Here is a 54,811-nt window from a genome sequence, read left to right as displayed (position 1 = left end):
AGGGGCAGATCTTCGTCAAGGGCGAGATCATCAAGACGGTTCCCGAGTCGAAGATCGTCGAGACGCTCATCGAGGAAGCCCTGAAGATCGCCGAGGGCATGGAAGACGCGGGGACACCATCGGGGGTCCCCGCCGTCACCGTGAGCTGAAACAGGACCGGAGAGGGGGCCCGAGCGTGACCATTCTGGAGACCATCCGGGGGCCGCACGACCTGAAGGCACTGAGCGGACCGGAACTCGGCGAACTCGCCGAGGACATCAGGAAGTTCCTGGTCGAGGCGGTGGCCAGGACCGGCGGCCATCTGGGGCCCAACCTGGGGGTGGTGGAGCTGTCCATCGCCCTGCACCGGGCCTTCGACTCACCCGTGGACCGCATCCTGTGGGACACCGGGCACCAGAGCTACGTACACAAACTGCTCACCGGGCGGCAGGACTTCTCCAAGCTGCGGGGGAAGGGCGGCCTCTCCGGCTACCCGTCGCGCGAGGAGTCCCCGCACGACGTCATCGAGAACTCGCACGCCTCGACCGTGCTCGGCTGGGCGGACGGTCTGGCCAAGGCGAACGAGGTGTTCGGCCGCCCCGACCATGTCGTCGCCGTCATCGGGGACGGGGCGCTCACCGGAGGCATGGCGTGGGAGGCGCTCAACAACATCGCGGCCGCCAGGGACCGGCCGCTGATCATCGTGGTGAACGACAACGAGCGCTCGTACGGCCCGACCATAGGCGGCCTCGCCAACCACCTCGCCACCCTCCGTACCACCGACGGGTACGAACGCTTCCTGTCATGGGGCAAGGAGGTCCTCCAGCGCACCCCCGTCGTCGGACAGCCGCTGTACGAGTCGCTGCACGGCGCGAAGAAGGGGTTCAAGGACGCCTTCGCCCCGCAGGGCATGTTCGAGGACCTGGGGCTCAAGTACGTCGGGCCGATCGACGGACACGACATCGCGGCCGTCGAGTCGGCGCTCAGCCGGGCGAAACGCTTCCACGGCCCGGTACTGGTGCACTGCCTCACCGAGAAGGGCCGCGGGTACGCGCCCGCACTCGAGGACGAGGCCGACCGGTTCCACACCGTCGGTGCGATGGACCCGCTGACCTGTGCCCCGCTCGCCCCGCTCGGCAGCCCGTCGTGGACCTCGGTGTTCGGGGACGAGATCGCCGCGATCGGTGCGGAGCGACCGGACGTCGTCGCGATCACAGCGGCGATGCTGCACCCGGTCGGGCTGACGAAGTTCGCCGAGGCGTTCCCCGACCGGGTCTGGGACGTCGGGATCGCCGAGCAGCATGCGGCGGTCTCCGCTGCGGGGCTCGCCACCGGCGGCCTGCATCCGGTCGTCGCCGTCTACGCCACGTTTCTCAACCGCGCCTTCGACCAGCTCTTGATGGACGTCGCGCTGCACCGCTGCGGGGTGACATTCGTCCTCGACCGGGCGGGCGTCACCGGCCCCGACGGTCCTTCGCACCATGGCATGTGGGACCTGTCCGTGCTCCAGGTCGTGCCCGGGCTGCGGATCGCCGCCCCGCGCGATGCCGACCGGCTGCGGGAGGAGCTGCGTGAAGCCGTCACCGTCGACGACGCGCCGACCGTGCTGCGCTTCCCCAAGGAGTCGGTGGGGGAGCCCGTCCCGGCGATCGGCCGGGTCGGTGCCATGGACGTGCTGCACCGCGCCGACCATCCCGAGGTGCTCATCGTGGCGGTGGGCGTGCTCGCCTCCGTCTGCCTGCAGGCCGCCGACCTCCTTACGGGTGGCGGGATCCGCTGCACAGTCGTCGACCCCCGCTGGGTCAAACCGGTCGACGAACAGCTCGCCCCGCTCGCCGAACGGCACCGGCTGGTCGTCGTCGTCGAGGACAACAGCCGGGCGGGAGGCGTGGGTTCGGCGGTCGGACAGGCATTGCGTGATGCCGGTGTCGACGTACCGCTGCGCACGTTCGGCATCCCCGAGCAGTTCCTGGCGCACGGCAAGCGCGCCGAGGTGCTGGCCGACATCGGGCTCACACCGGTCGAGATCGCCGGCCGGATCAGTGCCGCGCTGGCCGCCAAGGACGCGGTCGAGGGGATTGAGGAGAGCGGGGAATGAAGGACGGCGGGCCCAAGGGCTTCGATCTGGCGCAACTCCTCGCGGAACGCGGCGCCGAACGCTACGAGCTGCACACGGAATACCTCAACCACCAGCTGCCGCGGATGCTGCACACCATCGGCTTCGACAGGTTCTACGAGCGGGCCGAGGGCGCGTACTTCTGGGACGCGGACGGCAACGACTACCTCGACATGCTCGCCGGCTTCGGCGTGATGGGTCTGGGCCGCCACCACCCCGTCGTCCGCAAAGCACTGCACGACGTCCTGGACGCCTCGCTCGCCGACCTCACCCGCTTCGACTGCCAGCCGCTGCCCGGACTGCTGGCCGAGAAGCTGCTCTCGCACAGCCCGCACCTGGACCGGGTCTTCTTCGGCAACAGCGGTACCGAAGCCGTCGAGACCGCGTTGAAGTTCGCCCGGTACGCCACCGGGAAGCCGCGCGTGCTCTACTGCACCCACGCCTTCCACGGCCTGACGACCGGCTCGCTCTCGGTCAACGGCGAGTCCGGCTTCCGGGACGGCTTCGCACCGCTGCTGCCCGACACCGCCATCGGGCTCGGCGACCTCGACGCACTGCGCCGCGAACTGAAACGCGGCGATGTGGCGGCGCTCGTCGTCGAGCCCATCCAGGGCAAGGGTGTCCACGAGGCGCCGCCGGGTTTCCTGCGTGCCGCGCAGGCGCTGCTGCACCGGCACAAGGCGCTGCTCATCGCCGACGAGGTGCAGACCGGCCTCGGCAGGACCGGTGACTTCTACGCGTACCAGCACGAGGAAGGGGTCGAACCCGATCTGGTCTGTGTCGCCAAGGCGCTCTCCGGCGGCTATGTGCCGGTCGGGGCGACCCTCGGGAAGGACTGGATCTTCAGACGCGTCTATTCGTCGATGGACCGGGTCCTGGTCCACTCGGCGAGCTTCGGCTCCAATGCTCAGGCGATGGCGGCGGGGCTCGCGGTCCTCGCGGTGATGGAGGACGAGGAGACCGTCGCGACCGCCCGCCGCACCGGCGATCTGCTGCGCGAGCGGCTCGCCGCGCTCATAGGGCGGTACGAGCTGCTGCACGATGTCCGCGGCCGCGGGCTGATGATCGGCATCGAGTTCGGCCGGCCGTCCTCGCTGAAACTGCGCAGCCGCTGGACCATGCTCCAGGCAGCCCGCAAGGGTCTCTTCGCGCAGATGGTGGTCGTACCGCTGCTGCAGAAGCACCGGATCCTCACCCAGGTCTCCGGCGACCATCTGGAAGTGATCAAGCTGATTCCGCCGCTGGTCATCGGCGAGCCGGAGGTGGACCGGTTCGTGACCGCGTTCACGGCGGTGATGGACGACGCGCACAGCGGCGGTGGACTGATGTGGGACTTCGGCAGGACACTGGTCAAGCAGGCGGTCGCCCACCGCTGAGCCCACAGGGTTTGCCTCGGAGGCAAAGAAATTGCCTCTGAGGCAGGATCCTGGCCCAATGGACTTATGAATCCTCCCGATGGAGGGGTGGCCGACGAGCTGCCCGGGGTCGCGCCACGTCTGCGCGATCTTCGCCGCCGCCGTGGTCTCACCCTAGAGAGCGTCGCGCAGCGCGCGGGGCTTTCCCCCGCCCATCTCTCCCGGCTCGAAACGGGCCGGCGTCAGCCCTCGCTGCCGATGCTCCTCGGACTTGCCAGGATCTACGGTACGACGGTCTCCGAGCTGCTCGGCGAGACACCGCCGGAACGTGACGCGATCGTCCGCGCCGGCAGGTTCGAGGGCGCCGAGGCCGACGGCTGGATGTATCAGCAGGCCGGTGGTTCCGGCCGGGCGATGCAGGCGCTGCGCGTCCGCGTGCCGTACGGCGCGCAGGGCGATCTCGTGCGCGTCCATCCGGGCGAGGAGTGGCTGTACGTCCTGGCCGGGCGGCTACGGGTGAGCCTCGGCGACACCGTGCACGATCTCGACCCCGGGGACAGCGCCCACTTCGACTCGCTCATCCCGCACCGGATCGCCGCCGTCGACCGCGACGGATCCGAGCTCCTCTTCGTCCACACCCTGCTCCAGAGCCCTGCCGCCGAGCTGTGCCTCGGCAGTGGCATCCACCGTCGCTGAGACCGGTCCGTCCGGTCGCCAGAGAGGACTGTCATGTCCGATTCAGAGAACTTCGATCCGCTCACCCCGGCCAGGTCCAAGAATGACGGACCGCAGGAGGGGAAGTTTCCGCGCGGCGTGGTGATCCGGCTGGTCGCCTATCTCGTCGCCGGACACGTCTTCGCGGCGTTCCTCTACTTGCTCTTCGCGGTGGCAGGCAAGGGCTGACCGCCGGCCACCACCGCCGGGCGGTCCGGCTACGCCTCGTCGAGCAGCCGTCCGCGCAGCCGCTCCAGCGTCTGCGGAGTGAGCTCCAGCCCCTCGGCGAGATAGCGGTCGGTGCTGCCCCAGGTCTCCTCGATCGTGGTGAAGGCCTGCGCCAGATATGCGGCGCGGGCGTCGAAGAGCGGGCTGAGCAGTTCCATCACCTCGGGCGACATCCCGGTCGCCGAGGTGTCGCTGCGGCGCACCTTGTACCGGCGGTGCGGGGCGTTGGACTTGAGGTAGTCGGCCTCGATGGCGTCGCGCTCGACCCCGACGGCGAGCAGCGACACCGCGATCGAGATCCCGGCTCGGTCCTTACCCGCCGCGCAGTGCATCAGCGCGGGGACGCTGTCCTCGGCCAGGGCGTGCAGCACCCGGCTGTGCTCGGCGGTGCGGTCCTTGACGATCGACCGGTACGAGGCGGTCATCCGGGCCGCTCCCTTGCCGTCGGCGAGGATGTTGTGCAGCTGCTCGATGTTGCCGTCGCGCACCATGCGCCAGAACTCGGCGCCGTCGGCCGGGTCGGAGAGCGGGATGCTCACGTTCCGTACGCCCGGCAGCTCCACGTCCAGACCGTCGAGCTTGTGGTCGGCCGCGTTGCGGAAGTCGAAGATCGTGTGCAGCCCGAGGTCGCCGAGGAACGCCGCGTCCTCGGATGTGGCGTGCGCGAGGTGACCGCTGCGGAAGAGCCGTCCGTACCGCACCCGGCGCCCGTCGACGGTGGGCAGCCCGCCCACGTCGCGGAAGTTGCGCACACCTGACAGCTCGGGTTCCGTCGACGGGATCTGCGGCACCTGCTGCGTCACGGTGTCTCCTGGAGTGTCTGGCGTCGGCGCGGCTCGCCGACGAGGTCACTCCCGTGACGATACGACATCGGTTCCTCAGGCAATCATCTCGGCCGTTCTTGCCTCGCCCGCCGGTGAATTGCCCCTGCGCGGGCGTTGCCCGGCCACCCGGCGACGCTCGATGATGTGCGGAACTGTGTGAATGTGGGGATGAGATGATCGAGACTGGTGACAAGGGTCGGACCTGGCTGCTGACCGGGGCGACCGGCAGCTATGCGCTGCATCTCACCGACCGGGACGAACTGCTCCATCTGCACTGGGGGCCACGCATCTCCCTCGCGGCCGCCGAGGCCCTCGCCGCCGCACCGGAGCCGCCGTCGCGGGGCTTCGAGTCGCGGCTGGACGGCCGCGAGGAGTACCCGGTGGAGGGCGGGCCCCGGTTCGTCCGGCCCGCTCTCTCCGTACGCACCCTCGAGGTCCGTGGCACCGAATGGGAACACACGGGGGCCGCGGTGGACGGCGACGAACTCCGTATCGCGTTCTCCGACTCCGTACAGCGGCTCGCGCTCACGCTGCACTACCGGATGCGGGACGACTCCGATGTGATCGAGCGCTGGGCCACTGTCAGCCACGCCGGTCCGGACGGTCCGCCGCTGGAGCTGTTGCGCGCCGACGCGGCCGCCTGGGCGCTGCCGGCCCGTGACGCCTGGCGCCTCAGCCAGCTGCACGGGCGGGGGCGGCGGAGACGCAGCTCGTGCGGTCGGAACTGACATACGGCGAGAAGGTCCTCTCCAGCAGGCGAGGTCACACCGGGCACCAGTCTCTGCCCTGGGTCGCGCTCGACGCGGACGGAGCGGCCACAGAGGAGGACGGCGAGGTGTACGGCTGCGCGCTCGCCTGGTCCGACTCGTGGCGGATCGCCGTGCAGCAGCTCCCCGACGGGCTCGTACAGATCACCGGCGGGGCCGGCTACGACGACTCCGGGCTGCTGCGGCTCGCGCCGGGAGAGACGTACACCACACCGGTGTTCGCCGGACTGTGGAGTGCCCAAGGGTTCGGCGGGGCGAGCCGTGCCTGGCACGCCTGGCAGCTGGCCCACGTCATTCCGGACGCCGAAGGCCTCCGGCCGGTGCTCTACAACTCCTGGGAGGCGACCGGTTTCGACATCGTGGAGGACCAGCAGCGCGCCCTGGCCGTGCGCGCCGCGGCGATGGGTGTCGAACTGTTCGTGGTGGACGACGCGTGGTTCGGGCAGCGCACCACTGACCGGGCGGGACTCGGCGACTGGACCCCGAATCCCGAGCGCTTCCCCGGCGGGCTGAAGCCGCTCGCCGATGAAGTGCACGCACTCGGCATGCAGTTCGGCATCTGGGTCGAGCCGGAGATGGTGAATGCCGACAGCGACCTGTACCGCGCGCACCCGGACTGGGTATAGCACTTTCCCGGGCGGATCCGCACGGAGTTCCGTAATCAGCTGGTGCTCAATCTGGCCCGGACCGATGTGCAGAACTATCTGTGGGAACAGCTCGACACACTGCTGTCCAGTGCCCCGATCGACTATGTGAAATGGGACTTCAACCGCTGCTTCACCGATGCGGGCTGGCCGGGCGAGGATTATCCGCAGAAGCTCTGGATCGAGCATGTGGACGCGCTCTACGCGCTGATCGACCGGCTGCGGGCGGCTCACCCCGGTGTCGCCTTCGAGTCCTGCTCGGGCGGCGGCGGCCGGATCGATCTGGGCATCCTCGCCCGTACCGACCAGGTGTGGACCTCCGACAACACCGACCCGCTGGACCGGCTCGCCATCCAGGAGGGTTTCGGGCAGGTCCATCCGGCCCGCGTGATGGCCGCCTGGGTCACCGACAGCCCGAATGTCCAGCTCAACAGCAGGGTCAGCTCGCTCCGTTTCCGCTTCGTGAGTGCGATGGCCGGGGTGCTCGGGGTCGGCGGAGACCTCACCGAGTGGAGCGACGAGGAGCTGGCCGAGGCCCGGAGCTGGGTGGACCTGTACAAGGAGATCCGCCCGGTGGTGCAGCACGGGGCGCTGTACCGGCTGCGAGCGCCGCGCGGTGGGCTCAGCGCTATGCAGTACACGCTCGGTGACGAGACCGTGGTGCTCATGTGGCTGGAGGCACAGAGGTACGGGGAGCTGCCGCCGGCCCTGCGGCTGCGCGGGCTCGACCCCGCGGCGACCTATACCTGTCTGGACACCGGCGCCGTCCACCACGGTTCCGTGCTGCTGCATCAGGGGTTGCACACGGGTCTACGGGGGGACCTGGACGCGAAGGTGCTGAGGCTCCGCCGCGGATGATGTTCATGACATGTCCGTATTAGGGCATTTAGTCGAACATGCCCTACTTATACGGGAGATGAGGGGTCTCTCGTGAGCGGGATCATATCCGTGACGGTGTGTGGTGGCGCGGCGGCCGGGTAATCCGTACACCGCGCGGAAAGCCAAGATCCTTAATCCACGGAGGGTGACCGGAATTCCGCGCCGATTTCCCGGCGCGGATTCCGGCACGCAACCGAAGGCTTGTTCTGCCCGTCCTCACTCGTTTACGGTCACCGTCAATCCGGACGGACCGCCTAATCCTGCCGCCGACCGGAATTCGCACCCACTCATCGTGTGGCAGGAGCGGGGGAACCAGGTAAGCCGCCGACCGGAGAAATCCGGCGGCTCGGGGTGAAGTCGCACTTCGTGCGACCGGGCACCTCCAGCCCGAACCCGACAGCTCACCTCGTAGGCGCCGGAGAGGAAAATCTTCATGTCCATATCGGGTAAGCACCGTCGCCAGAAGTCCAGCACCCTCGCTCGTGGCGTCGCCGCCGCCGGCGCCGGCGGGGCCGTCATCGCCCTTCCGCTGCTCGGTGCCACCGGTGCCCACGCCGCGGAACAGGCCGCTCCCGCCGCGCACTCGGCCGCCGCCGCGCACGTCGCCTCGGCCGCCCCGGTCGCGAAGAAGCAGGCCGAGACCCGGACGTACTCCGTCGTCGCCGGCGACTACCTGTCGAAGATCGCTGCCGAGAACAAGGTCGCAGGCGGCTGGGAGAAGCTGTACCAGGACAACCGTGAGGTCGTCGGCAGCGACCCGAGCCTGATCTTCCCGGGCATGAAGCTGACCCTCGGCGGCTCCGCCGCGGCCACCGGCACCACGCAGCCCGCCGCGGCCCCGTCGGAGGCTCCGGTGGTCACCAAGCCCGCGGCCGCCCCTTCGGCCGCCCAGAGCAGCAGCTCCGGCTACGTCTCCCCGGTCCCGGGCAAGCACACCACCAACTACCGTGCCTCCGGTGCCAACTGGTCCAGCGGCAGCCACACCGGCATCGACTTCCCGGTCGCCACCGGCACCAGCGTGAAGGCGATCACCTCCGGCACCGTCGTCACCGCCGGCTGGGGTGGCGCGTACGGCAACGAGGTCGTCATCAAGCACGCCGACGGTCGCTACTCGCAGTACGGCCACCTGTCCGCGCTCTCCGTCTCGGCGGGCCAGACCGTCTCCGCCGGCCAGCAGATCGGCCTCTCCGGTGCCACCGGAAACGTCACCGGCCCGCACCTCCACTTCGAGGTCCGCACCGGCCCCGCGTACGGCTCGGACATCGACCCGGTCGCCTACCTGGCTTCGCACGGAATCTCCGTCTGATCGGATTCGATCAGGGCTGATCCGAACGGCTTGGTGAAGGGGCGGTGCGCGGCGGCGCACCGCCCCTTCACTTATTCCCTCTTTACTAAAACCTGACCGGGTGGTCTATCTCACCCTCCGTCAACCCCTTATTACGGTCGCGTAGGTCACATTCGGCGGTGCAGGATGTGCCCTTGTGGCAGACGATTCGAGAAACTTTCAACGTGGCGTCAACAACCGGCATGGTGCCATCGGGTCGTACGCAGCGATTGGCGACAGCTTCACCGAGGGAGTCGGTGACCCCGGCCCGGACGGAACCTTCGTCGGCTGGGCGGACCGTTTCGCGGTCCTCCTCGCGGACCAGCTGCCCGACCCCGATGCAGCGACGAACACCGATGGTTCCGCCGGTTCCGCAGGTGCCGCTCACGGGAACTTCCGGTACGCCAATCTCGCCGTACGCGGACGCCTCCTCGACCAGATCGTCGAGGAGCAGGTGCCGCGCGCCAAGGAACTCGCCCCCGATCTGGTGAGCTTCTGCGCGGGCGGCAATGACATCATCCGGCCCGGCACCGACCCCGACGACGTGGCCGAGCGATTCGAGCGCGCGGTCGCCGACCTGACCCGGTCGGTCGGCACCGTCATGGTCACCACCGGCTTCGACACCCGGGGCGTTCCCGTGCTGCGCCATCTGCGCGGCAAGATCGCCACCTACACCGCCCATGTGCGGTCGATCGCCGACCGCTACGACTGCCCGGTCCTCGACCTGTGGTCGCTGCGGTCCGTGCAGGACAGGCGTGCCTGGGACGACGACCGGCTCCATCTGTCGCCCGAGGGACACACCCGGGTCGCGCTGCGCGCCGCCCAGGTACTCGGCCTCGGCGTGCCGGCCGACCCCGACCAGGAGTGGCCGCCTCAGGCGCAGCGCGGCACGCTCGAGGTACGGCGCGACGACATCCAGTGGGCACGCGAATATCTGGTGCCGTGGATCGGACGGCGGCTGCGCGGCGAGTCCTCCGGCGACCACGTCGAGGCGAAGCGGCCCGACCTGCTGCCGCTGTAGTCGACGCGGTGTCCTCTTCCGCCGGACGGGCTTGTTCGCCGAGGCCCGTCCGGTTCGTTCAGGCCCGTCCGGCGACCGGGAGCAACGGCAGCAACGCTTGATCCCGGTGCGCCGGTACGTGCGCCGGCCCGGCCGGTACGCGTTCCAGTACGCCGCCCGCGAAGACGTCGTACAGCGGCAGCGTCTCCAGATGCACATACCCGATGTGGCAGTCGCACACGGCGAGCGGACAGGCCTGTGGGCCAACGCCTGCCGGCAGCTGCCGTCGTAGAGATTGCCGAGCTCGGCCGGGACGAAGTGACAGCGGCGCACCGTGCCGTCCCCGTCCACCGAGATGACCGACTCGCCCGTCCGGCAGGGCATCCCGGCCGAGCGATGCGGATCCCGGCTGTACGGGAAAAGGGGGTCGAGGGCCGTCCAGCGGTCCGCCTCCTCATCTGTGTAGCTGTGCCCCTCGGCCGCGTTGACCCAGAGATAGACCTCCTCGGGCAGGTCGGCGCGGAGCCGCCGCGCCTCGTCGAGATACTCGTCGAGACCGACGACACCGACGCTGTACCGGACACCGAGGCCGGTCAGCTCCCGGCACTTGGCGAGGAAGCGGTCGTACGGCGTCTGCCCCGGGTGGTACGTGCACCACAGCGCGATCTTGTCGCGGCCCCACCCGCCTCGGCCAGCCACCGCGTACGGCCGCTGAGATTGGTCTCGATCGCGACCCGGCCGATGTGCGGCAGCTGCGCCAGCTCGACCAGCGCCCGGCGGTACCAGGAGCGGACCAGCCCCTCGTCCCATGGCGTGAACAGCACCGAGATCCGGTCGCCGGTCTGCGCCACCGCCCACGCGGTGAACCGCTCCAGCGCGAACTCGCTGATCCGGTACGTCCTCGGCCGGGACTGGCAGGCCGCAGCGGACGGGATCCGTGCAGCCCTGCCAGACCTTGGGGCGTACCCGCGGGACCGGGCCTACTACCAGGCCCGGATGGAGGACGCTGCCCGGCGGGTCTGCTGGCCCCCCGGCTGTTCTCGCACGCGCAGGATCGCCGCCCGCGCCCCCGGCGGCAGCGGTGCCTCCACGGTCGACTTCAGCAGCCCCACCCAGGGAGTGGAGTCTGGGAACGCGAAGAGTTCCACGCGCGCCTCCAGGTCGGCCGGCTCGTAGTCATCCGGGCCCACCCCGGGCGGAATGACTCTGTACCTGATCATCATCTGGGTCGCCTGTCCGATCGTAGAGGCGGCCGCAGACATGGGAAGGCCCCCGGGGAGACGGGGAGACGGGGAGAAGAGCGGGAGAATACGCGAGACGTCAGGGGCTGACGGAAGCGGAGCGACTGCCGGTCAGGCCGTCAGTGCCGCCTGGTCGATGCCCAGTTCGCGGGCGAGTGCCTCGTCCGTCCACGCCAGCATCGTGTCCCGGGAGAGCGGACCGGCGTACGATGTCATCTGGACGGCCAGACCGTCCAGCAGGGCGGTCAGCCGCCAGGCCACGGACATCGGATCGTCGCAGTGGAACTCCCCTGCGGCGGCGCCCTCTTCAAGCACCTCGGCCAGCTCGGCCTTCCACTGCTGGTCGAGATCGCCGGCCACATTGCGCAGCGCCGGATCACGCAACGAGGCCGCCCAGCCCTCGATCCACAGCCGCCACCCCTTGGCCTGCCCGGTCGGCGCGTACCAGCGAACGGCGGCGCGCAGCCTCCGTACCGCACTGGTGCGGCGGCCGAGCAGCTTGCGCAGATGGGCCAGATCGGCCTCGGCGGCGTGCGCGAAGGCGGCCGCGACCAGCTTCTCCTTTGTCGAGAAGTGGTAGAGCACGAGTGCGTTGCTCACACCGAGGACGGACGCCACATCAGCGATCCGTACCGCGGCGACGCCCCGCACCTCGATCTGCTCGATGGCAGCGCGCAGCAGCTCCTCGCGTCGTTCCGGCACGCTCAACCGCACTCTCGCCACGGCGTCACCCTAACCAATACGGCGGTCCTGAGCAGTTCGGGGGCGGGGCCGCATGCGGCCCCGCCCCCTCGTCACTCGCTGCTCACCGCCGGCTCGTCCACGGACCGAAGCCCGGGCTCCGGCGCGCAGGTCAGCACCAGATGTCGGCGCAGCCCGAGTTGTACGCGTCGATCAGGGTCTCGGTCAGTGACGCACCGGTGGTGTCCGTGACGGTTGTCCGCAGGTCGACCTTGGCGGTGCCCACGGCAGGCACCGTGACCTTCCACTTGCCGTCGGCCCCGCGCGCCGCCGTGGCCTGCTTCCAGTCGGTGCCGTCCGTCGCGTACCAGACCTTCAACGAGGCGAGGGGAAGCGCCCGCCGGCTGTCCTGTGCGGTCAGGCCGGCGGTGTAGTCGAGCGGCTTGCCCGCGTCCGCCGCGTTCTCGCCGGTCAGCGGCAGTCGGTAGTCGAGGTCCAGCAGCCGGGCCGCGGCCGTGGACTTCTCGCGGCCGGAGCGGAACCGCCACTCGCTGGTGTCCCGCGACCCGAGCATCCATGTCACCGGATCCGGTGACGTGCGGGTGGCGTCAACGGTCAGCCGGTACCAGCTGTCCTTGCGCGGCAGATCGAACGTGTCAGGGCCGTGGTCCCGGTGGTCCGGAAGGCCGCGGCGACGCGCGCGCCCTTCGGTGCGTCGGGGCTCCCGGCGGACGGCGTGGCGCCGTCGACCAGGACGCGTAGCGTGTCGGTGCTGCTGTCCGAGTACCCCGAGGCGACCAGCTCGGTCACGTCGAAGAGGCGCCGGTCCACCCGGCCCTGCGCGATCTGCCCGACGGCGTCGATCGGCACCGCGTACTCGTGGCCGTCCGCCCGGAACCGGGTGAAGCCCATGCCCTCGCGGCCGGATCCCGGCACGATCGAGCTGATCTGTACGGCGTTCCCGCTGCCGGAGTACGTCACCACGTCGCCGGTCAGCAGGGTGACGGTGCGGGATCCGCCGCCAGTCCCCGGGGACACGGCCGGGTCGGCGAATACGGGTGCCTGGTCGGCCGCGGCGGGGAGCGATCCACCGGCAAGGGCGGCGGCGAGCGCTGTGGCGCAGGCCGCCGCCCATCTGGTCCATCTCATTCTCACCTCGTGAACTTGTGTGTTCTCAGGGGGTGGTGAGGTGAGACTGCCAGGAGCATGGCGTAACGGAGGCGGCCGGAGCTGGCGGAAGGCTGCCATGGCAGCTATTCGCCGTAGGGCCCCGGGGCCGGCGGGAGTCGGGCCGCCCGCAGCGACTCAGCGGGCCCGGTGGCGTGGCTGGCTCACCGGTACCAGCCGAACCGCTCGGCCATGACCGGAAGCCGCTCGGCGACGAGGGCATGGGCCGCCACCCGGGGCGTGGAGCCGTCGGCCTCGGCCCGGGCCAGCATCCGGCCGATCAGCGCGCGCATCGAGCGACGGGTGTGTCCGAACGCCTCCTCGGCGTCGGCTCCGATGTCGCCGAACAGCGTCCACCACCACCATGCGTTCGTACCGGAGTTGACAACCACGTCGGGCAGTACGGTGATCCCTCGCTCGGCGAGCAGTGCCTCGGCTTCCGGCAGTACCGGCATGTTGGCCGCCTCGACGATCCAACGGGCGGTGATCCGAGCCTGGTTCGTTGCGTCGACGGCGTACGAGACGGCTGCCGGTACGAGCACCTCCGCCTCCTGCGTCAGCCACGCGTCGGCGGGCAGCTCCCGGTCCCCGTCCCGCAGCGCACCGCGGTCCACCGTGCCGTACGCGTCGCGAGCCGCGAGCAGCGCCTCGACATCGAGGCCTGCCGGGTTGGCGATCGTCCCCTTGATGTCGGCGACGGCGACGACCTTCAGTCCGGCCCGGGCGAGGAACCGTGCCGTCGCCCCGCCCATCGTGCCGAGCCCCTGTACGGAGACCCTGGCCTCCGTGTACGCGACGCCCGCCCGGTCCAGCGCAGCGAGCGCCGACTCGGCGACCCCGCAGCCGCCGACCAGCTCGTCGAGCCCGATGCCGTCCACCTCGACGGCGAACGCGTCGGCGAGCCGCTGCCGCGCCGCGGTCTCGTCGTCGAGGAGCGGATAGACCGCCTGGATCGAGGAGACGAGCCCGGCCTCGGCCGCCGCCCGGTCGACGATGTCCTGGGTGAGTCCGAGATCCTCACCGGTCGTCCAGACGTTCTCTATATACGGACGCACGGCCCGCAGATAGCGCACCAGTACCCCGTACGCCTCCGGATCGCGTGGGTCGCAGTCGATGCCGCCCTTGGCGCCGCCGAGCGGTATGTAGCGCGCCTGCGTGTCATCGGCATCGAAGTGCAGGGCCTCCTTCATCGTCATGCCCCGGGCGAGTCCCGTCACCTCGTCGAGCGTGCAGCCCGCCCGCATCCGTAGCCCGCCGCTCGACACGCCGCGCACCAGCCGGTCGACGACCAGATGGCCCTGGCGTCCGGTGACATGGTCCGTCCAGGTCAGCGAGATCAGCGGGGCGGGCAGGGCGGACGGGGACACCGCCGGAGCCGTCGGAGTCGTCGTCGGTGTCGTCATCGGGGTGTCTCCTCGGTAACAGGGATCGGGGTGGGCCCCGGAGTGGTCCGGGCCAGGGCGCGCGGCGAGCTCCACCGGCGATGCGGCGTGGCCGCCGCGACCGGCGATTTACTGAATCGCCGGTCAGTATCGGGAGACGGGAGCGCCCCTGTCAATGTGGCCCTTGCTGAATCGTTGTTCAGTGGCTGGAGTCCGGGCTGCGGTCACGGACGTGACGGGAGGTGGCCCCCGGATGTGACATGAGCGAGTGGCCGAACGCGGAATCCTGCGATGGGTACGCACGTTGGATTCGGCATGAGGGGAATTGATGCAGAGCAGGATGCGCTCCTGCGGCTGGTCGCCGAGGAGAGTGACGGGGTGCTCGTGACGCTGAAGCGGGACGGCCGGCCCCAGCTGTCCAATGTCAATCACTTCTACTATCCCGCGGAGCGCATCATCCGTGTCTCGATCACCGAGGGCCGGGCGAAGACACGGAACCTGCGGCGCGATCCGCGGGCCAGCTACCACGTCACCAGCAAGGACCGCTGGGCCTGGACGGTTGCGGACGGAACGGCCGAGCTGTCGCCGGTCGCCGCCGATCCGTCCGACGCGACCGTCGAGGAGCTGATCACGCTCTACCGGGACGTGCAGGGCGAGCACCCCGACTGGGACGATTACCGCAGCGCGATGGTCCGCGACCGGCGGATCGTTCTGCGGCTACATGTCGAACATGTGTACGGACAGTCGCGTGGCTGAGGCGGCGGGGTCCGGCCGTCAGCCCGTTGGTCGCCCCTACTCGCACTGTCGTACCCCCTGTTCATAATGAAACGACACCGACTCCCTCAGGAGATGTTGTGACCGGCGCTGACTCCTTGCATCCGCTCCGTACCCGGCTGCGTTCGCTGCGACCCGCCGCATTCGGCGCCGACCCGGGGGGCGCACGCATGGAGCGCATCCGGAACTCGCCCAATTTCGCCGACGGGGTCTTCCAGAACCCGGTAGGGGCGCGGACCAGGCCGTCCGGCTCGACGCTGGAGTTCGCGAAGGTCTACTTCCGCAAGGAGGAGCGGGTACACAGGTCGCCGAACGGCACGGTGCCCGTTCATGCGACCACCCTCGCCGACCTTGCCCGGCCACCCGCCACCGGGCTGCGGCTCACCTGGATGGGCCACTCGAGCGTGCTCGCCGAGATCGACGGCCGCCGGGTGCTCTTCGACCCGGTGTGGGGGGAGCGCTGTTCGCCGTTCGCGTTCGCCGGGCCCAAGCGGCTGCACCCGGTGCCACTGCCGCTCGCGGCGCTCGGCCCGGTCGACGCTGTCGTGATCTCGCACGACCACTACGACCACCTCGACCTGCCGACGATCCGCGCCCTGGCGGGTACGGACACGGTCTTCGCGGTGCCGCTCGGTGTCGGCGCCCACCTGGAGCGCTGGGGCGTGTCCGCCGACCGGTTGCGCGAGCTCGACTGGAACGAGACCACGAACATCGCCGGGATCAGCCTCACCGCGACCCCGGCCCGCCACTTCTGCGGACGCGGCCTGCGCAACCAGCAGCACACGCTCTGGGCGTCCTGGGCCGTCGCGGGCCCCGAGCACCGGATCTACCACTCCGGGGACACCGGCTACTTCCCGGGCTTCAAGGACATCGGCGCCGAGCACGGTCCGTTCGACGCGACGATGATCCAGATCGGTGCGTATTCAGAGTACTGGCCCAAGAACCACACGGACTGTACCCCACTCCCCGGTGGGTGGCCCGACATCCACATGACGCCCGCTCAGGGCATCCAGGCACACCTTGACCTGCAAGGGGGCAAGCCGCACGGCGTCATGATGCCCATCCACTGGGGCACCTTCACCCTCTCCATGCACCCGTGGGCAGAGCCCGGCGAGTGGACTAAGGACGCCGCCGAGAAAGCCGAGCAGCCAGCCGCATTTCCCCGGCCGGGCGAGCCCTTCGAGCCCGCGGGAACGCTTCCCCTCGATCCCTGGTGGCGGGCCGTGGCTACCCCGATCGCACACCCCTGGCGCCGTACCAAAGCAACGGACGTTGCTCAGGGTCAGGACAGCCGCGATCTTGATCTTGCGGGTGAGCGGTGACTCGGGTCAGGGACGAAAACCAACAACACCTACCTGCAGGCCCGTTACAAGCGGCTGACCGCCCGGCGCGGCCCGCTCAGGGCCCTGGTCGCCGTCGAGCACTCGATCATCACCGCGATCTGGCACATGCTCACCGACCACGTCCCCTACCACGAGCTCGGCCCTACTTCGCCCAGCGCGACCCCGAACGCGCCACCCGCCGCGCGATCACTGCACTCAACCAGCTCGTCGAGGAGCGCAGCGGCCGTGAGCACGCACGGCTGCGCCTGCGGTGTGTTCAAGGACGTGAACCGAGCCGGTTGCCGGACCGCAAGTGACGCGCTCCCTGGCATGAGTGACCGGCCGCCGCCCTCACCGGGCGGCGGCCGGTTCATTTCGAGGCGGGGGCGTCAGAAGGTGAGCGTCCAGCTGTCGATGGTGCCTGTGGAGCCCCCGTAGACGTCCGAGACGTGGAGCTTCCATGTGCCGGACGCCGGGGACGTACTGGCGTCGACGGTGTAGGTCTTCCTGATGGTCTGGCCGGTGTCCGTCGCCGAAGTCGCCTTCACCAGATACGCCTTGCCGTTCGGGTCCAGGAGCTCGATCTTCAGATCGCCGCGCCACTCATGCTCGGCCTCCACATGGACCTTGAGTTCCCTGGACGCGTTGCCGGGGTAGCCGCTGAGGGTGATCGGCACGTCGACGGAGCCGGAGTCAGGGATGGCGCGGCTGGTCTGGTTCTCGATCGACGGGAACCCCAGCGACCATGCGGTGAGGAATCCTCTGGAATTCCCGACAATGTCGGAGACGAGGAGCTTCCAAGTCCCGTTGGCCGGGGAGTCACTGGCGTCGACCGTGTAGGTGGTGCTGAGGGTGCCGCCGGGCTCCGTCTGGGTCGCCGGCTTGATGGGGTATGTACGGCCGTCGGGGGCCAACAGGTCGATCTGCAGGTCGCCGATCCGTTCGTGCGTGGCACCGACGTACACGCGCAGGATGCGCGCGGCCTTGCCGGTGAACCCGTCAACGGTGATCGGCGAGGTGAGGGTGCCCGGATCGGGGATGAAGTAGGACCCGGTCTTCTCGAAGGAGGCTTCGGTGACCCCACCCCTCGAGGCGAAGAGGAGGGACCAGGAGGTGAGGGTGCCGGTGGCGCCTGTGAAGGCGTCCTTGACGTTCAGCTTCCAGGTGCCGCTCGCGGGGGCGGTGCCCGCGTCGACGACGTAGACGGCGTTGAGGGTGCCGCCGCCCTCCGAGGACAGCGGTTTGAGGGGGTACCTCTGGCCGTCCGGGGCGATCAGATCGATCCTGATTTGACCGCGCCACTCGTGGGTGAGATTCACGGCCACCTTCATCGCACTGGAGGCGTTGCCGGGGACGCCGGACACCGTGATCGGCGCCTCGACGATTCCCGCGTCGGGGATGGCGTACGCCTTTTCGCTGATGACCTTGGTGGGGCGGGGCTTGGGGTCCGGGGCGGGTTCCGGTGCCGGTCCGCCGACCGCCTGGCCGACGTCGATACGGGGGGTGCTGCCGCCGGTGTAGGTGATGGCCTTCCCGGTGTTGGTCAGCCGCGACTCAATGTCCGTCATGCTCTCGGCGGGGAACGCCTGTCGGAGGATCGCCAGGGCGCCGGACACGTGGGGGTGGCCATGGAGGTGCCGTTCAGGGAGGCGTAGCCGCCGCCGGGAACGGAGGAGACGATGTTGGTGCCGGGGGCGAAGTAGTCCAGCAGCGGGCCGCGGTTGGTGAAGGTGGCCAGCTGGTCGTCGTCGGTGGTGGCGCCGACCGTGACGGCGGAGGACACACAGCCGGGGGCGCTGACCGCGTCGGTGTAGCCGTTGTTGCCGGCCGCGACGACGGTGGCGACACCCTGCGTGAGCAGGTTGTCGATGATCAGCTTGCGCGGGTCGGAGGCGCATTCGGAGGTCCAACGCCCGGCGCCGAGGGACAGGTTCGCGGCGGCGACGTTGGTTCCGGCCGTCTTCAGCGCGGAGACCTTCTCCAGTCCCTTGATCTGGGAGCTGGTGAAGCTGAGCACGCACGGGCTGGCCCCTGCTCCGCAGTAGTCGTCGGAGTCGAACCGGGAGAACACCTGGATGGCGATGAGGTCCGCGCCGGGGGCGACACCGCGTACGGGTGCGCCGCTGACGCCGGTTCCGTCACCGGCGGCGATCCCGGCGACGTGGGTGCCGTGGGAGCAGGCGTCGCCCATCGTGGCGCACGGCCCCGCTTCGGAGTCCGCGCTGCCGGAGCCCTGCTGCTCGGTGGTGCCGCCGGGGCAGAGGCTGGTGGCGCCGTAGCTGTCGTCGTTGACGGAGTAACACGCCTCGGTCTTGACCCGGTTGCCGAAGAACGGGTGCTTGGTGGCGACGCCGGTATCGAGGACGGCTATCGCGGTGCCCGCGCCGGCAGGCGGGATGGGAAGCGTCCGAAGCCGGTGGTCTTGCCGCACCGGATGTGGTCCTCGACGGTGGCGTGTCCACGGTGGCGGACCTCCAGGAACTGGGCCGAGCCGCCGGAGTACGGGGTGTCGGTGAGGAAGACCTGGTGCCGCAGGCCCTCGTCACTGTCGAACAAGGAGAGCTGGGCGCCGGGGTGCGGGCGTTCGCGGCGCACAATGATGCGGGTGCCGGCCGGGTAGCCGTTCAGGTCGACCATGCCGGTCAGCTCGGCGACCTCGGCGGACTCACGCAGGGTCCCGTCGGCGTCCAGGGCGGGGTGCCAGACCTGTTCGGGCAGGGCGCGGATCGCGCGGCGGACCGGTGCGGTGACCGCGTATCCGACCGAGAAACGCAGGTGAAGGCCGTTGTCACGCAAGGCGCGGAGATGCGTGAGAAACGCCTTTGCGCTGCCCGCGCTGTCGGTGCGGACCAGGATGTCGGTGCCGTGCCGGTGGGCGTCGGGGATCTGCGCGAGGGCCTGGTCGAGCACGGTGATGTGATCGGCGGCGGTGTTGGCTCCGGAGTTGCCAGGCCGCAGCAGCCCGGACATCGCCTCGCCGGTGTTGGCCAGGAAACACAGCAACGGGTGGAACCCGAAGCCGCCTTTGTAGGTGGGTGCGGCCTGGTCTTTCTCGGAGTGGCAGGTGACCAGCGTGGCGTCGAGGTCCAGGACCAGGCCGGGCAGTTCGCGTCCGCCGGCTTTCACTGCAGGTATCGCGGTGCGGGTCTCGGCGGCCTGCAGCCAGGCCACCTCCCGGGCTGCGGCGCGGGCCGACCGCAGACGGTCCAGTATGCGTTCGTCGACGGCGGCCAGCAGCGGCCAAGCCGTCGGCGTGGAGGCCACCGGGCCGAACACCTCGCGCTGGTCCCGAAGAACGGCCAGATCCGCGATCGCCTCGCCGCCGTCGGCGAGCATCACTGCGAGATCGGTGGCGATCCGGCCTGGGTCATGGCCGGTGCCGCGCGGCCGAAGCGGCCGGAGCACGGTGGAGTACGCCGCCGTCAGCCCGGTCGCTTCGGCGAGGTCCGCCAGCAAACGTGCTCCGGCGTGCCCGACCGCCCCCGACCCGTCAGTGGACACGACAAGCCGGGGCCGCGAACCGATATCCTTCACGCAGAAAGTGCCTTCCTCTGGCGACGACAGAACCCCTAGACAAGGTCCATCGTCCCAGCTCAGGAAGGCACTTTTGCGTTTTCTACCCAACCCTCAGCCGCACCCCAACCGAAACGGCGGGGTTAGTGGCCGTGGCTGTCGTTGTGGGCCGTCGTCGGAGAGGGCTTTGCCGGAGTGGGGTCGCCGGGGGCCGAGGGTGCCGGGGTAGCGGGCGGCCAGGCGCGCTTGCGGGCCCGCTGCGTCTGTCACCGGGCGGGTCGGCCGGCAGTGGAAGAGCCCGACGCCGTTTCCGAGGTCCGGGCGTCGAGGAGCTGGGTCGAGGTCACGTGCGAGTTTCCTTTGGTGGTGCAGCCGTGGCTCGTCACCGGTCTGCCATCGAGGAGCAGATCGGGGCAAAATGCCTGGATCTATACGCGCTGCACCACGGAATCGACGGAACTTCGCAAGGCAGGCAGTGTGGCCGGGGACGTCCGGACCCTAGACGCCGTCGTCATCACGGCGAGGTCGGAAGACGCTTCGCAGAGAGGAAGCAGCGGCGGGCCGGGAAGGTCTGCGCCCCGCTGTCGGTCCGATCGGTCGCCCAGGTCGGCCGTGTTGCGGGAGTCGACTCGAGGTGACTCGACTGTTGCTGCGGCACCGTCGTACTCGCTCGTGGGGGGGGGCGGGGACGAAGCCCCGAGGCGGAACGGCGCGAGGCGCCCTGCCTGGACCGATGCAGCACGGTGCTCACGCCAGCGACAGGAACCGACGAGTCGTGGAGACGCTCACGAAGGTGTTCTGCTGCCCGAGCCGAGAAGCCGCCGCACGCCCGTGTACGGACGCCGGTACGCGGACGAAGCCGGTGACGGCAAGGCGGGCAGCAGCTTCAGCAGGCGGCTCACGCCGGCGGCGTACGCGATGCCGAAGAGGAGCGCTGCCAGGAAGGCCAGGTGCCGTGAGAATCCGTCGATGAGCGGGAAGATCTGCCAGTGGGTCAGGTAGATGTACAGCGAGCTAGTGGCCAGGAGGCCTGCCACCTGGTTGACGCGCTCCCGGCTGGGCAGGGTGGGCACCCACACCAGTAGCGCGAAGCCGGCCATGATGATCACTTCCCGGCCGGGGTCGCCGGAGAAGAAGCCTGGCACGGTGGCCAATGCCGAGACGGTGACCAGCAGGCGCTGGCGTACGCTGCCCGCCTTCGCTGCCGCCCAGCCGAGCGCGAACAGCCAGAACACGGTGACCGCATCAGGCATTTCGGTGCGACCGGGCAGGCCGACGAGGTCGTAGCGGGTGAGGAGCCCCAGGCCCGCGAGGCCCAGAGGCAGGGCATAGGGGAAGCGGCGCTCCATCCGGTCCACGATGGGGAGGCATAGGAGGGTGACGGCCACGATCAGGATGTGGACCAGGGCCTCGATGAACCAGAAGTGCATGCCTGTCTTGAGGTCTTCCGGCCCGAAAACACTGTCGAGCAGGAAGAGATTGGCGAGTGTGTAGTCGTCGTTGAGGAGGAGGATGAAGCCGATCCACGTCATGCTCGGCACCGCGACCCGGGCGATGCTGGCCCAGGCCCGGCGCACGCGTTCGCGTCGGTCGGCTGTGGTGAGGTGGAAGCGGGCGAAGTTGTACCCGGCGACCGCGAGCAGGATGTGCGCTCCGCCCTTGATGCCGAACACGTGGATGTGTGACCCGACGATGCAGAAGATCGCCAGGGCGCGGAGCGCGACGCTGGTCTCCAGCACGCGCGTGCGGGAGGGGCGGGCCGGCGGCTCGGACGCCCGGAGGTCCCGGATCGGCGTCGTGTGCCAGTTGGCCGGCAGGTGGCCGAGCCGCTCTTCGAGGTGAAGTGACATCTCGACGTACGACAGCGAGTCGCCGCCCAGGCTGACAAACGAGCCATCTTCTGTCACGTTCGCCCGGTCGAGTACCTCGGCGTAGAGCAGGCACAGGTCTCCGGGGCTGTTGCCCGGGGGGAGGGTGTGCCCTGGCGACGCGGCGGGGGCCGGGCGGCTCAGTGCGCGCACCGCCCGGTAGTCGGGCTTGCCCGTGGGCAGGCGGGGGAGATCCGCCACGATGTGGACGTGGACCGCGCGGGTCGGCAGTCCGCACTCGTCGGCGACGAGCCTGCGGATCCGCCGCGCGTCGGCTTCGCGAGCGCCCGCGACGGCGATGGCGAGGACTTCGTCGTCGCCCGCGCACAGGGCGGTGACCCCGTGCCGGGTGAGCATCGCCTCGACCTGCGCGGGGTCGATGCGCAGGCCGAATATTTTCACGAACCGGCTGTGGCGGCCGACGATTTCGTAGAGCCCGCCGGGGGTGAGCCGTGCGATGTCGCCGGTGTGCAGCTCTGTTGTCGTCCGGCCCAGCGCGAGGTCCTGCGGGGTGTGCGCGTAGCCGAGCATGACGTTGGGGCCCGCGTACACCAGCTCGCCGGTGTCCTCCTCGGGCCAGTCCGGCAGCGGCTGGAGTCGGAACGAGCCGCCGGGGACGGGGATGCCGGCCGCTTCGGGGCGGGTCTCGGCGAATTCCGGCGGCAGGTAGGCCATGCGGGCCGTCGCCTCGGTCTGGCCGTACATCACGAAGAGCTCCCAGCCGGCGGTGTGGCCCAGTCCGGCGTACCGCCTGACCCGTTCGGGTGCCAGCCGTCCCCCCGCCTGGGTCACGTACCGCAGATGGGGGAGTTCCATGTCAGCGAAGCCGGCCCGGTCCAGCAGGTCGAAGGTGTACGGGACGCCCGCGAAGGTCGTGCCGCGTCCGGTGCGGAACAGCTCCCAGAAGCAACTGTCGGCGACCGACAGGTCGGTGAGGATCAGCCCGGCGCCCCGGAGCAGGTGGCTGTGGATGACGGAGAGGCCGTAGCAGTAGTGCATGGGCAGGGTGGTGGCGGCCCGGTCCGCGTCCCGGATGTCGAGGTACTGCGCGATCGACTCGGCGTTGGACTGCAGATTCTCGTGTGACAGCCGGACGAGCTTGGGTGATCCGGTGGAGCCGGAGGTGCTCAGCAGCAGGGCGAGGTCCGCGTGCAGGGTGTGCGCGGAGACGGGGCGTCGCTCGTCGAGCACCCACGCTCCGCCGTCCGGGTGAGCGACGACGTCCGGGTCGTACACGTCGATCAGCGACTGCACGGCTTCAGGGTGGTCGCCCGGCACCAGGAGGACGGGGTGCCCGGCCGCGAGGGCGGCGAGGTGGATGACGAGGGCGTCGAGGGTGTTCGCGCCGACGAGCAGGACCAGGCGGCGTTCGGCGCCGAGGCGGCGGGCCGTCGCATCGACTCGGGCGGCGAGCTGGGCGTAGCTGACCCGACCGTCGGCCGTGATGACGGCGGTCCGGTCGCCGTGCGCGGCAAGGCCGAGGGCGAACGGAACGGATGTGGTGCCTGGGAACAGGTCGGGAAGGACTGTCACAGGCGCATCTTAGGAAAGCCTTACCTCGCCAGGTAGTCACAGGAATGTCACAGATGATTCATTGAAGATCCACAGAAAAATAAGCGGTAGGGTCGGCTCCGCCGATGCGTCGGCACGGCCGAATTGTTGTGTGCGTCACTCTTGACCTTTAGGTTAGCTTTACCTTACTTATGGGGCGTTACTCGGTTCCCCGCTGCCCTTGCAGGAAGGCTTTCCATGCGACGCCCCTTGGTCCGACGCTTGACCGCGCTCTTCGCGGCGGCACTTCTCCTCCCCGCCGTCGCAGCCTGCGGCGTCGACGAGGACGACGCAGGGCTCGTGATCTACTCGGGCCGCAATGAGAAGCTGGTCAAGCCGCTCCTCGACGAGCTGGAGAAGGCCGTCGGTACCACGGTCGCCGTCCGCTACGGCGAGAGCGCCGAACTCGCCGCCCAGATCCAGGAAGAGGGCGGCAAGACCAAGGCCGGCCTGTTCTTCTCCCAGGACGCGGGAGCCCTTGGCGCCCTCTCCGGCAAGGGCCTGCTGGAGAAGCTGCCCCAGGAGTCGCTCGACAAGGTCGACCAGGCCTTCCGCGGTGGCGCGGGCGATTGGGTGGGCACCTCCGGGCGCGTGCGCGTCCTCGCGTACAACCCCGGTCAGGTCTCCAAGGTTCCCGACAGCGTGCACGACCTGGTCAAGCCGGAATGGAAGGGCAAGATCGGCTACGTCCCGACCAACGCCTCCTTCCAGGCCTTCGTCACCGGCATGCGCGTCCTGGAGGGCGACGACGCCACCCGTGCCTGGCTCAAGGGCCTCAAGGCCAATGAGCCGAAGGTCTACGACAACAACCTGAAGGTGCTCGACGGCGTAGGGAAGGGCGAGGTCTCGCTCGGCCTCGTCAATCACTACTACTGGTACGAGCAGGTCGCCGAAAAGGGCGAGTCCAAGGTCAAGGCGAAGATCCACTTCCTCCCCGGCGGCGACCCGGGCGGCCTCGTCAACACCGCCGGAGTCGGCATCGTCAAGGGCAGCGACCAGACACCGGCCGCCCAGAAGGCCGTCGACTTCCTGCTCTCCGAAAAGGCACAGAAGTACTTCGCCGAGGACACGAAGGAATACCCGCTCGCGGCAGGTGTAACCAGCACGGTCAAGGGCCTTCCGCCGCTGGCTTCCCTGGACTCCCCGAAGATCGACCTCGGCAAGCTGGAATCGCTTCAGGAAACCCTGAAGATGCTCCAGGAAGCCGGGATGGTCTGACCCCTCATGCCCTCCACGGATCCCGTCACGCCGACGGATCCCGCCACTGCCAACCCCCCGGACGGCGCCGCCACGCCGACCGGGCGGTCGCGTGCCGGGCGCCGGCCGCCTGCCGTCCTGCTCGTCCCCGCCACCGTCGCCGCGGTGTTCGCCCTGCTGCCGCTCGGCTACCTCGCCGTCCGCTCCCTGGAGCGCGGCCCTGCCTTCGCCTGGGACGTCATCGCCGACGACCGTACCGCCCAACTGCTCGGCCGCAGCCTCGGACTGGCCGCCGTGGTCGTCTCTGCCTGCCTGGTTCTGGGCGTCTCGCTGGCCTGGCTTACCGTACGCACCGACCTGCCCGGCGCCCGCGCCTGGTCGGTGCTGGTGACCCTGCCACTGGCCGTGCCCAGTTACGTCGCCGCGTTCGCCTGGCTGTCCGCCTTCCCGGAGATGGCCGGCTTCACGGGCGCGGCTCTCGCACTGACGCTGGTGAGCTTCCCGTACGTCTACCTGCCCGTCACCGCCGCGCTGCGCGGCACCGACCCCGCGCAAGAGGAGGTCGCCCGATCGCTCGGCCACGGACCGCTGAAGACCTTCCTGCGGGTGACGCTGCCGCAGTTGCGGCCCGCGGCCGCCGGTGGCGCCGTACTCGTCGCGCTGTACGTGTTCTCCGACTTCGGCGCCGTCTCCCTGATGCGGTACGACACCTTCACCCGCGGCATCTACACCTCCTACCGCGCCAGCTTCGACCGCACCCCGGCCGCCGCGCTCAGCGTCGTCCTCGTGGTGATGACGATCCTGCTGGTCGCCGCCGAGGCACGGACCCGGGGCCGGGCAGGCCACGCGAGGACGGGCGGCGGCACCGCGCGCCCCGCCGTCCCCGCGCTGTTGGGCCGTTGGCAGGTGCCCGCCCTGGCCTGGTGCGCGGCGGTCACCGGCGTCGCCGTCCTCACCCCACTGGCGACGCTCGGGTACTGGCTCGCCGTCGGCAACTCCGCGACCTGGGACCCCGACACCCTTCTCGACACCGCCGCCACGACCCTCGGCGTTGCCGCAGCGGGCGCCGCGCTCACCACGCTCCTCGCGCTGCCGGTCGGGGTGATCGCCGCCCGCCACCGCGGCCGCACAGCCACATTGCTGGAGCAGTCCGCCTATGCGGGCCACGCCCTTCCGGGCATCACCGTCGCGCTGTCCCTCGTCTTCTTCGCGGTGCGCTACGCCGAACCGATCTACCAGGAACTCCCGCTGCTGGTCTGTGCGTACGCCGTGCTCTTCCTGCCCGTAGCCGTGGCCGGCACCCGCGCGGCCGTCCTCCAGTCCCCGCCCGTCCTGGAGGACGTCGCCCGCTCCCTCGGCCGCTCCCCGCTGCGCGTGCTGCACGAGGTGACCGTGCCGCTGGCCGCCCCCGGCGTCGCTGCCGGAGCTGCGCTCACCTTCGTCGTGTGCATGAAGGAACTGCCCGCGACCCTCCTGCTGCGCCCCACCGGCATGGACACCCTGGCCACCCGTCTCTGGACGGAAACCGGCACCGGATCCTTCGCCGCCGCCGCGCCCTACGCCGCGGCGCTGATCCTGCTGGCCGCCATCCCGTCCTACCTCCTCGGAAGGCACCGCACATGACCGACCTGCAGATCGCCGGACTGGCCAAGGCGTACGGCCCCGGCGCGGCGCCGGTCCTCGACGGCCTCGACCTCACCGTCCCCGGCGGTGCACTGACCGCTGTCCTCGGTCCCTCGGGCTGCGGCAAGACCACGCTGCTGCGCATCATCGCGGGCTTCCTGCGCGCCGACGAGGGTACCGTCACCCTCGACGGACGCGCACTCAGCGGCCCCGGAGTCCACCTTCCGCCCGAACGCCGCCGCATCGGCATCGTGCCCCAGGAAGGCGCGCTCTTCCCGCACCTGAGCGTGGCCCGCAACGTCGCCTTCGGCCTGACCGGCCTCGACCGGGCCGCCCGCCGACGGCGCACGGAGGAGATGCTCGAACTCGTCGGTCTGGCCGGCTACGGCGACCGCATGCCGCACGAGCTATCCGGAGGCCAGCAGCAGCGCATCGCCCTGGCGCGGGCCCTGGCACCGGAACCCGCCCTTGTCCTCCTCGACGAGCCGTTCAACGCCCTCGACGCCGCCCTGCGCACCGGCGTACGGGCCGACGTACGCGCAGCCCTGCGCGCCACCGGAGCCACCGCCCTGCTCGTCACCCACGACCAGCAGGAGGCCCTCTCCACAGCCGACTTCGTCGCCGTCGTACGGGACGGCCGCGTGGCCCAATGCGACACACCGCACGAGGTATACAGCCGTCCCGCCAACCCCTGGGTCGCCGCCTTCGTCGGTGACGCGGTACTCGTCACCGGCACTGCGGACCAAGACATGGCGGCCACCGTGCTGGGCCGCATCCGACTGACGGAGCCGCCCGGCAGGGTCCGCGAGGGCGTGGTGCTGCTCCGGCCCGAGCAGCTCCGACTGACTGCCCCGGATGCGGCCGAAGCCAGTGGCATGGTGACCGACGTTCGCTTCTACGGTCACGACGCCATGGTCACCGTTGCTGTGGACGGCATCGACGAGCCCATCGACGTCCGGGTCCCCAGCCCGGCCGCCACCCGGCCCGGGGAGCGCACAGGCATCGAGGTGATGGGGGAGGCGACTCTGCACTCCGCCGCCGTGTGATTCCGGACGTGCTCCCCGGGGCGGGACGCGGGCCAGGGATCATGTGGCTGCGGCACGATCTGGCGTGTGTTCCAGCGCACGGTGCCTGACGGAGATTCAGCGCAGCTGCGCGGGGCGCACGCCCGTCGTTAGTGTGACGAATGGCGCCCCCATGCGCCCTTGGCTGAAAGTAGCGCTGGGCGGTACGTTTTCGACGTTGAAACGACAGCGCGCGGAAGTCCGGTGAGATACCGGCACGGTCGCGCCACTGTGAACCGGCGTCGCCTCCCCAGGGATGGTGTCCATCGGTGAGTCAGACCCCGCGTTGTCGTGCATGCTCCATCGAACGGGACGCGTGTTCCCCAAGGAGGTTTGCTGTGGCGCTGCCCACCGCAGCCGGATTCGCCGCCTGGTCCGCAGGGACCCTGCCGCCCGCGACGTCGGCCTTTTCCCGCGCCACGCTTCTCAGCGGGCTGATGCTCGGCTAGCCGCAACCGCCGACGGGCGAGCAGAAGGTCGACTGCTCCCCGTTCCCGCACCCGTACGTGCACGGGTGAGCACACCTTCGCCCCATCCAACCGCTCTCTTGCGCGGTCCCGGCCAACTCACGTTCGACAGAAGGTCTCTGTCAGTCGCGCCTCACCGCGTCCGGTTCCCGGTGCGCCGATGTGTCTGGCGGGCCGAGACCTCGCCCTCGCGTGTGTGGGAGAGGGCGGATCGGAACCATCCCCGCGAGCCAAGGCTGACGTTTTCGGCTGCTCGGAACACTCTGGAGGAAATTCGTGGAACATCGTCGTGCTCTCGCTCTGGCGGGCGCCGTAGTGGCCGTCGGCGCTTCGGGCATCGTCGTCGTGGCCACTCTTACGGGTCAGCCGGCGCCGAACACGGCTGGCCTCAAGCCGCCGGGCGCCGCTTCCACGCCACCTGTAACACCCAGTCCAGTGCCGACGGTTGAGGTCACTCGATACGTGGACATCCCGACTGAACCGCCCTCGCCCGAGTGGCGAGCCTCGGACGCGGAGGGTATCGGGACCAACGGGTCGACGGTGTTGAGTCGGGCCGTCGGCTCGCCGAAGCCGGCGGCGACCCGCCCCGCCGACCCGGTGAGACCCGTCGAAGTGGAGTACAAGGAAGAAAGCAAGAAAGACAAGAAGGACATGAAGGACAAGAAGGGCGAGCATGGTCAAGGCGTCCGCGACTCCGGCGACAACGAGAAGCACGGCGAGGACGAGGACGATGACTGATCGCGTCGGCAGGCGTCGGCGTCCGGCTGCCGTGGCCCGGACGCTGATCGGAGGCGCAAGTCTGGCGGTCACACTGCTGTTGGTGGCTGAGTTCGCCTCTACCCAGCACGCCAAGGACGCCGTCCGTCATCAGGAGCAAGGTGATCGGCGTGAGGCACAGGAGCCATCGGGGGGCGAGGCGCAGCCCGCCCCGTCGGAGCATCCGGTGCGGATCGTCACGATCGTGCGGCGATACGTCGGTCTGGCATACGCAGAGCGCGAGTTGCGGACTTCAAGCTGACGAGCGGACTCGTCGGCCTCACGGAGCGCTCCGACAGTCCTTATGCCCGCAGAAGCGCAGGGGCAGCACGATCCCCAGCCCCGTTCCACGTGCTCGACACGCCTGCACGGCGAGCGGGCCTGTCCCTGCATCCCCCAGCCGACGCGTCGGCACTCTCGAAAGGTACACACGATGGACCCCCGGCTGTGGTGGTACGTGGCTCGCGCCACCGGGTTGACCGCGTGGTGGCTGGTCTCCCTGGCGGCGCTCTGGGGACTACTGCTCTCCACCCGAGTGCTGGGGGGCCGGCCGGCCCCCGCTTGGCTGCTGGACCTGCACCGCTGGTTGGGCGGCCTGTCCCTGACCTTCACGGTCCTGCACCTGGCCGCGCTCGTACTCGACCCCGAGCTGTCCTTCGGCTGGATGCAGTTGCTGGTTCCGTTCGCCCGTGAGGCGAATCCCATTGCCCAGGCGTGCGGTGTGCTCGCCCTGTACTTCCTGGCTGCCGTTCAGACCACCTCGCTGCTCAAGTCCAAACTCCCGGAACGGATATGGCGCTACGTCCACCGCACCGCCTTCGTGGTGTTCGTGTCGGCCACCGCGCACACCTTCACCGCGGGCAGTGATGCGGGCGGACCGCTGGTGCAGTACAGCGGAGCCCTCATCGGCGCGGCCTTCGTCTTCCTCGTCGTGTACCGGTTGGCCGCCGGGCGGCGTGTCCGGCACACCGCAGCCCGTACGCCTGCCCCAACCGAGTCGGCGCAGCACCGCGGATTCCACCGGCTCAAGGTCGCCGACGTCCGGCAGGAGACGGCCGACACCGTGTCCGTGGCCTTCGAGGTCCCCGACGACCTCTCGTCTGAATTCACCTTCCGCCCTGGCCAGCACCTCACGCTGAAGACCGTGCTCGACGGCGCGGAGCTCCGCCGCCCGTACTCCATATGCAGTGGCATCGCCGACGGCGAGTTGCGCGTAGCTGTCAAAGCGCAGTCGGCGGGCCGCATGTCCCGATGGGTGAACACCTCCCTGCGGGCGGGCGACGAGGTGGAAGTCGGCGCCCCCAGCGGACGCTGCGCGATCGACCTCAACCCGTTCCGCTCTCGCCACGTGCTGGGAATCGCGGCCGGAAGCGGCATCACCCCGATCCTCTCCATCGTCAAGAGCACCCTGGTCATGGAGCCGCGCAGCCGGTGCACCCTTGTTTACGGCAACCGGGACGATGCCTCGACGATCTTCCGAGAGGAACTCGCCCACCTGGAGGAGAAGTACGCCGAGCGCCTGAGAGTGGTCCACGTCCTCAGTCGTTCCCAGACCGTCGACCCGCTGTTCCAAGGGCGCCTCACCCGTGAGAAGTTCTGTGAACTGACGGAGGTACTCGGTCTCGCCGGTGAAGCGGACGAAGCATTCATGTGCGGCCCGGAGGCGCTCGTCAGCGGCGTGCGCAGCGCCCTGACCGACGGGGGTCTTGCCGCGGAACGCATTCACAGCGAACGGTTCACCGCAGGCGGTGCACCGCCGAGCTCCCCCTCGTCTGACGTAGACAGGAGCGCGAGCCGGTCCCACGAGGTGACGCTGATCGACCGAGGCGCGAAGAACACCGTGATGGTCAGCGAGGCCGAAACCGTTCTCGATGCCGGTCTGCGTGCCGGTATCGACCTCGCCTACTCGTGCCGCGAAGGCATATGTGGCACCTGCCGTGCCAAATCCTCCGGAGGCCCTGTACGACTCGAGGACTGCGACCTGGAGGCATCAGAGATCGAAGCTGGCTACGTCCTGGCCTGCCGGACACACCCTGTGTGCAGCGGCGTGACGATCGACTTCGACCAGCAGTGATGGCGCTGCGGGCGCTCAACCTGTGCGCGTCACCCGTGTCGCCCCGCTCACGCCACTCGGACTTCCGCACGGTGTGATCCCGGACGCATGCGTGCCGCATCCACCCTCATCTGACCGATTTTGGCCAGAGTCCGCATGGCGAGACGGCTTGACGGACAACCCAAGTCGCGACTGTCATGCTTCCGCTGTGGCCGTGATCACGGAGATCGACGAGCAGGCCCTGGCGGCGGGCGGGATGGGCTCTGACCTGAATGCCTCGGGGCCGGCTGGATCAACGGACTCGCCGACTTCGCGCGCCACCGGCCTCAACGTTCCTGGCGCCACCTGACCATGTAGGCGGGCGCTTCCACGTCGTCCCGGTCCTCTGCGGGGGTCTTCCACTCGGCCACCAGCCGCCGCGCGTCAGCGGGTGCCTTCCGCCGAGGCCCGAGCAACGCCTGCAACTCGTCGTAGCACCTGTCGACCCCACCGTGGAAAATGTCGACAGGCGGGCCCGTCGTCGGGCTGCCCTCGGCCGCGCGCTCGCGCCAGTCGGCGGCTACCGCTGACTGTTCATGCTCCAGGGAGAGCGACGCTTCGTCGACTGGCCACACAAGGTACTCGTCGTCGTAGGGATCGTCGGGATGCCAGTAGTCATGAATCGCCTCGAAGTAGTGCGGTGACCCCTGGACATCGGCAATCCCCTTCCTGGGGCCATCGTACCAGTGGAGCTCCACATGGACCCTCTCGAATCCCGCGCGTACCTGCATGAGCCTCTCGGAGTTCTCTATCATCCGGGCAGGGTATGGAACTCCGGTTCGAGCTGCACGGCAATAACCGCTGGGTCAGATTTAGCCTCAATACCCCGGTATTGGATTTAGCCTCGCCGTTTCAGTTGGGGCTGCTGGGCGGCAGAGCCACCCCCGAACCGTCAGCGGAGACATGGAGCTTGGGACGCGAACCGATACCTTGCACGTAGAAAGTGCCCTCCACCTGGACCGACAGAAACCCTCGACAAGGTTCATCGTCCCAGCTCTGAAGGCACTTTCGCGTTCCCGGCCAGCAACCGGTCTCACGCCAAGTGAAACGGCGAGGCTAACTAATCCGTTGTGAAGGTGGTTCCAGAGGGCTGCAGTTCGGCTTCTGGGCCGTCTGGCGTGACGGACGCCTGTAAGACCCCTGGCTGATAAGGCCTCCCGATAGAGCGGCGCTGTCACGGTGTGGGCGGGTTTCACGGAGCGTGCGGGCGCCGGGCAGACGCCTGGGAATCTCCCCGGCCCGTGAGGTCTTACGAGAGAGCGGCGCGGATCCGGCGTCTCCAAGTTCCGTGAAACCCGCCCGCGTGCGTCGTTCGTTGTCGCCGTGGCGCGAGCCCGCCGCAGGGCGACCTCCTGTTCACCTCCGCGAGCTGCGAGCTCTGGCGCAGGCAGAGGCCCCTGGGGTGCGCTGGTGTCACGAACGGCTACCGAGATGGCGGACCGATCGAGTCCTGGGATTAGGACGCCGCGTGACCCGCATGTGCTCGTGACCTGCGTAGACGCTCGAGGATGGGAGAGGCATGACCGTGTTTTGCGGGATCGACTGGGCGGAACGACACCACGACATCGCGCTGGTCGACGGGGCTGGAGAGCTGCTGGCCAAGCGCCGGATCAGTGACGACGCGGCTGGCTACCGAATGCTGCTGGAGCTCCTGGCCGAGCACGGTGACAGGCCCGAGTCGCCGATACCGGTGGCCATGCCGACGACAACGCCTTCTGCACGGTCAGGAACCCGACGCCCTGACGCGCATCACGGCGAATCGCCGCGTACAGATCGACCTTGGACTTCGGCAGCACCCGGGCCCTTTCGTCGTGCAGAGCCCCCGTGGAAGAGGGAGCTCTTGCCGCTGAACTACAGGCGCTCTCGTAACTCACCAACAAAGCCGGCGGGCGGTACTCCGGCTGCTCGGGTGGAGCTGCGCCGCCAAGCTCGCGAGCGTGGACAGCGAAACGGCCCCTCCGGCTGCGGCAAGACCACCCTGCTCCGCATCATCGCCGGATTCCTGCGCACCGGCGCAGGCACCGTGACCGTCGGTGGGCGCACCCTGTCCGGCCCCGGAGTCCACCTTCCCCCGGAGCGCCGCCGCATCGGCATCGTCCCCCAAGAGGGCGCGCTCTTCCCGCACTTGAGCGTCGCCCGCAACGTTGCCTTCGGGCTGAACGGCCACGACCGCGCCGAGCGCCGCAGCCGCACGGAGGAGATGCTCGAACTCGTCGGCCTCGACGGTTACGGCGGCCGGATGCCGCACGAGCTGTCCGGCGGCCAGCAGCAGCGCATCGCCCTGGCCCGCGCCTTGGCGCCGGAACCCGCCCTGGTCCTGCTGGACGAACCGTTCAACGCCCTCGACAGCGCCCTGCGCACCGGTGTCCGGGCAGATGTCCGAGCCGCCCTGCGCGCCACCGGAGCCACCGCCCTGCTGGTCACCCACGACCAGCAGGAAGCCCTCTCCACGGCCGACCTCGTCGCCGTCGTACGGGACGGCCGCGGTGGTCAGTGCGACACGCCGCAACAGGTTTACCGCCACCCCGCCGACACCTGGGTGGCGCGCTTCGTCGGCGACGCCGTACTCATCCCCGGCACCGCCGACCACGGCACCGCAACGACCGCACTCGGTCACCTTCCCCTCGTGGCGCCCCCCGTAGGCCGGAGCGAGGGCACCGTCCTGCTGCGGCCCGAGCAACTCCAGCTCACCGAAACCGCGAATGCCGCACAGGGCACCGTCACCGACGTGACCTTCTACGGCCACGACGCCATGGTCACCGTCTCCGTCGAGGGCCTGGAGAGCCCCGTCGGCATCCGGGTCGCCGGGCCCGTCGCCGTACGCCCGGGCCAGCGCACTGGCATCCTCGTCAAGGGCGAGGCAACACTGCATCCATGAATCGGAGGCGTTCCAGGCTCCCCAGCCAGGTGGGGTAGCGTTGGGGGTTGCGAAGGCGGGCTCGACCGTCGTTCGCCTTCGGCGCGTTCATGCTGCTGCGCGGCGCAGGCGGAGATGAGCGGGAGGGCGAGGCCGGCGGCAAGGCCGTGACCGGTTTCTGGCCCGACATTCACATGACACCCGACGAGGGTGTCCGCGCTCACCTCGATCTCCAGGGCGGGAAGCCCAGCGGCCTGATGCTGCCGATCCACTGGGGCACCTTCAACCTGGCCTTCCATCCGTGGGCCGAACCTGCCGACCGGACGATGATCGCTGCCCACGAGGCCGGCTTCGCCTCTGCCGCGCCCCGGCCGGGTGACCCGTTCGAGCCGGCCGCCCGTCCCGCGGTCGAGCCGTGGTGGCGGGCGGTGGCGGACCAGCCTGCGGCGGGATGGCCCGAGTGGCCTGCGGTGGCGCCGGTCGCCGAACCGCCTGTGGCCCCGGCCGAGGAAGCCCTGGTGTCCGACGGGTGACCAGGGCGATGGACGGGGTGGATGGACGGACGTGCAGGAACGGTGAGCATGTCGGCCCCGTGGGGCCGTTCACCGGGGTGACCCCCTCCAGCTGATTCTCGGCCTCGGCGTCGAACATCGGAACGGCTCGGACCGTCCGGCTCTGCCGGATCGTCCGGGCCGTTCCGCGTTTTCCGGGAGTTCGTTCCGCTCGGCCGCCCCCGTGGCCGCGGACGGGTTCCGATGCGGCGTATTCGGTTGTCCGTGCGAGAGCTCATACCAGAGCGGGACGGATGGCGGGCAAGTTCGACAACTGCCCGCCGCGGATGCTCGATCGGCGACTACCGTGTGTGTCCGGTGATCAACGGCGGGCTCATATCGTTCGAGCCTGCCCGACCGATGACCCGAGCCTGACCCACCACCGTAGGTGCCACCACATGAACGCCGATTCCTGGTGCCCCACGTACCGAGGACGCTGATGTCTCGACTTCGCGCACCCGAAGCGCGACCGGAACGCCGAGAAGGCGGACGGCACGGCCGGCCGGGGGCCCGTGCCCACACGGCCACCGCCAGGCCGCGCGCCGCACAGCCGTCCCCCGAAGCCCGCGTACGCCCCCAGATCTTCCGCACGGCCCTGCTGCCGGCCATCGCCGTCGCACTGAGCGGCGCCGCAGCGGTCACCTTCACCGTCCGCTCCGCGAGTGCCCCGATGACCACCGAGCTCTGGACCGCGCTGGGCGGATCCGCGGCGCTGGCCGTCGCCGCCGTGGTCGCGGCGTTCCTCGGTGCCAGCCGGGTCGCCACCACCGTCCTCGGCCGGTGTCTGGCCCTGCGCCGTGCCAGCGCCCAGGGGCAGGCCGAACTGCAACGGGTGGTGGAGCAGCTCCGCAACGGCGAGCCCATGCCCGCGCGGCGGCCACCGCCGCCCGTCCCGCCCGGCAGCGACGCCTTCGACCTGCTCGCGCAGGAAATGGGCCGCTCGCACGAAGGGGCGGTGGCCGCAGTCGTGCAGGTGTCCCGGCTCACCCACGAATCGGGCGAGGGACAGCGCGTCGAGGTCTTCGTCAATCTCGCCCGTCGGCTCCAGTCGCTCGTACACCGTGAGATTCAGCTGCTGGACGAGCTGGAGCACGAGGTCGAGGACCCCGATCTGCTCAAGGGCCTCTTCCATGTCGACCATCTCGCCACCCGCATCCGCAGGCATGCCGAGAACCTCGCCGTCCTCGGCGGCGCCGTCTCGCGGCGGCAGTGGAGCAACCCGGTCACCATGACCGAGGTGCTGCGCTCGGCAATCGCCGAGGTCGAGCACTATCCGCGGGTCAAGTTGGTGCCGCCGATCGACGGCACGCTGCGGGGGCACGCCGTGGCCGATGTGATCCATCTGCTGGCCGAACTCGTGGAGAACGCCACCGTGTTCTCCGCCCCGCACACCCAGGTGCTGCTGCGCGCCCAGCACGTCACCGCAGGGCTCGCCCTGGAGGTCGAGGACCGCGGGCTGGGCATGCCCGGCAACGAACAGAAGCGGATGAACGCCCTGCTCGCCGCCCCCGACCGGGTCAACGTCTCCCATCTGCTGCAGGACGGCCGGATCGGACTGTTCGTCGTCGCGTCGCTGGCCCGCAGGCACGGCATCGCGGTTCGGCTGCAGAGCAACATCTACGGCGGCACACAGGCCGTACTGGTGCTGCCGCAGTCCCTGCTCGGGATCGAGGGGGACGAGCCCACGACGGCCGACGCCGACGCCGCCCCGGTGCCGCCGCCCGGCCCCGTACACCGGCCACCGGCCCAGGACGACACCGCGCTCCAGCGGAACCTGAGCCCCGCCCCGGCCCCGAACCGGCAACCGCAGGTGCCCGGTCAGCCGCTGCGGCTGCATCAACCTCCGCAGCAGTTGCGACGGCAGGGCGAAGTCCCACCGCTGCCGCTGCGTGCCGAGCGTGTCGACCGGCCCACCCCCGCCGATGCCCGCCCCGGCGTCCAGCGCGCGGACGACGCGGTTCCGGCTCTCCGGCCCGAGCCCGGAGTCGTACGCGGCACCATGGGCCGGCCGCAACTCCCCAGGCGCACCAACCAGGAACACCTGGTCCCGCAGCTCAGGGAGGCCCCCGCGCCGCGCGCCGAGGACGAACAACCCGTCCTGCACGACCCCGGCCTGATGGCGTCCTTCCGCCGGGGCATCGAGCTCGCCGAGGCCCGCAGCACCTCGGACGCCGACACCGCGCAGGCCCCGGACGACGTCCCCGACGCGCCCGCACCGCAGGCCTGGCAACCTCCGGCCCCGCTCGAACCGCTGCCGGTCCGCGGACTCACCGCCCCCGCCGACCCGCCGCACCCCGACCCGGACCCCCTCGAAACGAACACCCTCAAGGAGTAGATGCACCATGGCGACCGATATGCCGTCCGGTCAGGTCTCGGACCTCGACTGGCTGCTGAGCGGGCTGGTACAGCGCGTGCCGTACACGCGCAGCGCGGTCCTGCTCTCCGCCGACGGGCTGGTGAAATCCCTCCACGGCATGGACGCCGACAGCGCCGACCACCTGGCGGCGCTGGCCGCCGGCCTGTACTCCCTCGGCCGCAGCGCCGGGGCGCGCTTCGGCGACAACGGAGAGGTCCGCCAGGTGGTGGTGGAGCTCGACTCGACGCTGCTGTTCGTCTCCACCGCCGGATCCGGCACCTGTCTCGCCGTCCTCGCCGGACGCGAAGCGGATGCCGCGGTGCTCGGATACGAGATGACCATGCTGGTCAAGAGCGTCCGGCCCTATCTGATGACCCCGGCCAGACAAGCGGCCGGGGCACCGAGCGTCACGGGGCTGTGAGGGTGTCGGCCCCGCAGGACGGGCCGTTGCTCGACGATGCGGCCGGTCGGCTCATCCGTCCGTACACCGTGAGCAACGGCCGTACCCGTCCGACGACCGTGCTGGATCTGCTCTCCCTGGTGATGGCCACGGGCACCGATCCGCAGACGCACCTCGGCCCCGAGCACTCCGTGGCGCTGAGGCTGTGCGGCGGCCCCACCTCGGTGGCCGAGATCGCCGCGCATCTGCGGCTGCCCGCGGTCGTCACCAAGGTGCTCGTCTCCGACCTGGTGGACTGTGGCGCGGTCACCGCGCATCCGCCGGCCTTCCATGACATGCCCACCGACCGATCTCTGCTGGAGGCAGTGCTCGATGGCTTACGACGACAGCTCTGACGGCTTCGGCAGCTCGACCTGGGGTGACGGCAACGGGGACACCGAGTACTTCCCAGTCGCACTCAAGGTCCTGGTGGCGGGCGGCTTCGGCGTCGGCAAGACGACGTTCGTGGGCGCGGTCAGCGAGATCGCGCCGCTGAGCACGGAGGAGCTGCTGACGCAGGTCAGCGCGGCGACCGACAGCCTTGAGGGGATCGAGTCCAAGACCGCCACCACAGTCGCCATGGACTTCGGCCGCATCACCCTCGACGAGCAGCATGTGCTCTATCTGTTCGGCACCCCCGGCCAGGAGCGCTTCTGGTTCATGTGGGACGAGCTCTCCCAGGGGGCGCTGGGCGCGGTCGTGCTGGCGGACACCCGGAGACTCGCGGAGTGCTTCCCGGCTGTCGACTTCTTCGAACGGCGCGGCATCGGATTCATCGTCGCGGTCAACGAGTTCGACGGCTCCTACCGCTACGGCCCCGAGGAGGTGCGCGCCGCGCTCGACCTCGGACCCGAGGTGCCCGTCGTCCTGTGCGACGCCCGGATCGCCAGCTCGGGCACCGGAGCGCTGGTCACGCTGGTGCAGCACCTGATCAACGCCACCTCGGAGCCGGCCCCGCTCTCCGGCTTCGGAGCCCATCCGTGAGCCGACACGCGACCGGCCGGCTGCTGCTGACCCCCGTCGGCCGCGACGCCCCCGTCCGCACCCAACGGCTGCGGAAGCTCGGGCTCGGGGAGCGGGGTGACACCTCGTTCGAGAGCTTCGACGCGTTTGCCGACAAGGTGGCCGAAGTGACCGATGTGCCGTTCTCGATGGTCAACTTCATCGACGCGAACCGGCAGTTCTTCGCCGGTCTGCACACTCCGGCAGGCACCCACACCGGCTCCGATCTGGGAGCCACGGCCGCAGGCAGCGGCCATGGCGGCCGGTACATGGCGCTCGACCACGGCTACTGCCCGCACGTCGTCGCACGGCGCAGGGCGCTCGTGCTGGAGGACGTCTGCGACTACCCGAGATTCGCCGGTAACCCGGTCGTCGACGAAATAGGCATCCGCTCCTATCTGGGGGCGCCGCTCATCGACCGTACGGGCGTCGCACTGGGCGCCGTCTGCGCCGTCGACACCGTGCCCCGCCCCTGGGGGCGGGCCGGCCTCGACACGATCAAGTCCCTGGCGCAGGAGCTGATCGGACACATCCACCGACGGGAGGACAACCAGAGCATCAGGCCCTGATCCGCCCCGCCGCCCGCGCTCACACGTCGACCGTGGTGCCGTCCAGGAAGGTCAGCACCACCGACTCCGCACCGGCCCGCACCGTCACCGAGGTGCGCAACGCCTGCGGATGCACGGTGTCGCGGGAGAGTGAGATCAGCGAAACATGGACGCTCCGCCCGCCCGGATGACGGTCGGCACGCAGATACGGGATCGCGGAGTGCGGGCCGTACGCGTTGGACTGCACGTCCCGCGCGACACCGGATCCGTACGCGGTGTCCTGGACCCCTGCGGCCTGCTCGACCCGTGCGGTCCTGTCGGCCTCCGAACCCTCCTCAGCCGCCGCGCCGCCCCCGGATTCCGCGTCCTCCTCGGTGTCCCAGCCGTACAGTGCGACAACGGCACTTGTCAGACCGTCGGCCGTGCGTGCCATGGCCCAGCCGGGCCCCGACGAGACCCGGGGCCGCTCCTCGTGCGCCATGGCATGACCGCCCTCCCGCACGATCGCACCCTCCGGCGCCTCGACCCGGTGCACCCGGATCTCCCATGGGCCGTGCAGCACACTCGTCGTCTCGATCCGGTACGTACACGCGTCACCGGGCAGCCCGGCCGTGTACCAGGACGAGGCGATCCGGCCCTCGCAGCGCAGCGGATGGATCCTGCGCCGTCGTGACGGGGTGCCATCCGGTGCCAGGTTGCTGTCGACGGCGCGTGCCACGGCGTGCGGCGCGGACTCCGGGGCCGTCGCTGTCGGCACCCGGACGGCCCCGGTCACCGCACCCCACCCCCCGGAACCCCCGTACTGCCCCGCAACACCACCTCCCCCTCCACCCGCACCACCCGCGCCCTCCGTACCGCCCCCACCTCCCGCAGCGCCAGTGCGATCACGCGCTCGCCCATCGATGTCAGCGGCAGCGCCACCGTCGTGAGCGGCGGCGACAGCTCCCGTACCAGCGGAATGTCGTCGAACCCGGCCAGTGAGACGTCCTCCGGCACCCGCAGCCCCGCCTCCCGCAGCGCCGCCAGTGCACCGACCGCCATCACATCGGTCACCGCGAACACACACGTCGCCCGGGACCGGGACGGCGACCGTTCCGCATCGAGCAGCAGCCGCCGGGCCGCCTCGTATCCGCCGTCGCGTGTGAACGCCCCCTCCACCACCTGCCCGAGCCCGATGCCCGCCTCGGCGAGCCCCTCCCGGAACCCCGCCAGCCGGTCGGAGACCGTCGTCAGCGCGGCCGGCCCGGTGAGCACCGCGAACGTCCGATGGCCCAGCTCCACCAGCGCCCGGGCGAGCGCCGCGGCCCCCGCCCGGTTCTCCGGCTGTACGGCGTCCACCCGCAGGCTGCGGTGCCGGCTGACGACCGCCACCCGCCCGCCCACCCGGACGTACGGCTCCAGTTCGGCATCCATTGCACGCTCCCAGGCGCGGTCCTGGAAGCCCGATCCGATCAGCAGGATCGCCCGGGCGTGCTGGGCCCGCAGCATGGAGACGTAGCTGATCTCCCGGGCCGGTTCGCGGAACGTGGAGGCCAGCATCACGAGGAGCCCCTGTTCCGCCGCGGCCCGCATCACACCGCTGGAGATCGCGGCGAAGTACGGATCGCTGACGTCATGACAGATCACGCCCACTGTGCGGTTGTTGGCTGCGCCGGCCAGTGCCTGCGCGTGGGCGTTCGGGATGTAGCCGAGCCGGTCGGCCGCCACGTGCACCCGCTGCCGCAGATCGTCACGGACCCGGGCCGTGCCGTTCAGCGCCCGCGAGGCGGTGGCCGGTGAGACCCCGGCCTCCCGGGCGACGGCATCGAGCGTCACATGGGTTGCGGTCCCGACGCTGCGCCGCGGCCCCGGAGGGTCCGGCGTCACCCGTGTCACCCGTTGACTCAACTCGACCTCCAAGGGCGCGGTGGCGGCAGGGTCCCGAAACTTCGGGACGACCTATTGACCGTCCGTGCAGGCAGTCATTAGCGTGGCGGCAACTTATCAGAAAGCGCTTTCTGGAAGCGCCTTCTCCGTCCTCGCAGGATCGCACAGCTCTTCACAACTGCCCCCGAAATACAGGGAGTTCAAGTGAGTCAGGGCGCGTTGGTCAAAAGTCCCCCCGAAGTGGCGGGAGTTGCCCGGCGATCCGCGCCGTCGACAGCGGAGCGATTCGCGCGGGCGGCCGAGCAGGGCTGGCGTCCGGTCGCCCTGCTGCTGGCCTGCTTTGTCGCCTGGTGGGTGATCTCGGCGGCCGAACTGGTGGAGCCGTACCTCGTACCGTCACCGGGGGCGACGCTCGATGTCCTTACGGGCAAGGCGAGTTATCTCTGGCAGCACAGCTGGGTGACCACGTACGAGACGCTGCTCGGCTTTGTGATCGCGGTGGCCGTCGGCGTGCTGGCAGCCGTGATCATGGTGTACTCCTCGACCGTCGAGCGCACGCTCTACCCCATTCTGCTGTTCGCCCAGGTCGTACCGAAGATCGCTATCGCGCCGCTGTTCGTGGTCTGGCTCGGCTTCGGTATCGCGCCGAAGATCCTCATCGCCGTCCTGATCGCTTTCTTCCCCGTGGTGATCTCCATGGTCACCGGCCTCAAGGCGGTCGACCCGGAGATGCTCCAGCTGTCGGCGACGATGGGCGCCAAGCCCTGGCAGACCTTCCTCAAGATCCGCTTCCCGGCCTCCCTCCCGCATCTCTTCTCCGGCCTCAAGGTCGCGGTCACCCTGGCCGTGACGGGGGCGGTCGTCGGCGAGTTCGTAGGCGCCAACGAGGGGCTGGGCTATGTGATCCTCCAGGCCAACGGCAACCTCGACACCCCGATGCTCTTCGCCGGGCTGCTCGTGATGTCCCTGATCGGCGTCGTCCTCTTCGTCGCCGTCGAGATCGCCGAGAAGCTCCTGCTCCCGTGGCACGCCAGCCGCCGGGACGCACCCGCCACCGCCTCGTACTGAACGCCACCCCACCTCGTACCGAGCGCCACCCACTGACCATTGTCACGGACCCCGTCGCGAGAAGGGCCAGCCCATGCACCCGCGCAGACTCCTGATCGGTGTCGTACCTCTTGTCCTGTTGGCCACGGCCTGCGGCGGGAACGACGCGTCGACCACCACCAGTGAATCAGGGAGGAAGCTGGACAAGGTCACGCTGACGCTCAACTGGTATCCGTACGGCGAACACGCGCCGTTCTACTACGGCAAGCAGCAGAAGATCTTCGAGAAGCACGGCATCGATCTGACGATCCGGGCGGGCCAGGGCTCACAGAAGACGGTGCAGGCGACCGCCGGCGGGCAGACCGACTTCGGCTGGGCCGACACCCCGGCGCTGCTGGCCGCGGTCGACCAAGGGGTTCAGGTCAAGAGCCTCGGCGTCTTCCTCCAGACCACTCCCGCTTCCGTGCAGTCCTTCGACGCCAAGGGCATCGGGTCACCCGCCGATCTGAAGGGGAAGACGATCGCCGGGACGGCCGGGGACGCACTTTCCAAGACGTTCCCGATCTTCCTCAAGAAGAACGGCATCGACGAGTCGGACGTGAAGGTCCAGAACACCGACCCCGCGGGCAAGATCGCCGCGGTGATCTCAGGGAAGACCGACGGACTGCTCGGATACGCCAGCGACCAGGGCCCCACCATGCAGGACAAGGCCAAGAAGCCCGTCTCGTACCTCCGCTTCTCCGAGAACGGGCTGAACTTCTACTCCAACGGCCTGCTCGCCGGGCAGAAGCTCCTCGCCTCGAAGTCCGCGCTCGCGGGGCGCATGGCGCAGGCGGTCAGCGAGGCGTGGGCCGCCGCGGAGAAGGCACCCGGCCCCGCGGTTGCGGCGATGGACGGCGCGTCGGAGCAGCTGCCGCCAAAGAGCGTGCTGGCAGAGCAGTTCAAGACGACGCTCACGCTGCTGCACACCGCGTCGACCGAGGGCAAGGCGCCCGGGGTCAACAACGAGGCGGACTGGCAGCAGACCATCGATGTCTTCGCCGAGGCCGGCATGGTCGCCAAGCCGAAGGCCGTCGCGGAGTACTGGGACGCGAAGACGGCGCTGAAGGGATGACGATGCCCAAGCAGGAGGCGAAGCCCCTGGATCGGGACCCGCTGTCGGCGGGCGACCACGGCGTCGTCACCCCGGCCGTCGGAGTGTCGGACGTCTCGGTGCGGTTCCGCGGCAGGAACCGCGATGTCACCGCCCTGCGTGACGTCTCGCTCGATGTGGCGCCGGGCGAGTTCGTCGCCCTGGTCGGTCCGTCCGGATGCGGCAAATCGACCCTGCTCAAGCTGGTCGCAGGGCTGCTGAAGCCGTCCACGGGCGAGGTCCTGCTCGGCGGTGAAAGGGTCAAGGGCCCACGGCACGACATCGGTTACGTCTTCCAGCGCGCCGCCCTCCTCGAGTGGCGTTCCGCGCGCCGCAACATCCTGCTCCAGGCGGAGATCCGGAAGATGCCCGCGGCCCGGGCGCGCGAACGGGCCGATGCACTGATCCGGATGACCGGACTCGGCGGCTTCGAGGACGCGTATCCGCACGAGTTGTCCGGCGGCATGCAGCAACGGGTGGCGCTGTGCCGGGCGTTGCTCCACGAACCGCCGGTCCTGCTGATGGACGAGCCGTTCGGCGCGCTCGACGCCCTCACCCGCGAGCAGATGAACATGGAGCTCAACCGCATCTGGCGGGAGACCGGCACCACCGTGCTGCTGGTCACCCACTCGATATCGGAGGCGGTCTATCTGGCCGACCGGGTGGTGGTGATGAGCCCACGGCCGGGCACCATCACCGAGATCATCGAGGTGGGACTGGACGCGGAACGGGAGTACGGCGAGACGCTGGGCCGCCCGGAGTTCCGGGACGCGGCCGCCCACATCCGCGATCTGCTCGGTGCGGCGTCCGCGCACGACTGACCAGGGGCGGGCCGGGGCGCTGACGTCCCGGCCTCCGTGAAGGGCGCCTGCGCCCCGGTCGGAGTGCGCAGGCGTCGACGCCCGGTCTGCGTGCGTGGACGCCTGTGCCCTGGCCTCGGTGCGGAGCCGCCCGCCGGGCGAAGGCGCCCTGTCCCCGCCCCGGGCCTCACGCCAGCGCGAACGCGTCCGCCAGCATCTCGGCCTGCGCGGACAGCAGGGTGTCGCCGCCGTGGCCCATGCCCGCGAACTGGCCGGCCGCCTCGAGCCCGACCGATCCGTGCAGCTGCGCCCAGGCGAGCACGGCACCGGCCAGAGCCTGGCCCGACATCCTGGTGTCGCCGGCGGCGGCCGGCACGTACGCGGCCACCCATCCTGCGACAGCCGCGTCCGACCCGGCCCACGCCGTCATCTGGTCCACCACGGTAGCCACTGCGGCTCCCGGCGACCCGCCCGCGAAGACCGGCAGAAACGGCCCGAGCACCGCCCGGGCCCGCTCCAGCGTGTCGGCCGGTGCGACATAGCCCGGCACCGGAGCGCCCTGGATCAGCAGGTAGCGATGTGGCTCGGCGACGGCCCACGCCCGGTAGGCCTCCGCGAGTGAGTGCAGGTGCGCGCGCGGGTCCGGTGAGGCGGCCGCGGAGCGGGCGGCCGCTTCGGCCATCGCCGCCGCGGCGTCGTCGTACGCGTCCCTGATCAGCGCGTTCAGCAGATCGTCGCGGCTGGCGAAGTAGCGGTAGAGCGCCGGACCGGAGAGCCCCATGTCCTTGGCGATACGGGTCAGCGCCAGCGCCGTGACACCTCCCTCGGCAAGCTGCCGGAGAGCGGCTTCCTTGATCTCCGACCGGGTCTGCTCCCGGTATCGGGCGCGCGGCCCCTGTTGGGCTTGGACCATCACCGGCCCCTTTCGCTAGGCAAGCTCACTTCTGTTACGCAGCCTAACAGCACATCTCGCTATGGCTCATCGCAAGAATTACTGTCTCTAACAGTTGCAAGGAGTCATCAGCGATGCAGAGGGGCACACCATGACCGCAGTACGTGATCTCCAGGTAGTTCTCGGCGCAGGCCAGGCCGGCACCACGCTCGCCCGTCAACTCGTCGACCGGGGTCACCCGGTCCGGCTCGTCGACCGGACAGGCGGCGGGGCGGCGATCGAAGGCGTCGAGCGGTTCGCCGCCGATGTCGCCACCGTGGACGGAGCCCGGGCCGCGGTCGAGGGCGCCGCGGTGGTGTACCACTGCGTCAACGTCGGCTACCACCTCCAGGTCGACGTCATGCCGCGGATCCAGGAAGCCGTCCTCACCGCGGCCGAGACGGTCGGCGCGCGGCTCGTCGTACTCGACACGCTCTACCCCTACGGCGAGACGCACGGCGCCGTGATGACCGAGGACTCACCGTGGAGCGCGACGACCCGCAAGGGCCGGATGCGCGCCGAACTCGACGCCCGCTATCTCGCGGCGCACGCCGAAGGGTGGCTCCGTGTCGTCCTCGGCCGGTCGGCCGACTTCGTCGGACCCGGCGTGCTGGGCTCCACGCTCGGCGGCGCCGTCTTCCCGGCAGCACTGACCGGGGGAGAGGTGCCGGGCCTCGGCGACATCGACCTGCCGCACAGCTACACCTACATCGGCGATGTCGCCGCGGGACTCGCCACACTCGGCGCGCACCCCGACAGCGACGGCCGCGTCTGGCACCTGCCGACCGCACCCGCGCTGACCACCCGTCAGATCTTCACGATGATCGAGGAGCGCATCGGCCGTCCCCTCGACATCAGCGTCGTCGACGCGCCGCGTCCGGTCGGTCCGTTCGACGCGGTTTTCATGGCGGAGTACGCCGAGATGTTCTACCAGCACACCGAACCGCAGATCGTCGACTCGTCGGCCATCGAGAAGGCCTACGGCCTCACTCCGAACCCGCTCCCGGCCACGGTGGAGGTGACCCTCGCCTGGTACGAGCAGCTGCTCGCCGCCCACTGAGCACGCGCCACGGCCCCGGAGCCCTGAGCAACGCTCTCCGGGGCCGTGGCGCATGCCGGACCGCTCAGTACCGCAGCCGCGACAGATACGTATAGCTGGTGAGCGCCGACGCGAACGGATCAGCCGGTGAGTCGTGCTCCACCAGCCACTGCTTCACCCCGCCCTGCCGCGCCGTGTCGAACATCGCCGGGAAGTCCAGCACCCCCGACCCGACATCGGCGAAGTCCCCGTCCGGTGCCATGTCCTTCACGTGCAGCGCCGGGAAGCGCCGGGGATGGCGTACGAACAGCTCGCCGGGCGCCGAGACGCCCCCGTTGGCCGCCCAGTAGAGATCCAGCTCGAAGCCGACGAGTTCCGGATCGGTCTCGGCGAGCAGGATGTCGTACAGGCTGACGCCGTCCACCACTTGATGGTCCGTGCCGTGATTGTGATAGAGCAGCTTCAGCCCGGACTCGCGGGCTGCCAGCCCTGCCTTGTTGAACTCCCCGGCCGCCTCCCGGTATCCGGCCGGACTGTGCAGCGATCCCGGCAGACTCGGTACGACGATCCACTTGCCGCCCAGCGTATGGATGTCCTCCAGCGCCTGCGGCAGTCCGGCTCCCCTCACGATGTCGTACCCGACATGTTCGAGGACCGCCTTGAGCCGTGTCTCGTCGAGCATCCGCCGGATGTCGGCGGCGCTGTTGCCGTGCCGGCCGCTCACCCCGACCGTCGCGTACCCGATCTCCGCGAGCCGTTCCAGCGTGCCCCGGAAGTCCGTCGCGAGCGTCGTGCGCATGGTGTACAGGTGCATGCCGATCCCGGACGGCGGGATGCGGCGGCAGCGGCCGGACCCGGTGGCGGACGCCGGGACCGTACCGAGACCGGCGGCCGCGGCGGCACCCAGAGCGGTACCCAGAAACGCACGTCGTGTGCCGTTCATATCGTCTCTCCTCTCAGCCGACGCGCGCTCAGCTCACGTCGATGCGGACGGAACCGGTGCTCGTGTCGCCCTTGTCGTCGGTGACGGTCAGATGTGCGGTGTACGCACCCTTGCGGTCGTAGGTGTGTGTCGCGGTCGGGCTTTCCGTGCCCGTGGGCCTGACGTTGTCGCCGAAGTCCCAGTGGTACGAGGCGATCGTGCGTCCGGCGGCCGGCTTTACCACACCGCTCAGCGCGACGGCGAGCGGCGACATGTCCGTGGCCGGGGCCGCTTTCACCTTGACCTTCGTACCTGACTTCTTCTCGACGCCGGGCCCGTTGAAGTGCAGCCAGTCCACCGCGAACAGATCGGCCTTGTCGCTCGACCACTCCGGGTTGCTGAACACCGCGTACAGCTTCACGCTGCTCCCAGGATTCCTCAGGGCTGTCGTCGGCGAGACGACCTTGCCCCAGTCACCGGTGTTCGGAACGGTCACCTTGCCGAGCAGGGGACCCGTCGGGGACCCGGACCGGAATTCCACGGTGCCACCGATCCCGCCGGAGGCCGCGCCGACCGTCACCGAGTCGATGTTCTTGAGATGCACCGGATCGAAGCTGATCCAGTCACCGTCCTCGATCTCCGTCAGCCGCTTCCCGTCGGAGGCGTCGGTCCTGCTCGCGACCACCACACCGTCGTGCGCCCCGCCGGTCGCCGTGAAGTGCTCCGCCTCACGGAACGTGGTGCGCAGCGTCAGCGAGGTCGAGCCGGTGAGCGCGGGGGCGTCAGGGGCGCCCTTGTCCTCGTACTGGGCGGTGATCCCGTAGTACAGGTTCTGCCCCGGGCCGTGGCTGTCCCCGGCGTCCGTGACGATCTCGCCCGTGCACCCGGTGTAGTTGTCGAGCGGATGCAGATGGGTGTCATGGCCGAGCTGCGACTGGACGACCACCCGAGAGCAGTCGATCGGCCGGCCGTTCCGCCCGTCCTCCTTGTCCTTCACGTTGACCGTGAACGGAATGGTGTCGCCGAAGCTGAACATCCCCCCGTTCGGCGGCTGTTTGATCGTCACCTCGGGCCTGGTGTTGCCGACGGTGATGTCCTGCACGGTCTGCGCGGTCAGACCCCCGGGTCCGCTGACGGTCAGGCGTGCCGTGATGAGCCCCTTGGTGCGGTACGTGTACGAGGGGTTCGGCTGCGTCGAGTCGGTGGTGCCGTTGCCGTCGAAGTCCCAGGCGTAGGTGACCGGTTGACCCTCCGGCAGCCCGGGACCTGCGCTGGAGAACGCGACGGTGAGCGGCGCCGGACCACTGTCCCGGCTCGCGGTGATCTTCGCGTCAGGCAGCCGTCCGTCACCGACGTAGTCGATCCGGTAGATGCCCGCCCCGTCGTTGCTGCCACCGCGGCCGGTGCCGCTGCCGAGCCCGAAGTCGATGACGTACAGCGCCCCGTCGGGACCGAAGTCGGCATCGAACGGCTGGTTCCACTTCATGTCCGCGAAGATGCCGTTGACCGACTGGAGATCACCGGCCCTGACCGGGGCGAACCGCGGATCGGTGAACGTCTGATCCTTCTGCTGGAACGAGAACGTCTTGAACCACTGGCGGGTCAGCTCGTAGGTGAACCACTTCCCCTCGAAGTACTCGGGGAACTTGGTGCGGTAGGTGTTGTCGGGGTCGTAGTCGTAGACCGGACCGCTCATCGGGCCACCGCCGCCGGTGCCGAGCTCCGGGAATTCGGCGGACGCGGAGTAGGCGTACCAGACCGTGGCGGGCTGGGCGGGCGGCAGGTCCCGGAGCCCGGTGTTGTTCGGCGAATCGTTGACGAGCGCCGCACAGTCGAACTTCGGGCCCGACTTCTTCGCCGCGAAGTCGTAGTCGTTGAACGGGGTGTTGTTGCCGACGCAGTACGGCCAGCCGAAGTTCCCCGCCTTGGTGATACGGGTGTACTCGACCGTGCCCTCGGGCCCGCGGTCGGCGACCGCGGCCTTGGCGTCCGGTCCGTAGTCGGCGACCATCAGCGCGCCGCTCAGTGGATCCGTGGTGATCCGGAACGGGTTGCGCATCCCCATCGCATAGATCTCCGGACGCGTCTTCTCCGTACCGGGCGCGAAGAGATTGCCCTCCGGGACGGTGTACGAGCCGTCGTCCTTGGGCGTGATGCGCAGGATCTTGCCGCGCAGATCGTTCGTATTGCCCGCCGTGCCCTGGGCGTCCCAGGCACGCCGGCCCTCGCTCTCGTCGATGGGGTTGAAGCCGTCCGAGGCGAACGGGTCGGTGTTGTCGCCCGTCGCCGCGTACAGATTGCCGTCCTTGTCGAAGGCGAGCGAACCGGCCATATGGGAGTTGGCCCGGCCCTCGCCCCGCCAGGTCGGAATGGTCAACAGCCGCTTCTCCGAGGCCGGATCGACCGTGTTGCCGGTGACGGTGAAGCGGGACAGGTTGAGCCGCTTCTCCGTCTTGTCGGAGTGCAGGAGATAGAGCCAGCTGTTCGTGCCGAAGTCAGGATCGAGCGCGAGGCCGAGGAGCCCGTCGGACTGGCTGGTCATCTCCGGCGTGTACGCGAAGTCCAGCGCCGTCGTGACCTTCATGGTCTGCTGGTCGATGACCTTCAGCTTTCCGGTGCGCTGGGCGAAGAACACCCGGCGGTCGGGGGCGACGGCCAGCTCGAACGGGTCGGCGAGATCGCTGGTGGCCAGTGCGGTGCGCTGGAACGAACCGGTACGGGTCGCCGTGCAGTCACCCGGCTCGGCGTCCGCGGCCCACTCGATGCCGCCCAGCAGATGCTGGACGAAGCCCTCCTCCTGGAAGGCCGAATCCGCATGCCCGCCCGCGGTGAACCAGGAGCGTCCGCCGTCGTAGTTCTGGCACCAGGACCACGGATGGTCCACGCCCTCGTCCAGACCGGTGATGCCGTCGCGCACCTTGATCTGCGCGAGCGTGTGCACCTTGATCTGCGCGAGCGTGTGCACCTTGGAGGTCGGGTTGGTGCGCCAGTTGTACCACTCCTCCGTGCGCTCCCAGAGGTCCGGAAGGCCCTTGGTGGACGGGTGTGCATGGTCGAGGACCTTGATCCGTCCGGTCTGCACGGCGGGGTGCTGGTCGAAGATCGCGCCGACCAGTCCCCCATACCAGTCCCAGTCGCGCTCGCTGGCGGACGCGGCATGCAGCCCGACCCAGCCGCCGCCCCCGCGGATGTACTTCTGCAGGGCGGCCCGCTCGTCGGCGTTCAACAAGTCACCTGTCTCCGGGGTGGAGTTGGTGTTGTTGAAGACGACGGCCTGGAAGCGGGCGAGATCGGTGTCGTTGAAGACCGCCGAATCGTCGGTGGCCTCCACGTCGAAGCCGTTCTCCGCGCCGAGCTTCTTGATCGCTTCGACCCCTGCGGGGATCGAGTCGTGCCTGAAGTTGGTGACCTCGGAGTAGACCAGGACCCGGAAGGGGGCCGCGTGGGCGCGGGGTGGCGAGGCCACCAGCAGGCCGAGGACCAGGGCCAGGAGTGCGGTGAGCGCGAGGAGCGGCGAAGGTAATCCTCGCGAGGGGTGCCTGCTCAGCGGGTGTCTGCTCAACGGATCTCTGCGGGGCGGGTGGTGACTCATGGGCGCTCCCTGTGCGGTAGATGCCGACTGCGGGATGTAGAAAGCGCTTTCTGAAGTACGCCGTTCAGAGTAGGTTCACGTCATCCACGGGGTCAATGGGTCGGTAGGGCTCTCTGTGACTCGGCTGTGACGGGGAGTGGGGGCTGGTGCGGTGCGGCCGGGCTCCGGACCGGCCCCTCAGCGCGGTGGAGGAGTCTCGGCCTGCCTCATCGTGCTGAGGGGCCGTGCGGCCTCCCTCCATCCGGCCTCAGCTGCTCAGGAAGCCGCTGATCCGCCCCCGTAGCCCGCGCGGATCCAGGCCCTGCGCGGCGAGTTGTTCGGCCATCTGCCCGTAGCGGCGCAGCTCCGCCCTGCCCACTCCGAGCCCCAGCACCCGGTGCGGCAGATCGACGAGTGCGTCGTTGGCCGCGCCTGTCGAGGTGCCCGCCAGGTACGGCTCCACGATCACCACGTCCGCCGTCTCCCTCGCCCCGACCGCACGCCGCAGCCCCGCCGCGTCGAACGGACGCACCGTCGTCGCGTACAGCACCGTGACATCCAGTTCGTCCGTCGCTGCCAGGACGTTGTCGAGCATGGGGCCGACGGCGACCACCACCCCGTCGCTCCCCTCCCGCACCGGAGTGAATCCGGATCCGGCGCCGACCGGCCGGGCCCGCTCGTTCTGCTGGAGCGAGAGCCGCAGATAGACCCGGTCCTCCCTGGCGGCAGCCTGGCGCAGCAGGGTCTCGGCCTCGTCGGGGTGGCCCGGTACCTGCACGGTCCAGCCGTCGAGGGTGTCCATCAGGGCGACGTCGCCCGGTGCCATATGGGTGATGCCCGCGGCGGGCCAGTCGTACGAACCTCCGGCGCTGACCAGGACCCCGGAAACGCCCTGATGCCCGAAGTCGAGCTTGACCTGCTCGAACGGCCGCTCCACCAGGAAGGGGGCGAACGTGTGCATGATCGGCCGCATCCCGGTCAGCGCCAGTCCGGCCCCGGCACCGATCAGCAGCTGCTCCCGGATGCCGACATTGATCACCCGGTCCGGATGGGCGCGCTCGGCCGGCTCGAAGCCGTCGCGGCTGATCTCGGCCAGCACCACGGCCAGCCTGGGGTCGTCGTCGAGGAGCCGGGCCGCTGTGGTGATGAAGCGTTCACGCATGGTGTCCATGAGAGGTGGTTCTCCCTCGTTCCGGTGAGCGGATGTGCTGGTCTGCCGTGGTGCGGGGTTCAGCTCTTGGGGGCGACGCGGGCGACCACCGCGTGGGGCCGGCCGGGGTGCGGTGCGGTGAAGGCCGCGTACAGCGCCGCGTGATCGCGCCCGTCCACGGTCACGGCCGACCAGCCGGCTGCCTCGAACCGGGATGCGATCCCGCCGGGCCGGCCATAGGTCGCGGAGGCGTTGTCGATCACCAGGGTGTGCAGCTGGTCGAGGCCGGCCGGACCGGCGTAGGCGATCGCCTCGTGATTGCTGCCCTCGTCCAGCTCGGCGTCCCCGGTCAGCACCCAGACCCGGGGGCCGGTGAGCCCCTGCGCCCGCAGGCCGAGCACGCTGCCGACGGCCAGCGGCAGCCGGTTCAGGTCGTGGTACGGGAGCGCCGGTGCGGCGGTCTTGGTCGTCATGTTTCTCAGCGTTCAACCTCAAGTTTGGTCGAGGTCAAGTACCGAAAGGCGTTCGTGAGCACCCGCCCAAGTGCGGTATTGTTCTCATGCGCGTTCGGCCAGGGGGAAAGCCCAGGTCAGGCGAGCATCGGGACGTGGCGCAGCTTGGTAGCGCACTTGACTGGGGGTCAAGGGGTCGCAGGTTCAAATCCTGTCGTCCCGACTTGCTTTTTTGCATGTCGAAGGCGGTATCGGAGATATCCGATACCGCCTTTCCGTTTCTCCTGAGGACCAGTCGGCTCTGCTCGCGCGGATCCCCTCGGCGGTGCTGGTCCGGGCCCCGGAGGTGCAGATGAGTGATCACCTCGGCTACGACGACGTGATCCTTTCGCCGTAGGCCCGTGGTCCCGCCACCCGGGAACGGGAGCTCAGGGGCCGGCGTCCCGCTTCGTGGCATGCGGGCGAGCAAGGAGAAGCGTGACATCGTCCTCGGACGGCGCTGTGGCCACCATGGCTTCCACAACTGCCGCGCAGAGCTCGTCCAGAGCCGGTGCCGGTTCGGCGAGAGCTCCACGCAGCCGGTCCAGCCCTTCGTCGATGTCCCTTCCGCGCGTCTCGATCAGGCCGTCGGTGTACAGCGCGATCACGCTCCCTTCCGCCAGCTCCATTTCGACCGACTCGTACTCCATCATTCCGACTCCGATCGGCGGCCCGGGTGGTACATCGGCGAACGCGACGGTGCCGTCGGGGGAGATGATCGCGGGCGGGGGATGCCCCGCGCTCGCCATGGCGCAGCGCCGGGTAGCGGGGTCGTAGATCGCATAGAGACAGGTGGCTCCCACGGCGATCGAGGTGAATCCGGTGTCGTCGGGATGCTCCTGGGCCATCTCGATGACGAGTTCGTCCAACCGGGCGAGCAGTTCGGCCGGGGGGAATGCGCAAGTTGGTGAGTGTGTGGACGACGGTACGAAGTCGCCCCATGGCCGCGGCCGCGTTGATTCCGTGGCCGACGACGTCCCCGACCACCAGGACGACGCGGGCATCGGGCAACGGGATGACGTCGAACCAGTCACCGCCGACTCCGCCGTGCGTGTCCGAGGGCAGGTACCGGGAGGCCACCTCGACGGATCCGCCGCCCCACAAACGGTGCGGCAGCAGATCGTGCTGCAGTGCGAGAGCGGTCTCTCGCTCGCGGGTGTACCGAAGAGCGCTGTCGAGGCTCAGTGCGGCTCGGTCGCACAGCCCTTCCGCGATGGCCAGGTCGGCATGGGTGAAGGGCGCCCGGTTCTCGGTGCGTACGAAGACGGCGACGCCGAGCATTGTCCCGCGCGCCTGGAGCGGGACAATCATCAGAGAATGCATCCCCGTCGCATCAATGATCCGGGCCCGGTCCGGGTCGTTATCGAGCCAGGTGCCGGGGGAAGCGTCGAGGATCGGTTCGAAGTGAGACCTCCGTGAACCGAGAACGGCGGTGAAAGGAGATGACGGGGGGACGAAAACCGGTGCCCCGCGGTGCCAGAGGGACTCACGCAAGTCGGCATGTACGGATGCGGCCCCGGCACGGTAGAAGACAGGGATGCTGACATCGGTGGAATCCAGGTGTTCCAGCGGCTCCTTGCCGGACTGGAGCACCTCGGCCAGATCGACGGTGACGTAGTCCGCCAGGGCCGGCACCGCGGTGTCCGCCAATTCCTGCGCGGTGTACATGGGGTCCAGCGTGGTGCCGATACGGGTACCCGCTGCGCTGAGCATGTTGAGCCGTTGGCGCGCCCGGCTGTCTCTGACGTTCATGGCCATCGAGCACACACCCACCACTCGGCCCTGCGTGTCGTCCAGGCGGAAGAAGGAGACGGAGATGCAGGGGGTGTCGGGGCGAGCCGCCGTGTGCGGACCCAGCTCATGATCGAGCAGCGGCACGCCGTCTTCCAGGACGTGCCGCATGGCCGTCTCCAGGAAAGCGGGATGATCTGTAGCGACCAGTTCTGAGAGGTGACGTCCCAGCTCGGCACCGGACCGGAAAACGCCCTCGTTGGTATCGCCGCTGTTGAACCAGGAACAGCGCAGATCCGGGTCCCAGATGGCGATACCGATCGGCGAGCGCTCGAACAGCGCGTTCAGTACCGAGGGTTTCATAGCGGGCCAGACCACCGGCTCGCCCGACCAGACGAACCAGTCCTCCTCCCCGGCGTCGCCGCGCAAGGGAGTGACCCGCATTTCCACCTCCGCTTCACGGCCGTCACTGCGCCTGATCCCTACCAGCCCGGACCAGGGCCGGGAAGCGGTCAAAAGGTCGGTGGTGACCGACTCCCCGGGAGGCGCCAGCAGATGCTGTGCGGGCCGGTTCACCACCTCGGCAGCCGAGTAGCCCCACATGCGCTCGGCGGCACCGGTCCACCTGACTACGGTCAGGTCGCCACCGATCAGGGCCAGCACGTCGATCGGCTCGCGAACCGTGTCCGTACCCGCGGACGACGCAGGGTCACCCGCGCCCATACTCAACACCTACCCTACGATTCCGGGGTTTTCCCCTGCTTACACAGACCGCTCCCCGTCGCAGAGGTCGCCGTGTGCCGCAACCTCCGGCTGCCCGTCACCATTTCTCGTCCAGGGTTCCATTTCGTGGGGCGTCGTCAGATGACGACTGCGTCGTTGAGGACACAGCCCGCTGAAGGTGTCGGCTGACTGCAACTGCAGCACTGGGCTCCCTTCATCCATGCGCCCGGCCCGGTGGGAATCCAACACTTCTCGTCCCGTCTGTCGACCTAGCGCGCCCAGGCATCCGTGTGTTGAGGGCTGAGGCCGGAAACAGGTGTGAGATCTCGGAACGACAGAGAGGAAAGGCTGTGACCGTCACCGCTCAGTCATCGGACGGCACGATCGAAATGGTGCCCCACGAAGCTCTCCGTATAGCGAACCAGATCGACGACACTTTCGACGGTTTCCGTAGCCGACAGGAACAAGCGGTACCGGAATTGGAGCGCAAGCGCCTTGATGAACTCATCGAGCCCTGTGCCGACGGGGATTCGATGGTCGAGGCCGCGCGCGAGAAAGGCCCGCACGACTTCATTCGCTACCGGAGTGCCGATTTCGCATCGCACCGCACCAGCCGCGGGCGCGTCGGGGAGACAGGTACGACTGTCGGCTTCTTCGTCCCTCTCGTCCTGATGGCCGACAGTTGACGGCGAGCCAGATGGGGGCGGTGCGCGGTGTCGTGCCTCTGGTGGGCGGTTGAGGATCTTGCGGGCGTGTCGGACCGTTGCGGCTGTCGGCGCGAGTTGCGGGCCGTGGGTGATCACTCCCGCCGAACACCCGCCGAGGGGGCCGGGCGCCGCCCAGGGGCTTTCCTGTGTGGTCCGCGCGATGGTTCGGGGATGGGTCGATTGACCTCTGATGTGCGGTTTCGGGCAGATTCGTCCGGTGGTGGCACAGCTGCGCAATGTCGCAGCTGCGCCAGCCCGAGCTCATTGCTCAGGACCGAAGGTGACCTGACGATCCAGAAGGTCTCCCATTCTTCGCTTCCTTTGACCCGGCTTCCACAGTTCGGCGGGGTTTCGGTGGGTCAGGTCGGGGATCGATGCTGGTCAGCGCGTTGCGGCTAGCGGCACGGGCTGAAAATGCCT

The 54,811-nt window shown here is 69.5% G+C and carries 41 protein-coding genes, 1 tRNA gene, 9 pseudogenes and 2 riboswitches; of the genes and pseudogenes, 30 read left to right on the top strand and 21 right to left on the bottom strand.

The genetic code is table 11. The features are described 5' to 3' along the window. The 5 genes and pseudogenes from ABZV38_RS26090 to ABZV38_RS26070 form a co-directional block, all read left to right on the top strand. Positions 1 to 149, top strand: a pseudogene (locus tag ABZV38_RS26090) (4-hydroxy-3-methylbut-2-en-1-yl diphosphate synthase); the annotation flags it as partial. 26 nt (positions 150 to 175) lie between these two features. After that, the gene (gene dxs, locus ABZV38_RS26085; RefSeq protein WP_356330754.1) at positions 176 to 2,077 is read left to right on the top strand and encodes a 1-deoxy-D-xylulose-5-phosphate synthase; all 1,902 of its coding nucleotides are present in this window, start codon (positions 176 to 178) and stop codon (positions 2,075 to 2,077) included. Next, the gene (locus ABZV38_RS26080; RefSeq protein ID WP_356330752.1) at positions 2,074 to 3,471 is read left to right on the top strand and encodes an aspartate aminotransferase family protein; all 1,398 of its coding nucleotides are present in this window, start codon (positions 2,074 to 2,076) and stop codon (positions 3,469 to 3,471) included. The genes dxs and ABZV38_RS26080 overlap by 4 nt, the downstream gene beginning before the upstream one ends. A gap of 66 nt (positions 3,472 to 3,537) precedes the next feature. After that, positions 3,538 to 4,146, top strand: a complete 609-nt coding sequence (locus tag ABZV38_RS26075) for an XRE family transcriptional regulator (RefSeq protein WP_356330750.1) — start codon at positions 3,538 to 3,540, stop codon at positions 4,144 to 4,146. Between the two features lie 33 nt (positions 4,147 to 4,179). Next, a complete protein-coding gene (locus ABZV38_RS26070; protein WP_356330748.1) occupies positions 4,180 to 4,353 on the top strand; it encodes a DUF6126 family protein in 174 nt (57 codons plus the stop codon). Positions 4,354 to 4,382: 29 nt separating this feature from the next. Here the strand turns inward: ABZV38_RS26070 and ABZV38_RS26065 are convergent, their stop codons facing one another. Continuing rightward, positions 4,383 to 5,195, bottom strand: a complete 813-nt coding sequence (locus ABZV38_RS26065; protein ID WP_356330745.1) for a tyrosine-protein phosphatase — start codon at positions 5,193 to 5,195, stop codon at positions 4,383 to 4,385. A gap of 194 nt (positions 5,196 to 5,389) precedes the next feature. Here ABZV38_RS26065 and ABZV38_RS26060 point away from each other — a divergent pair. From ABZV38_RS26060 to ABZV38_RS26050, 3 genes and pseudogenes are all read left to right on the top strand, one after another. Next, positions 5,390 to 7,485 (top strand): annotated as a pseudogene (locus ABZV38_RS26060) (alpha-galactosidase). Positions 7,486 to 7,776: 291 nt separating this feature from the next. Next, positions 7,777 to 7,936, top strand: a riboswitch (cyclic di-AMP (ydaO/yuaA leader). Positions 7,937 to 7,939: 3 nt separating this feature from the next. Continuing rightward, positions 7,940 to 8,812, top strand: a complete 873-nt coding sequence (locus ABZV38_RS26055; protein ID WP_356330743.1) for a LysM peptidoglycan-binding domain-containing M23 family metallopeptidase — start codon at positions 7,940 to 7,942, stop codon at positions 8,810 to 8,812. 175 nt (positions 8,813 to 8,987) lie between these two features. After that, positions 8,988 to 9,851: an SGNH/GDSL hydrolase family protein gene (locus tag ABZV38_RS26050; protein WP_356330741.1), complete on the top strand. Its 864-nt coding sequence runs from the start codon at positions 8,988 to 8,990 to the stop codon at positions 9,849 to 9,851. A 58-nt stretch (positions 9,852 to 9,909) separates the two neighbouring features. On the opposite strand, the pseudogene ABZV38_RS26045 reads toward ABZV38_RS26050, so the two are convergent. From ABZV38_RS26045 to ABZV38_RS26020, 6 genes and pseudogenes are all read right to left on the bottom strand, one after another. Next, positions 9,910 to 10,708 (bottom strand): annotated as a pseudogene (locus tag ABZV38_RS26045) (STM4011 family radical SAM protein); the annotation flags it as partial. A gap of 105 nt (positions 10,709 to 10,813) precedes the next feature. Continuing rightward, positions 10,814 to 11,053, bottom strand: coding sequence for a hypothetical protein (locus ABZV38_RS26040; RefSeq protein WP_356330739.1), 240 nt, complete (start codon positions 11,051 to 11,053; stop codon positions 10,814 to 10,816). 129 nt (positions 11,054 to 11,182) lie between these two features. Further along, positions 11,183 to 11,794 (bottom strand): TetR/AcrR family transcriptional regulator, encoded by a 612-nt coding sequence (locus ABZV38_RS26035; RefSeq protein ID WP_356330738.1) that lies wholly within the window; start codon positions 11,792 to 11,794, stop codon positions 11,183 to 11,185. A 130-nt stretch (positions 11,795 to 11,924) separates the two neighbouring features. Continuing rightward, positions 11,925 to 12,326 (bottom strand): hypothetical protein, encoded by a 402-nt coding sequence (locus ABZV38_RS26030; protein WP_356330736.1) that lies wholly within the window; start codon positions 12,324 to 12,326, stop codon positions 11,925 to 11,927. A 41-nt stretch (positions 12,327 to 12,367) separates the two neighbouring features. Beyond that, complete coding sequence (locus tag ABZV38_RS26025; protein WP_356330734.1) at positions 12,368 to 12,901, bottom strand: hypothetical protein; 534 nt, start codon at positions 12,899 to 12,901, stop codon at positions 12,368 to 12,370. 182 nt (positions 12,902 to 13,083) lie between these two features. Then, positions 13,084 to 14,322 (bottom strand): Glu/Leu/Phe/Val dehydrogenase dimerization domain-containing protein, encoded by a 1,239-nt coding sequence (locus tag ABZV38_RS26020; protein WP_356330732.1) that lies wholly within the window; start codon positions 14,320 to 14,322, stop codon positions 13,084 to 13,086. Between the two features lie 294 nt (positions 14,323 to 14,616). On the opposite strand from ABZV38_RS26020, the gene ABZV38_RS26015 reads away from it, so the two are divergent. Then, positions 14,617 to 15,057, top strand: a complete 441-nt coding sequence (locus tag ABZV38_RS26015; protein ID WP_356330730.1) for a PPOX class F420-dependent oxidoreductase — start codon at positions 14,617 to 14,619, stop codon at positions 15,055 to 15,057. A 98-nt stretch (positions 15,058 to 15,155) separates the two neighbouring features. Next, positions 15,156 to 16,397, top strand: a complete 1,242-nt coding sequence (locus ABZV38_RS26010; protein WP_356330728.1) for an MBL fold metallo-hydrolase — start codon at positions 15,156 to 15,158, stop codon at positions 16,395 to 16,397. 389 nt (positions 16,398 to 16,786) lie between these two features. Here the strand turns inward: ABZV38_RS26010 and ABZV38_RS26005 are convergent, their stop codons facing one another. The 4 genes and pseudogenes from ABZV38_RS26005 to ABZV38_RS25990 form a co-directional block, all read right to left on the bottom strand. Further along, positions 16,787 to 17,965, bottom strand: coding sequence for a proprotein convertase P-domain-containing protein (locus tag ABZV38_RS26005; RefSeq protein ID WP_356330726.1), 1,179 nt, complete (start codon positions 17,963 to 17,965; stop codon positions 16,787 to 16,789). Continuing rightward, positions 17,962 to 18,828 carry a S8 family serine peptidase gene (locus ABZV38_RS26000; protein ID WP_356330725.1) on the bottom strand — a complete coding sequence of 289 codons (867 nt, stop codon included), beginning with the start codon at positions 18,826 to 18,828 and terminating at the stop codon, positions 17,962 to 17,964. Before ABZV38_RS26000 ends, ABZV38_RS26005 begins: the two co-directional genes overlap by 4 nt. Continuing rightward, positions 18,780 to 19,961 (bottom strand): annotated as a pseudogene (locus ABZV38_RS25995) (IS1380 family transposase); the annotation flags it as partial. The gene ABZV38_RS26000 and the pseudogene ABZV38_RS25995, both read right to left, overlap by 49 nt. Before the next feature lie 734 nt (positions 19,962 to 20,695). Then, complete coding sequence (locus tag ABZV38_RS25990) at positions 20,696 to 23,311, bottom strand: AMP-binding protein (RefSeq protein ID WP_356330723.1); 2,616 nt, start codon at positions 23,309 to 23,311, stop codon at positions 20,696 to 20,698. Between the two features lie 216 nt (positions 23,312 to 23,527). On the opposite strand from ABZV38_RS25990, the gene ABZV38_RS25985 reads away from it, so the two are divergent. From ABZV38_RS25985 to ABZV38_RS25960, 6 genes are all read left to right on the top strand, one after another. After that, positions 23,528 to 24,547, top strand: coding sequence for an iron ABC transporter substrate-binding protein (locus ABZV38_RS25985; RefSeq protein WP_356330722.1), 1,020 nt, complete (start codon positions 23,528 to 23,530; stop codon positions 24,545 to 24,547). A 6-nt stretch (positions 24,548 to 24,553) separates the two neighbouring features. After that, the gene (locus tag ABZV38_RS25980) at positions 24,554 to 26,149 is read left to right on the top strand and encodes an iron ABC transporter permease (protein ID WP_356330720.1); all 1,596 of its coding nucleotides are present in this window, start codon (positions 24,554 to 24,556) and stop codon (positions 26,147 to 26,149) included. Further along, the gene (locus tag ABZV38_RS25975) at positions 26,146 to 27,195 is read left to right on the top strand and encodes an ABC transporter ATP-binding protein (protein ID WP_356330718.1); all 1,050 of its coding nucleotides are present in this window, start codon (positions 26,146 to 26,148) and stop codon (positions 27,193 to 27,195) included. Before ABZV38_RS25980 ends, ABZV38_RS25975 begins: the two co-directional genes overlap by 4 nt. 163 nt (positions 27,196 to 27,358) lie before the next feature. Next, a riboswitch (cobalamin riboswitch) is annotated at positions 27,359 to 27,519 on the top strand. 437 nt (positions 27,520 to 27,956) lie between these two features. Next, entirely contained in the window at positions 27,957 to 28,418 is a 462-nt protein-coding gene (locus ABZV38_RS25970; RefSeq protein WP_356330716.1) for a hypothetical protein, read from the top strand. After that, the gene (locus tag ABZV38_RS25965; RefSeq protein WP_356330714.1) at positions 28,411 to 28,698 is read left to right on the top strand and encodes a hypothetical protein; all 288 of its coding nucleotides are present in this window, start codon (positions 28,411 to 28,413) and stop codon (positions 28,696 to 28,698) included. The genes ABZV38_RS25970 and ABZV38_RS25965 overlap by 8 nt, the downstream gene beginning before the upstream one ends. Before the next feature lie 171 nt (positions 28,699 to 28,869). Further along, entirely contained in the window at positions 28,870 to 30,510 is a 1,641-nt protein-coding gene (locus ABZV38_RS25960) for a 2Fe-2S iron-sulfur cluster-binding protein (protein WP_356330713.1), read from the top strand. 305 nt (positions 30,511 to 30,815) lie between these two features. On the opposite strand, the gene ABZV38_RS25955 is transcribed toward ABZV38_RS25960, so the two are convergent. Then, complete coding sequence (locus ABZV38_RS25955) at positions 30,816 to 31,283, bottom strand: hypothetical protein (RefSeq protein WP_356330711.1); 468 nt, start codon at positions 31,281 to 31,283, stop codon at positions 30,816 to 30,818. A 764-nt stretch (positions 31,284 to 32,047) separates the two neighbouring features. Here ABZV38_RS25955 and ABZV38_RS25950 point away from each other — a divergent pair. The 8 genes and pseudogenes from ABZV38_RS25950 to ABZV38_RS25915 form a co-directional block, all read left to right on the top strand. Next, positions 32,048 to 32,266: pseudogene (locus ABZV38_RS25950) on the top strand (transposase); the annotation flags it as partial. A gap of 171 nt (positions 32,267 to 32,437) precedes the next feature. Continuing rightward, positions 32,438 to 33,406 (top strand): ABC transporter ATP-binding protein, encoded by a 969-nt coding sequence (locus ABZV38_RS25945; RefSeq protein WP_356330756.1) that lies wholly within the window; start codon positions 32,438 to 32,440, stop codon positions 33,404 to 33,406. 158 nt (positions 33,407 to 33,564) lie between these two features. Beyond that, a pseudogene (locus tag ABZV38_RS25940) lies at positions 33,565 to 33,918 on the top strand (MBL fold metallo-hydrolase); the annotation flags it as partial. A gap of 457 nt (positions 33,919 to 34,375) precedes the next feature. After that, positions 34,376 to 36,271, top strand: a complete 1,896-nt coding sequence (locus ABZV38_RS25935; protein ID WP_356330709.1) for an ATP-binding protein — start codon at positions 34,376 to 34,378, stop codon at positions 36,269 to 36,271. Between the two features lie 7 nt (positions 36,272 to 36,278). After that, on the top strand, positions 36,279 to 36,713 hold the full coding sequence (locus tag ABZV38_RS25930) for a roadblock/LC7 domain-containing protein (protein ID WP_356330707.1): 435 nt from the start codon (positions 36,279 to 36,281) through the stop codon (positions 36,711 to 36,713). 2 nt (positions 36,714 to 36,715) lie between these two features. Beyond that, positions 36,716 to 37,087, top strand: a complete 372-nt coding sequence (locus ABZV38_RS25925; RefSeq protein WP_356330705.1) for a DUF742 domain-containing protein — start codon at positions 36,716 to 36,718, stop codon at positions 37,085 to 37,087. Next, positions 37,065 to 37,715: an ATP/GTP-binding protein gene (locus ABZV38_RS25920; protein ID WP_356330703.1), complete on the top strand. Its 651-nt coding sequence runs from the start codon at positions 37,065 to 37,067 to the stop codon at positions 37,713 to 37,715. Before ABZV38_RS25925 ends, ABZV38_RS25920 begins: the two co-directional genes overlap by 23 nt. Beyond that, positions 37,712 to 38,302, top strand: coding sequence for a GAF domain-containing protein (locus ABZV38_RS25915; protein ID WP_356330701.1), 591 nt, complete (start codon positions 37,712 to 37,714; stop codon positions 38,300 to 38,302). The genes ABZV38_RS25920 and ABZV38_RS25915 overlap by 4 nt, the downstream gene beginning before the upstream one ends. A gap of 19 nt (positions 38,303 to 38,321) precedes the next feature. On the opposite strand, the pseudogene ABZV38_RS25910 reads toward ABZV38_RS25915, so the two are convergent. Both ABZV38_RS25910 and ABZV38_RS25905 read right to left on the bottom strand, forming a co-directional pair. Further along, positions 38,322 to 39,032 (bottom strand): annotated as a pseudogene (locus tag ABZV38_RS25910) (hypothetical protein); the annotation flags it as partial. A 20-nt stretch (positions 39,033 to 39,052) separates the two neighbouring features. After that, on the bottom strand, positions 39,053 to 40,096 hold the full coding sequence (locus ABZV38_RS25905; RefSeq protein WP_356330699.1) for a LacI family DNA-binding transcriptional regulator: 1,044 nt from the start codon (positions 40,094 to 40,096) through the stop codon (positions 39,053 to 39,055). A 255-nt stretch (positions 40,097 to 40,351) separates the two neighbouring features. Between ABZV38_RS25905 and ABZV38_RS25900 the strand changes: the two genes are divergently transcribed. From ABZV38_RS25900 to ABZV38_RS25890, 3 genes are all read left to right on the top strand, one after another. Beyond that, a complete protein-coding gene (locus ABZV38_RS25900; protein WP_356330697.1) occupies positions 40,352 to 41,215 on the top strand; it encodes an ABC transporter permease in 864 nt (287 codons plus the stop codon). 73 nt (positions 41,216 to 41,288) lie between these two features. After that, entirely contained in the window at positions 41,289 to 42,308 is a 1,020-nt protein-coding gene (locus ABZV38_RS25895) for an ABC transporter substrate-binding protein (protein ID WP_356330695.1), read from the top strand. Then, positions 42,305 to 43,147, top strand: coding sequence for an ABC transporter ATP-binding protein (locus ABZV38_RS25890; protein WP_356330694.1), 843 nt, complete (start codon positions 42,305 to 42,307; stop codon positions 43,145 to 43,147). The genes ABZV38_RS25895 and ABZV38_RS25890 overlap by 4 nt, the downstream gene beginning before the upstream one ends. A 166-nt stretch (positions 43,148 to 43,313) precedes the next feature. On the opposite strand, the gene ABZV38_RS25885 is transcribed toward ABZV38_RS25890, so the two are convergent. Further along, positions 43,314 to 44,039, bottom strand: a complete 726-nt coding sequence (locus tag ABZV38_RS25885) for a TetR/AcrR family transcriptional regulator (protein ID WP_356330692.1) — start codon at positions 44,037 to 44,039, stop codon at positions 43,314 to 43,316. 130 nt (positions 44,040 to 44,169) lie between these two features. Here ABZV38_RS25885 and ABZV38_RS25880 point away from each other — a divergent pair, with 130 nt between their 5' ends. Beyond that, positions 44,170 to 45,117: an NAD-dependent epimerase/dehydratase family protein gene (locus tag ABZV38_RS25880; protein WP_356330690.1), complete on the top strand. Its 948-nt coding sequence runs from the start codon at positions 44,170 to 44,172 to the stop codon at positions 45,115 to 45,117. A 64-nt stretch (positions 45,118 to 45,181) separates the two neighbouring features. On the opposite strand, the gene ABZV38_RS25875 is transcribed toward ABZV38_RS25880, so the two are convergent. The 4 genes and pseudogenes from ABZV38_RS25875 to ABZV38_RS25860 all read right to left on the bottom strand — a co-directional run. Further along, entirely contained in the window at positions 45,182 to 46,039 is an 858-nt protein-coding gene (locus ABZV38_RS25875; RefSeq protein ID WP_356330688.1) for a sugar phosphate isomerase/epimerase, read from the bottom strand. 28 nt (positions 46,040 to 46,067) lie between these two features. Beyond that, positions 46,068 to 49,610: a ThuA domain-containing protein gene (locus tag ABZV38_RS25870; RefSeq protein ID WP_356330686.1), complete on the bottom strand. Its 3,543-nt coding sequence runs from the start codon at positions 49,608 to 49,610 to the stop codon at positions 46,068 to 46,070. Positions 49,611 to 49,857: 247 nt separating this feature from the next. After that, positions 49,858 to 50,760: a transketolase C-terminal domain-containing protein gene (locus ABZV38_RS25865; RefSeq protein ID WP_356330684.1), complete on the bottom strand. Its 903-nt coding sequence runs from the start codon at positions 50,758 to 50,760 to the stop codon at positions 49,858 to 49,860. Positions 50,761 to 50,819: 59 nt separating this feature from the next. After that, a pseudogene (locus tag ABZV38_RS25860) lies at positions 50,820 to 51,161 on the bottom strand (transketolase); the annotation flags it as partial. Positions 51,162 to 51,340: 179 nt separating this feature from the next. Here ABZV38_RS25860 and ABZV38_RS25855 point away from each other — a divergent pair. After that, positions 51,341 to 51,414, top strand: a tRNA-Pro gene (locus ABZV38_RS25855). A 205-nt stretch (positions 51,415 to 51,619) separates the two neighbouring features. On the opposite strand, the gene ABZV38_RS25850 is transcribed toward ABZV38_RS25855, so the two are convergent. Both ABZV38_RS25850 and ABZV38_RS25845 read right to left on the bottom strand, forming a co-directional pair. Next, positions 51,620 to 52,099: a PP2C family protein-serine/threonine phosphatase gene (locus ABZV38_RS25850; protein WP_356330682.1), complete on the bottom strand. Its 480-nt coding sequence runs from the start codon at positions 52,097 to 52,099 to the stop codon at positions 51,620 to 51,622. 79 nt (positions 52,100 to 52,178) lie between these two features. Continuing rightward, positions 52,179 to 53,684, bottom strand: a pseudogene (locus ABZV38_RS25845) (PAS domain-containing protein); the annotation flags it as partial. Positions 53,685 to 54,034: 350 nt separating this feature from the next. Here ABZV38_RS25845 and ABZV38_RS25840 point away from each other — a divergent pair. Continuing rightward, a complete protein-coding gene (locus tag ABZV38_RS25840; protein WP_356330679.1) occupies positions 54,035 to 54,370 on the top strand; it encodes a hypothetical protein in 336 nt (111 codons plus the stop codon). Positions 54,371 to 54,811 lie beyond the last annotated feature (441 nt).

This window comes from Streptomyces sp. NPDC005181 (assembly GCF_040608395.1).
Lineage (GTDB): Bacteria > Actinomycetota > Actinomycetes > Streptomycetales > Streptomycetaceae > Streptomyces.
Note: the sequence above shows the minus strand (reverse complement) of the source record. Positions and strands in the feature narration are given on the sequence as shown.

Excerpts from the sequence above, each read along its gene's own strand:
- ABZV38_RS26080 (WP_356330752.1), top strand. The coding sequence starts at position 2,074 with ATGAAGGACGGCGGGCCCAAGGGCTTCGATCTGGCGCAACTCCTCGCG.
- ABZV38_RS26075 (WP_356330750.1), top strand. The coding sequence starts at position 3,538 with ATGAATCCTCCCGATGGAGGGGTGGCCGACGAGCTGCCCGGGGTCGCG.
- ABZV38_RS26070 (WP_356330748.1), top strand. The coding sequence starts at position 4,180 with ATGTCCGATTCAGAGAACTTCGATCCGCTCACCCCGGCCAGGTCCAAG.
- ABZV38_RS26055 (WP_356330743.1), top strand. The coding sequence starts at position 7,940 with ATGTCCATATCGGGTAAGCACCGTCGCCAGAAGTCCAGCACCCTCGCT.
- ABZV38_RS26040 (WP_356330739.1), bottom strand. The coding sequence starts at position 11,053 with ATGATGATCAGGTACAGAGTCATTCCGCCCGGGGTGGGCCCGGATGAC.
- ABZV38_RS26030 (WP_356330736.1), bottom strand. The coding sequence starts at position 12,326 with ATGCTCGGGTCGCGGGACACCAGCGAGTGGCGGTTCCGCTCCGGCCGC.
- ABZV38_RS26025 (WP_356330734.1), bottom strand. The coding sequence starts at position 12,901 with ATGAGATGGACCAGATGGGCGGCGGCCTGCGCCACAGCGCTCGCCGCC.
- ABZV38_RS26020 (WP_356330732.1), bottom strand. The coding sequence starts at position 14,322 with ATGACGACACCGACGACGACTCCGACGGCTCCGGCGGTGTCCCCGTCC.
- ABZV38_RS26015 (WP_356330730.1), top strand. The coding sequence starts at position 14,617 with ATGAGGGGAATTGATGCAGAGCAGGATGCGCTCCTGCGGCTGGTCGCC.
- ABZV38_RS26005 (WP_356330726.1), bottom strand. The coding sequence starts at position 17,965 with ATGACGGACATTGAGTCGCGGCTGACCAACACCGGGAAGGCCATCACC.
- ABZV38_RS25985 (WP_356330722.1), top strand. The coding sequence starts at position 23,528 with ATGCGACGCCCCTTGGTCCGACGCTTGACCGCGCTCTTCGCGGCGGCA.
- ABZV38_RS25980 (WP_356330720.1), top strand. The coding sequence starts at position 24,554 with ATGCCCTCCACGGATCCCGTCACGCCGACGGATCCCGCCACTGCCAAC.
- ABZV38_RS25975 (WP_356330718.1), top strand. The coding sequence starts at position 26,146 with ATGACCGACCTGCAGATCGCCGGACTGGCCAAGGCGTACGGCCCCGGC.
- ABZV38_RS25965 (WP_356330714.1), top strand. The coding sequence starts at position 28,411 with ATGACTGATCGCGTCGGCAGGCGTCGGCGTCCGGCTGCCGTGGCCCGG.
- ABZV38_RS25960 (WP_356330713.1), top strand. The coding sequence starts at position 28,870 with ATGGACCCCCGGCTGTGGTGGTACGTGGCTCGCGCCACCGGGTTGACC.
- ABZV38_RS25955 (WP_356330711.1), bottom strand. The coding sequence starts at position 31,283 with ATGATAGAGAACTCCGAGAGGCTCATGCAGGTACGCGCGGGATTCGAG.
- ABZV38_RS25935 (WP_356330709.1), top strand. The coding sequence starts at position 34,376 with ATGTCTCGACTTCGCGCACCCGAAGCGCGACCGGAACGCCGAGAAGGC.
- ABZV38_RS25930 (WP_356330707.1), top strand. The coding sequence starts at position 36,279 with ATGGCGACCGATATGCCGTCCGGTCAGGTCTCGGACCTCGACTGGCTG.
- ABZV38_RS25920 (WP_356330703.1), top strand. The coding sequence starts at position 37,065 with ATGGCTTACGACGACAGCTCTGACGGCTTCGGCAGCTCGACCTGGGGT.
- ABZV38_RS25895 (WP_356330695.1), top strand. The coding sequence starts at position 41,289 with ATGCACCCGCGCAGACTCCTGATCGGTGTCGTACCTCTTGTCCTGTTG.
- ABZV38_RS25890 (WP_356330694.1), top strand. The coding sequence starts at position 42,305 with ATGACGATGCCCAAGCAGGAGGCGAAGCCCCTGGATCGGGACCCGCTG.
- ABZV38_RS25885 (WP_356330692.1), bottom strand. The coding sequence starts at position 44,039 with ATGGTCCAAGCCCAACAGGGGCCGCGCGCCCGATACCGGGAGCAGACC.
- ABZV38_RS25880 (WP_356330690.1), top strand. The coding sequence starts at position 44,170 with ATGACCGCAGTACGTGATCTCCAGGTAGTTCTCGGCGCAGGCCAGGCC.
- ABZV38_RS25875 (WP_356330688.1), bottom strand. The coding sequence starts at position 46,039 with ATGAACGGCACACGACGTGCGTTTCTGGGTACCGCTCTGGGTGCCGCC.
- ABZV38_RS25870 (WP_356330686.1), bottom strand. The coding sequence starts at position 49,610 with ATGAGTCACCACCCGCCCCGCAGAGATCCGTTGAGCAGACACCCGCTG.
- ABZV38_RS25865 (WP_356330684.1), bottom strand. The coding sequence starts at position 50,760 with ATGGACACCATGCGTGAACGCTTCATCACCACAGCGGCCCGGCTCCTC.